Here is a 57,671-nt window from a genome sequence, read left to right as displayed (position 1 = left end):
CAAAATAAAAAGATCATCCACTATTTATAGCGGATGATCTTTTACTTCATTACAACACTTCAATATACCCTTCTGTTCCATGTACTCGTATTCGTTGCCCATCTTTTATTAATTTCGTAGCGTTCTCTACCCCAACAACTGCCGGTAATCCATATTCACGTGCAATCACTGCTCCGTGCGTCATAAGTCCGCCGACTTCGGTAACTAATCCTTTTATAGATACAAATAATGGTGTCCAGCCAGGATCAGTAAAAGCTGTAACTAATATATCTCCCTCTTCTAAATTCGCCTCTTCCATGTTTAAAATAACGCGAGCTCTTCCTTCAATCACTCCTGAAGAAACAGGCAAACCTACAATCGCATCAGCTGGGAGTTTTTCTCGTTTATATTTACCCGTAATGATTTCTCCATCAGACGTCATTATACGAGGAGGCGTTAGTTTTTCATATAATTTGTAATCATTTTTTTGTTTTTGTATCAGCTCATAATCTAGTTTATTCGTGCGGACTACTTCGTGAAGTTCTTCAAAAGTTAAATAGTATATATCATCAACTTCATGAATGACACCGCTCTGCACAAGTTGCTCAGCTTCTTTCAGTAACGCCTGCTTATATATGAAATAACGATTAATCATACCGTATTTCGGATATTCACGATAGCCGATAAAATTACGGATATTGCGAATCATTCGCTTCGTTTCTTCTACTTTTTGTTTTCCATCCGGCAATTGCTGCAATCGCTCTAATAATTCTTCTTCTTTTTTCAAAGCTTCTTGCAGTCCTTCTTCAAATTTCCGTTTACTAGCACCCGCTTCAAAGTCTCTTATATTATTTAAAATCATCGGAATAATTGTAGTTGGCTTTTCACTCCAGCGCGTTTTCGTAATATCAATTTCTCCGCTACATCTCATTCCGTATTTATTTAGAAAAGTTAGAATCGCATCTCGGGCTTCTTCTCCACCTTTAAACTGAACTATTTCATCTAAAAAGTTATCGTTTTCTACGTGTTGTAAATGCGCAATAACTTCTGGGTACGGCCGAATCACATCCGCAACATCCATTAATGCTAAACCCATTTCTGACGTAATATTGTTTTGTACCGATTGAGAAAGCGTATCTGCTGCATTTTTTTCGCCTAACCATTGCTCCATCTTTTCATTCATCCATGTTGAAGCATTCATACCAGCCATAATGACAGCGATACTTTGCGGGTTAAATAATACTTTTTTTAATTGCTGAATATCTTCCAAAATAAAATCAAGTACATCCATCCCTGATTTCGTTTGCATGTTTCGTTTTAACTCTTCGATGGATGCTTCACTATTCTGTATTAAATTCGTAACGATTGCCGGATCATTTTCGATTTCTGGTTGCGAATTTGCAGGTTGCTTACTTTTACTAACACTCTTTTCTTTTTCATCATCCGGCAACAATGTAATAAAATTATCTCGCTCGATTATAGTCGTTAATGCATCTCTTACGAGTGGATCTGATTTTCCTAAAGTGTTTATTAAATAATCTCTGCTAGCAGGTGAAGCTAATTGTTGAGTGGCATCCACAAACAGCCTTCCTCCCGCTTTACGCATAGGAGCATTAGTCGTTAACAGGAAAAAAGATAACCCAAGTGGTTTCATCGCATCAGTCATCATTTGTTGATGGCCAACTGATATATATACATGATTTCCCCCATCATTTTCTTCAGGAATTGGATATAAAGTCGTAATGGGGCGACTTTGGACAATATAAAATGTATTATGGGCTAAACACCATTCAATATCTTGCGGACAGCCAAAATAAGCTTCTATCTGTCTTCCGATACTTGCTAGTTGTAATATTTGTTGTTCAGACAATGTTTGAACCTTTTGCTGAGCCGGATCAATCTGTTTCGTCTCTGTTCCGCCCTCTTTTAAGGCATAGATAGCTACTTTTTTAGTTGAAATCACCTTATCGATGATTTCCCCCTCTTTTACTTTATAATTATCAGCAGAGACGAGGCCTGATACTAACGCCTCACCAAGTCCAAAACTGGCATCAATTGATAGCACCTTTCGGTTAGAAGTAACCGGATCAGCCGTAAATAAAATGCCCGAAGCCTCAGGGAAAACCATTTTTTGAACGACAACACATATAGAAACTTGATTATGTTCAAAACCATTTTGCATACGGTACATGACTGCTCGCTCTGTAAATAAAGAAGCCCAGCACTTTCTTACATGCTGCAAAATCGCTTCTTTTCCGATAATATTTAAATACGTGTCTTGTTGACCTGCAAACGAGGCATACGGTAAATCTTCAGCCGTAGCACTAGAACGCACGGCATACGCATGTTCATTTCCAAAACGTGAGAGATAATGAGTTACCGCTTCCACTACATCTGAAGGGATTTCTACTGCCATAATAACTTCTCTAATTTTCTTACTAATTTCACCAATTTGAGCTCGGTCTTCACGATTCAACTTGGTTAGCTGCTGCAACAAGGTTTGAAGCTCTTCATTTTGCTCGATGGCTTTTTCATATCCTACCGTTGTAACACAAAATCCTTCTGGCACCTGTATACCTTGAATGTTAGATAACTCCCCTAAATTCAACCCTTTTCCGCCGACGAGTGAAAGCTGCCCCTTTTCTATTTCCTGAAAATCGAGAACGAAAGAACTCATATAACATCTCTCCTTACTATGCATGTGTTCTTGATTGTAGCAGTAGTACATGAGGAGAAACAGTCTATTTCGAACTTTATTTACGTGGTATAATTAAGTTAGGAAGAGATTAAAAAATGCCCCAGTTGCATAATGAAGCAACTGGGGCTTCTTATTTCCACTCAATTTCAAATTATAATTTACTCACAACTCACTTCAATGTATTTCTATTTTTCCCATTTTTTATAAAATGTTATTAATTATCACACACAATTCTTATCTCGACAAATGGTATATAACCCGAAATACGCTTTAGTTTAACCTCTTGTAAGCCTTTTCACATAAGGTTTTATACATACATATAGTATTTATAATGAATTAGTTCTCCTATTTTTTAAAAGCATATTCTATGTCATAATAACGCTTTTTAGAATATATATACCTTCTATTTTTCCAAAAAAGGATGATTGTATTGGAAATAAAAAAACTTCAAGGGATTTATGATGATGTTATTAGTTTAGGGGAAAATTGCTATACCGCTATTCATCTAAAAAAATATAGGCTGCGGAAATATTCAGGTCCTCTAGATTGGTTTGAATCACCGAATCTTTCTTCTATCAACACATTATTGAAAAATAATTTTATAGACTTTATGGATTTAAAAAACATGCACCCAATGCCGGAACAAAATATTGTGTTTAATGATGGCGTGATACAACCTGTTTTTTCTCATATTATAAAAGACACAAAATATAACGTAACATCTTATCATGATTTCCCTGTTATTCCAAATGAAGATTGGTTCATCACATACCATGATTTTAAACAACAATTAGATCGAAGAATCGATAACTTTTATGAAAAAATTCATCATTCACAATCCATTTTATTTGTTAGATGGGGCGGAAACTTAACTGAAGCACTAGAATTACAAACCGTTTTATCAAATATTGTTAAAAATAATTTTAAGATCCTTTTACTCTATCCAACAGGACTTGAAAATGAAATAAACGAATTAGAATGGGGGCTTGATCATGTTTTCCCTATTCAAGTTTCAAGTAATTATCAAAATAACAGAACTTGGTATATCCTCTTAAAAGATATACACTTAAACTCAAAAAAATAGTAGAAACTACGACTTTACAATCAATATTTTTTGTTTACACTTTATATAAATTGATATGTCCCCACCTTAATTCTAGGAGTAAATTATTGTTTTTTAATCCCCCACTCATTCTTTTCTCAAATCCTCCAAAATGGATTTTCAAAATTAGGGAACTATAATGTCGTATTAAAATATATTAAGGGGGAAAACAAGTGGGAAATGAAATGAATTATGGAAGTGATTATAAGTTTATTCCAGCAACTTCAATTGAAAGTGGTCATGGCATCGAAGTATTGCCTGATTTGTTTTGTTACACGATTCAAATCGTCAACATCTGTTTTGTTGGACATCCCAAGAGCAATGATTTTGTTTTAGTTGATGCTGGAATGCCTAAATGTGCAAATGAAATTATCTCTGTCGCTGAGGATCGATTTGGTACAAACAACCGCCCAAAAGCAATTATTTTAACTCATGGGCATTTTGATCATGTTGGTGGAATAATTGAACTCATTAAGTATTGGGATGTTCCAGTCTATGGCCATCAAATGGAGATACCTTTCCTGACTGGGCAACAAAGTTATCCTGAACCAGATCCAACAGTTGAAGGTGGTATGGTAGCGAAAATGTCCCCTCTATTCCCTAACGAACCGATTGATTTAGGGAATAGCATAAAAGTACTTCCTACAGATGGAACTGTTCCCCATATGCCAGATTTTAGATGGATTCATACACCAGGACACACTCCAGGTCATATTTCATTATTCCGAGAAAAAGACCGCACATTAATTGCTGGGGACGCTTTTGTTACGGTGAAGCAAGAATATCTATATAAGGTAATTACTCAGGAACAGGAAATAAGCGGTCCGCCTCGTTATTTAACAACAGACTGGAAAGCTGCTAAAGAATCAGTTATTACACTAGAGAAGCTAAAGCCTCTAGCCGCTGTTACGGGACATGGGATACCGATGTCAGGTAGATTACTGTCAACAAGCCTCAACACACTCGTTCAAGAATTTGATAAAATTGCTGTACCGGATTACGGAAAATATGTAGATAAAAAGAGGCATTAAGCACGAAAAAACTTTAGTTTTTTACGTTAAAGAATTAAGATATTATACAAAATCATCATTCAGCTTTTAAACTTAATTTGTTTAAAAACTGAATGCAGGCAATATCTATATTCTAAAAATAGAAGTACTCCTTTGGAATAAAAATCGAGCTTTCGCACAAACTCTTTATAATAAAGTCTGCTTCTTACCCAGGCTTTATTCTTACCATTAAAGAGCAGTCATAATGAATAACTGCTCTTTTTAATTTCATAGTATAAGCTTACATTCTTTGTTCATACTATACTTAACCATGATATAGTTATACTCCTTAAATTCATGGATGTAATTTTCTCGCTGCAGTTAGCTTTTGCTAGCTGCTTTTTTATTTATAGAGAGCAATTTCATAAAATATGCAGTTGAAAAACAACATAATAAATAGCTTGTTATTTAGGGGGAGAACCTTAATTATGTAAAATAAAACAGACGTTCTCGCATTCTAAAATAGCGTGAGTATAACTTCTTTCATATCTTAGAATGAATTTATATTTTTAGCATATAATCAATTCATTAATAATGGAAATTACCATTTAGTCTTAACTATTTAATCCTCTATAAATAAACTATAGTTTTCCTCTAAAGATAATTTCCATATCTCTGTTTTAATATTGCATTTGTATTGCCTTTTGCACATTTTGAACATCATTTTTTAATAGCTGCTTTAAATCATAAGCTGGATAGTAACCACGTTCATACATAAAGTTAAAAACCTGTGCATGTAATTGTATAGCACCATTTATTTGACGGGTTAAAACTTCTCTAAGACGAGGCGTTGCAGTTTCAGTAATTGCAATTGCATAATTTCGAACAGATGTCTTTGCTAATCCAAGTAAATCTCCAGCGTAAAATCCAGTGTCATCACGATGCTGCGCTTGAAATTCAGGAGCATAAGGATAAAATTGTACTAACTCTTGTAGATTGTTTTGGATGGCATTTATAGCTTTAATATATAACGATTGAAGTGCTTGATCCGGTACATTCCTAACTGATTTTTTTAATTTGATTAAACCGTTTGCTTGAAATGCTACTAATTCATGTAAATCCAATGTTTCATGCCAAGCTAGCTGATTAGGATAAGACATAGACGTTCCCCCTTAATATTCATTCATGCTACACTATGCAAAAAAATTCAAAAAGGGCCTATACTACTGAATTCATTTCAATCTAATTCATGATTACTTTTCATCCTTCTATGTTAATCACAATAAAGTATCCTTAATTCCTCTTCCCTACTTTTTTATATCCTTAATTTTGATTTTCAAAATGACTTCCTCGCCTTTACAATCTATAAATTTAATTTTTTCTTCCTTAAAAATCCCCACCATTATACATCCTTTCTTGTTTCGTTATAAACCATATTAGTTAGAAAATATAAATGTGAACATTGTACCTACATATTCCTTATATATTTTTCGAATTTTATAGCTACTTAAATTTATACGTTATTAAAGATCAACTATTAAAGTAACTGTATTGAAGGGGATTCTTCATTAAATCATTTTATTTTTATAGATTAAAAAATAATTATTCTAGCCGTGTTAGTCACCTATTCTTAAATAATTAATAGGTTATATATTATGACTTAGGAGGGATAAAAAAGATGACTATACTTTATGATAAAGACTCTTTACAAAAAAATATTATTACCCTTCCACATTGGCAACAAGAAGCTTTCCGTTCTTTTAAATTAAAAATGACAGATAAAGATAAACTGTTTCCTTGTATACCAGCTCAACACGGCTTTACAGCCAATCACCTCAGGTACGGGTTCATTGGTGATCCTAGAGATACGAATACTAGTGAGGATTTTGCTGCATTACTTAAAGAATATACTGAATGTTCTAGAGACACAGGTCAATACGCCTCACTTATTGTTTTTATTCATACACCAATAGATTTACTGCGAGAAACTACAGTTGAAGATTTTGAACATATGTATTGGTCTCTACTTAATACAACTAGTCGTTTGGACGAGATGGAATGGCCTACGCACATTCCAAATGACCCTATGGAGAATACTTGGGAATTTTGCTTTCATAATGAATCATATTTCGTTTACTGTGCTACACCTGCCCATGTTAATAGACAAAGTAGACATTTTTCATGTATGATGCTTGCTTTAACACCTAGATGGGTTTTACAGGGGATTATGAATTCTGAGAAACGCAGTAGGAAACTAAAAAACTTAATACGTCAACGTCTAGCTGCTTATGACAAAGCTCCTATTCATCCCTCTCTGAAAGATTATGGTGAAAAAGATAATTATGAATGGCAGCAATATTTTTTACGTGATGATGAAACCATCCCATCCAAGTGTCCATTTTCTCGAATCATAAAATACTTGCATAAAAATAAGTAATCCACTCCGTTTTTTATTATTTAGTTGTACAAACTTTAACCACTGAATAGATTTAATATAGATCAAATTTAGTGGGAGGAGCATATTATACGTGGGCATATTTTTAAGCTATGTTTTCTTAGGTTTATCATTATCCGCTCCAATGGGACCTATAAATGCTGCGCAGTTAGAAAAAGGTATTAGGAGTGGTTTTTTTCACGCTTGGATTCTTGGCATAGGAGCCTTACTTGCAGATGTTATCTACATGGCACTTATTTATTTAGGTGTAATTCATTTCCTCGAAAAAGATATTATAAAACTTTTCTTATGGTCTTTCGGCGCTTTTGTTTTAATCTATACAGGCATCGAAAGTTTAAAAAATGCGAATCAAATTAGCATTAGTAATACTAGAAATGATGATTCAATTATTAAAAGCTTTTTTTCTGGTTTTTTTATGTCTTTATCGAATCCATTAACAATTCTATTTTGGCTTGGAATTTTCGGCTCTATATTAGCAAAAGCCGCTTCTTCCTATAATAAAGAGCAGCTTTTGTTATATAGCCTTGGTATTATTTTAGGTATTTTCATTTGGGATATTACGATGGCGAGTACATCTAGTATATTTCGTAAAATTTTGAATGCTCGTATATTGTCCCTTATAACGGTAGTATCTGGAATATCCCTTATTATTTATGGATTATATTTTGGTTTTCAAACTTACCAAATCATTTTTCAATAGCTTCTATTATTTTGTTCTGACATACTATTCATGGAGTAAAAGAAAGATACTTCATATAGCTGTATTCCTTTTTCTTGAGACAAAATGAACAATTATAGTAACGATAATAACTATTCCTAAAAACAACAAGCTCACAAGGAAACCAAAACGCGTTGTTTTTTGCAATAGTGTTCCACTAACAGCTAGTGCAATCATTATAAGACCAATAATGCTTTTTATCTGCATCCAACCCTTTGGATTCATTAATCTCCAAAATGAAAGAAGAATAAGACTCCATGTATATAACAACATTAATCCAGCTGCAGTTGTTACATATTCATATATATTTTTCGGTAGTAATAAAGCACTAAGGATAGAAGCACCAAGTCCAATTATAATAAGCAGTAAGGCTGGGAACGAGATATTTTTTTTGTTTTTTTTAGCAAACATTGCAGGTGCATCACCTTCTTCAGCTAAGTTCATTAGTACACTTGTCACTGCAAATAATGAACCAACTAATGTTGAAAAACCCGCTAAAATTAACACTACATTTAAAATAAATGGCACATACGGCAAATTATAGTCTTGTAATGCTATTACAAAAGGGCTTTCTTTCGTATTAAACTGGTTTAATGGAACCATCATAATTGCCAACCCTAAAGAGACTACGTAAATAATCGTTAAAATCATTAACATTACTCTTCCTGATTTTTGTGCATCTTTAGGGTCTTTCAGTCTTATTGTCATTAACCCCATAATTTCGATTCCTCCAAATGCATAAAATGCATAAATTAGAGAGGACCAAGTGCCTTTTAATCCATTTGGGAACCAATCTTTAAAATTCCGCGGAATTTGTGCTTTATATAAACCGCCCTTTATAAATCCTAAAATAACTAAAATAGCAATTACAATAAACCCCATAATAGCAGCGATTTTTATAATAGCCATCCATTTCTCTAAACGTTCGAATATCTTTACCCCTATAAAAATAATTAATATAGCCGCTACTCCATATATAGCAGCAAATATCCATAGTGGTATTTTAGGAAACCAGTAACGTGAAAAGATTCCTAACGCACTTAACTGGCTGCCCATAATAAGCAGTTCAGAACACCAATATGTCCATCCATGGCTAAAACCCGCCCAATTTCCAAAAGCTTTTTTTGAGTAAATGCGAAAAGATCCTTTTTGCGGATCTTCTACAGCCATTTTTGCCAATGCTTCAAATACAATATAAGTAGTAAATCCAGTTAAAATGAGAATGAGAATAATTGAAGATCCACCTATTTTAATACCTATACTGGATCCTAAAAAGAAGCCGGTTCCTATCGTACAACCAATCCCAATAAGTGAGAGCTGCCACCAATTTAAATCTTTTTTTTCTTTCGTTTCATTCTTAACATCATGACAGGTCATATCACTATTCTCCTTTATTCATCTTGAGAATGCCCCTCATGATCACTTAAGTACTTCTCAGCAAGCTTTTCAACAACATCAACGACATTATGAGCCTTTATTTTATGGTTTGCTACTAGTTCACTTCCTACAGAAATCTCAATTGTAAATAACGCTTCATATTTCATTTTTTCTACCCCTTTCGCATCAAATATAATCTCTTATCTTTTATCCTTTTATTACGCAAAAATTAATTATGTATTTAAAACCTTGTGAGTCTAAAAGTTAAACAAATAAATTTGAGTTATAGTTGTAAGTTTTAAAAAATGTATGAGAAAGGAGAGACGGCATGCCTCTCCTCTATATCCATTTCATATATAAAATTAACGAGTAACGCCACCGCCAAGTTGTTGCTCAGCTAATGATACAAGACGTTTCGTAATTTCACCACCAACAGATCCGTTTGCACGAGCTGTTGCATCTGCACCAAGTTGTACGCCAAATTCTTGAGCAATTTCATATTTCATTTGATCAAGAGCTTGTTCAGCGCCACGTACTAATAATTGATTGCTGCTTCCACTGTTATTGTTTGACATGTTCATTCACCTCCTTCTTTCTTTAATATGTTAAATTACATGCTAAAATATATAGCTAATTAATTGGTAATTACGACCGTGAATTCAAAGGTATAGTTGATCTTCTTTAAACTAAAAATAATCATGTATAGGAGAACGAAATACATCTTACGTGCCATGGGATATCATAAATAGGCCTCCATTACAACATAAAACGGGTTAAGCTATTTAACAGCATAACCCGTTTTTAATGAAATATTTTATTCCATATACTTTTGAACAATGGAGGAAAATGATGAAACATTTTGTTGCTTTATTAATTAAATACACAGCGATAACTGCTGTATTACTAATCATACTTAGTATCTTTAAAGGCATTTCAATTCCTAGAGTATTACTAATTTCTCTTTTCCTTACAGGAGCTGCCTATTTAATCGGAGATCTCTTCATTTTACCTAAATACGGAAATATGATTGCTACAATAGCAGATTTAGGCTTAAGCTTCTTTGGAATTTGGTTACTAACATCCTTGTTTACTGATTTAGATGTTACTCGTAACATTGGACTTTCTTCATTTATAGCCGCTTTAATTATTGGTGGAACAGAAATTTTCTTCCATATTTATATGAAGAGGCTAGTACTGCGTAACGACAATGAATTAAGACATCGTAATCATATTCATCATGATAAATATGTTATGGAAATGTCAGATGAATATATAGATTCTTCCACAATAAATAAATCCAAGCTTGAGGATACATCTAAAAAATAAAAAAGTGGCCAACGCCACTTTTTTATTTTTGTTTATTAAGCTTGATCTGAATTTCTTACATGTAATGGAGGTGGAACTACCCATCCTTTTTTCTTACTTAAACGGAGCAAAGTTACACCTGCCTGCGCTTTTTTCATATGAAATTGTCCAAATAGCATGCCTACATCTTCTCGAAGGCATTTTCCCATTACCTGGCTACATGTCACAAGTCCAGCTGCTAATCCTGTAGAAACAGCTGCTGCAATTTCCACATCATTAATACGCGCTCCTGGAGGAATATCTTCAATAGATGCTACTGGTCGTTCTGGCGGAGCAGGCGGTAAAGCTACACCATTAACCTTTAAAAGAGTTTTTAACTCTTCTATTTCCGAATTCATATCATTTTCAATTAAGCTTTCTAAAAACTTCTTCAAGTCTTCATCACCTGTATGATTCATAAATACTTGATGACTTGCGATTGCACCTTGTGCAGCTAGAAGATAACTCCAAATATCAAATACTTCTCCGTAATGTAACGGTTCATTTTGAGGATTTCCACTTAATATACCCATTTTTAAATTCCTCCCTTTCGAAAAGATAATAATAAATATTGATTTTAATATTAAAATCAAATTTTTAAGTATGCTTTTTCCTGCAAAAGCTTTTCTACTATGCATGGAAAACACCTTTCCAACACTGCGTGTTTATTGTTTAGGAAAGTAGTTTACAAATAAAATACCCAAAGATTATGAAAGAAGATTATCAATAATCTTTGAGTGAGAATTCATTTACTATAAGAGTTTGTTTTTTATGCATATACAAAAGAAATTGATTTACATATTCGCTATATTTTATACGAATTCTCTTAGCGGTTAGCTCTACCACCAAGTTGTTGTTCAGCCATTGCTACTAAACGTTTTGTAATTTCACCACCAACAGATCCGTTTGAACGAGCTGTTGTATCTGCACCAAGTTGTACACCAAACTCTTGTGCAATTTCATATTTCATTTGATCAAGAGCTTGTTCAGCACCTCGAACTAATAATTCATTACGACTTCCACTATTATTGTTTGCCATATTATTTCACCTCCGATGTTTTTAATATGCTTCAAGTTATGAAATAATAATTATCCTTTTTATGGGAATTAGATTATGTATAAATATTGGGTTTCTTCTTAAAATAGGAAAAAGACATAAGAAAGAAGAGTTGCTATAACATACTTTCATAACAACACTATGTATAGATTATGAAAAATGATTCCTAAGGAGATATGAGATGAAAGCCGTAACCTATCAAGGACCAAACAAAGTACAAGTTAAACAGGTGGCTGATGCAAAGTTAGAGAAAAAAGATGATATTATTGTAAAAATTACTTCAACCGCTATTTGCGGTTCTGATTTACATTTATATCAAGGCAACATGCCTTTACCACAAGGATATATTATTGGCCATGAACCAATGGGTATTGTTGAAGAAGTAGGGCCAGATGTCACTAAAGTGAAAAAAGGCGATCGTGTTGTGATCCCCTTTAACGTTGCTTGTGGACATTGTTTCTATTGCCAACACGAAATGGAAAGTCAATGTGATAACTCGAACCCTCATTATGATTCTGGTGGATACTTTGGTTATACAGAGAAATTTGGTAACCATCCGGGCGGACAAGCTGAATATTTAAAAGTTCCTTTTGGAAATTTCACTCCATTTGTTATACCAGAATCATGCGAACTTGAAGATGAATCCCTACTCTTTTTATCTGATGTTTTGCCAACAGCCTATTGGAGTGTAATAAATGCAGGTGTTAAGCGCGGTGATACTGTTATTGTCCTTGGTTGTGGACCTGTTGGATTAATGACACAAAAATTTGCTTGGATGCAAGGTGCTAAACGTGTAATCGCAGTCGATTACTTAGATTATCGAATACATTATGCAAAAAAGATTAACAACGTTGAGGTATTTGAGTTTACAAAATTTCCTGATATGGGAGAACATTTAAAGGAAATTACGCATGGCGGTGCGGATGTAGTTATTGATTGCGTGGGCATGGATGGGAAAAAATCTCCACTAGAATTTCTGGAACAAAAATTAAAATTACAAGGCGGTACCCTCGGTCCTATTCAAATCGCTACGAAAGCTGTAAGAAAATATGGAACAGTTCAAATGACTGGTGTTTATGGTGGCAACTATAATGCCTTTCCACTCGGTGCATTTTGGGTTAGAAATATTAATCTTAAAATGGGACAAGCACCTGTCATTCATTTTATGCCGGAATTATTTAAGAAAATAACAAACAAAGAATTCGATCCAAAAGAGATTATTACACACAAAATCCCCCTTGAAGACGCAAGCTATGGTTATCAAATTTTTAATAATCGTGAAGATGATTGTATAAAAGTCATTTTAAAGCCTTGAAAATATAATTCATTATTCTTAATGAAAAGATAAGATTACATTTCGTAATCTTATCTTTTTTATTAAAACACTAAGTATCTCCCCCATTTTCATCTCACATCGAAAATAGTTATTTTCAAAAACTTTGTATTTCGAGACAGTAATTAATTGGTAAAAAAATGAATTTCAGTATTAACTAACCAATTAGCGGACACGATAACAATGTTAACTAACTTAAAAAGAGGTGTACTTCATGTTTTATTATAAAGAGGAAATAATTAATATGATTAAGCCGGACAAACCAGATCCAGCTGCTGCAAAAGTTTTACAAGAAATATTAGGTGGGCATTATGGTGAAATGCGTACAATGATGCAATACTTTTTCCAAAGCTCAAATTTTAGAGGTAAAGAGAAGCAATATCGTGATTTACTTCGAGGTGTTTTTTTAGAGGAAATAAGCCATGTAGAACTTGTACAACATACAATTAATCAACTATTAACTGGATCTGGTGAACCTACACCTGGAAATGCCGGTATTGACACAGCACCACTTGACGAAGCGGTTAAACATGCAAATCCTCATCACTTTATTGTAGGGGCACAAAGTTCATTACCTGTTGATGCAGCTGGCAACCCATGGAATGGATCTTGGGTATATAGTCATGGAAACTTAATTAGCGATTTACTAGATAATGTCGTACTTGAATCTACAGGTGTACTTCAAAAAACTAGAATTTATGAAATGAGTTCTAATCAAACCTTTAGAGAAACTCTTGCATTTTTAATTGTACGTGATAATGCACATCAAAATGCTTTTGCAAAAGCTTTAGAGACACTTGGGGTTGAATGGGGCAAACTCTTCCCTGTGCCGAACTATGATATTAATAAATACCCAGAGTGCAGAAAGTATGTAGACATGGGATTCCATAACGCACAATTTAATTTCAGCTTAGATCCAACAAGAATGGGAGAAATATTCCAAGGTGAATCACCAAGTAGAAACAAAGGAACATTAACAGTAACTGAACCGCCAAAAGGTTTTCCTGTACCAGAGCTTCCTGAAATACCAAATGAGCATAGTCCCGGATTAAAAGATATGGATCTTTAAGATTATTATGGCCAACTATTTATTCATGGTTGGCCATAGTTATTTATAAAGATTCATGTAAACTTGTTGTTAACATGATAGGATGTTTTAATAAATCCTCTTTATTTAAAAGTGATATTGATTATATTGCTGCTCCTCTTAATTTTGTTTCTATGAACCATTAAACGCCACTGTATACTTACTTATAATCTCCCTACCTCTATTCACGTATAACATCCCTATATTGTAAACAAAGAGAAGGGACTTGTCCCCCCTCTTCTTTTAATTTTTCTTTAAAAGAGTTGCTCCTGCAATCCCTGGGTGTGTCATTTCGAATGGATCTAGAATTAATTCTAAGTCCTCTTGTGACAATACACCATTTTTCACACAAAGTTCTCGAACGGATTGCTCTGTCGCGATTGCTTCTTTCGCAACGCGAGCTGCTGCTTCATAACCGATATGAGGGTTCACGGCTGTAATAATTCCTACACTTTTCTCAACATACTCTTTTAAGCGATCTTCATTCGCTTCAATTCCTTTTAAGCAATTATCTGTAAAGGCACGGAAACCGTTATTCATAATGCTAATCGATTGAAGTAAGTTGAAAACAAGTACTGGTTCCATTACATTTAATTCTAATTGTCCTGCTTCTGAAGCAAGACAAATTGTATGGTCGTTACCAATTACTTGGAACGCAATTTGATTAATTACTTCTGGCATAACAGGGTTTACTTTCCCTGGCATAATAGATGAACCTGGTTGACGAGCCGGTAACATAATTTCTGCTAAACCAACACGTGGACCTGATGCCATTAAGCGAAGGTCATTCGCAATTTTAGACATATTCATCATACATACTTTCAGTGCTGCTGATACTTCTGTGTATGCATCCGTATTTTGCGTTGCATCTACTAAGTCTTCTGCACCAACTAGTGGTAATTCACTAATTGCAGCTAAATGTTTTACAACTGCTTCAATATATTCTGGGTCTGCATTTAAGCCTGTACCAACTGCAGTTGCTCCCATGTTCACTTCATATAAGTGTTGACGTGACTGCTGAATTCGTTTCATATCACGTTCAAGTACGCGAGAGTACGCTTTAAATTCTTGTCCAAGACGAATTGGAACAGCGTCTTGTAAATGTGTGCGACCCATTTTAATAACATGATCGAACTGTTCTGCTTTTAATTCAAATACATCGTGCATATAGCCCATCGTTTGTAATAAACCTTCTAATGCGTTTAATGTTGCGATATGAATCGCCGTTGGGAATGCATCGTTTGTTGATTGCGCCATGTTTACATGACTATTTGGACTAATATAATGATAGTCTCCCTTTTCCATTCCTAATAATTCAAGAGCACGATTGGCAATGACTTCATTTGCATTCATGTTCATTGAAGTACCTGCTCCGCCTTGGATTGGATCTACGATAAAATGATCATGCCATTTTCCATCGAGAATTTCTTGAGCAGCTTCTGCCATCGCGCCGCCCTTGTTCAATTCCAATCTTCCTACATCTGTATTGGCAAGCGCTGCAGCTTTTTTTACAACTGCGAACGCTTTAATTAAACTTTCATGGATTTTATACCCTGTAATCGGGAAATTTTCAACAGCGCGTAAAGTTTGAATTCCGTAATATGCCTCAATAGGTAATTCCTTTCCTCCCAAAAAATCATTCTCTACTCGCACGTTCTTGTTTGTCATTGCCATTTTAATTTCTCCCCCATATTAAATGTAAAACCTAAATAAATCATATGAAGTCGTTACCAATCCTTATCAGATTTTATTGTTAAATCGTAGGCTAAAGGCTCTTCAATAATTTTTTTAATCTCTTCTAATTTATTAGTTTTTCCAAGCGTCCACATCAATTTTGCTATGATGGCTTCCGTATTCATATCTCCAGACAATATTACTTGATGTTGTGCCACTTTCCGTCCTACTTCATAGAGAAGTATGTCTTCTCCTTCTTCCAGGCATTGAGTAGTAATCACTACAGCAATCCCCATTTCAGTCAACTCTTGAATTTTCGAAAGCAAGTTCCTTCCTTCAAAAGGTAATCCACCGTTTCCAAAACTTTCAATAATAATCCCTTTATACAAATCTTTTAAACAATCAAATATCTCTGACTTTGTACCTGGATACAATTTCATAAGAAAAACATCCGTACATAAATTAGTATTTATTGAAAGTTCATTATGTGAGGAAGTTGGCTTCCAATGATATTTCACTTCATCTTCATTTACCTCAGCAACATATGGAGAATTCACACTTTCAAATGCATCATAACTTTTTGTTCGCATTTTAACTGCTCTCGTCCCAATAATCACCCTACTATCAAAAACAATAAACACACCGCCAACATTCTCACAGGCAAACCTAAGAGCATCAGCTACATTTTTCTTTGCGTCTGTCTTTTTAAAACTAATAGGTACTTGTGAACCTGTTAAAACAACTGGTTTTCTTAAACCTTGCAGCATATAAGATAACGCAGAAGATGTATAAGCTAACGTATCCGTTCCATGTGTAATCACAAACCCGTCATAGTCATCATAGTGATTAAAAACAGCATTAGCTATTTCTTTCCAGTGCTCAGGTTGCATATTGGTACTATCAATATTCATTAAGATTTTGCAATCTATTTCTAAGTTTCGAGAAGACTTCGAAAAATAATTCAATAATTCCTCAGCGGATAATCCTGGAACAAGCCCCTCATTCCCCTCCACAGATGCAATTGTCCCACCAGTTGCAAGTAATAAAATTTTCTTCATACACAACCCCTCCATAAAATAAACAACAATATATCGTTCGCGTAATGCGTATTTATATTTATCATTATAGAACTTAATTTGAATTAATCAAGATTTTGTATTCAATGCGCGTACTTTTTTTTCTATTCTTGATTCTTTTTCTATGTTATAATTAATTTAATAAAATTAGATGGGGTATGAGACGAATGCTGGAACGTTTATCTGAATTAAGAAAAAATCAAAAGTGGTCCTTACAAGAGACAGCAGATCGACTTGGGATTGCGAAAAGCACCTATGCCGGGTATGAAAATGGTTATAGATTACCTTCCTTACAATCTTTATCTAAAATAGCCGATTTATTTGATACATCTGTAGATTATATATTAGGTCGAATTGAACATTCACATCAAAACAAAGATGTAATTGATATTACAAGACTCCTAAACGATCCAGATCCAACACTTTTCATAGATGGAGAAGCACTGTCAACAGAAGAGATAATAGATTTTATTGCTTTTGTGAGAAGTAAACGAGAACTAAGTTCCAAGAGAATAGAAAATATTGAACCAACATGTAAAAGTTGATTCAATAAAAAACGAATACACTGCACTTTTAAACTAAAAAATACTTAGACAATTAATTTGTAAACGGTATATATAGGATTAGCTTTAGGAATATTATTAATCCGAATTTATTTTATTAACTTCATATTTATAAATTACATTTTAATATTTTGTATATGCAAAATATTCTTCTAAAAACAAGGACTTACCGCTATTTTAGCGTTACTTGCCCTTTTATCAGTCATATAGAACTAAAGCTTTTCAATAAAGGAACTCATTTGTAAAAAATACGTTATTCTTTCTGTAGATTTATAAGAAAGGATGGCGTTTTTGTATGTCTATTTCTGTATCGAAAGAATTTGGAAGTATAACAGATTTCAAACAAGAATTAGCAAAGTATATAGAGTACTATAATCATGAAAGAATCAAGGGAAAATCAAAGGGAATGAACCCAGTATTGTACTAGGCTCATTCCCTAAAGGCTACCTAATAAACCGATCTTTCTAAATTTCGGGGGGGGGGGCACATTCTAGTTGAATTGCTAAAAGCAGCGAATTTACTAATTTAAAGTTAAGTGTTTAACCTTGACGTACTTAAATTCTTTTTTCCAGATAAAGCATACATTATATCTTGATGCTTTATTGTTCTCTTATAATTATGTGGTATCGGGAATTTATTTCGGTGTTCTTTCATTAGAATTAAAGTTTGAAGTTCTATACTCAATACTTTTGCGAGGACATGATAGTTATATCCATTGTTTAACAGAGAAATTATGTCATAAAACATAGTTTTTCCACCCACTAATTTTACTAATCTATTCTTTAACTCATCCCTTTTTTCTTTTGCTTCATCCATTTCTAACAACATGGATTTTTTATTTGTTTGCTTAATGTATTGAGTATATAACTCTGGGAATTCTTTTTGGACTTCTTTGTTTAATACTGGTTTATATTTAATCATATAAGTAACTTGTAACAATGAGCGTTTTAACAAACTATCTTCAATGAGATACGCTACTTTATTAAATAAATGCACATATTCCTTAATATTGGAATAACTATTAAAATGAGCTAATACTCTACTTTTTATACTAAAAGCCTTGCCTATATAAATAATATTGTCATTATAATCTTTAATGAAATAAATACCACTGTCATCTTTTTCTAATTCATGATCCAGTTTTTCTAGACTCATAAAATGCAATTCACTCATACTTTCCTCTCCTTATTAGCTTTAAATCATGAAAAACAGGCAAGTTTTCTAAAAAAGGTACTCTGCTGTCCTAGGTTTTTTCATTTTATCTCTTGCTAAATGTCAAAAAACTGTTTCTATGTTATTCAACTATCAATATGATTATTAATAAAATTTTCTATCGTTCTTATCTCGCAATTTTATCATGTAATTTCGAGATCGTTTCCTCATTTAAATTACTGTGTTTTATCGAATAAAGGAAATATATTACTCCCCCAATAGTAATCCAAATACTAAAGTACACCCATGTGCTTAACGGTAAATTTAGCATTAAAAATACACAGCATACAATTGCAACGCATGGTAATACAGGTACAAAAGGTACCATAAATCCACGTTTTAAATTTGGGTGTGATTTACGAAGGATAATAACTGATAGACAAACTAACGCAAACGTCACCAAACTACCAATATTAACCAAATTAACTAATTCTTTCAAATCAATAAACCCAGCTATTATAGAGCTCCCTATTCCTGCTAATCCAGTTATAAAAGTGGGTGCTCCAGTTTTCTTATTAACTTTCGCAAATGATTTCGGTAACAATCCATCACGACTCATTGCAAAGAATACTCGTGTTGCTGCATACATATTGGAAAAAATAACAGCCATAAGGCCAATTACAGCACCTGCAGCAATTGCACCAGCGACTTTTCCTTGTCCTACCACTTCCATTACATAAGCCATTGCCTCAGGAACATTTAATTCTTTATAGGAAACCATTCCTGTCATAACAAGGCATACCATAATATAAATAATTGTACATATGATTAATGATGCAATAATACCGATCGGAAGATTACGTTTCGGATCTTTTACTTCTTCTGCTGAAGTTGCTAATATATCAAAACCCGTAAAAGCGAATAAAATAGCTGCTCCACCCGTAAAAACTCCACTTAAACCGTATGGTGCAATTGGTATCCAGTTCATTGGTTTTACATAGAATATACCAACCGTAATAAACAACAGAATCATTCCAATTTTAATCAATACCATTATATTATTGATTCGTTTACTTTCCTTCGTACCACGGGATAACATCCATGCTAATATCAATGTAATGATTACTGCTGGTAGATTCACAATACCACCATGCGAAGGAATCGTTACTAGAGCTTTAGGTATCTCTAATCCAAACCCTTTTATTAAATTGTGGAAATAGCCTGTCCATCCAGCAGCGACAGCCGCTGTTGCCACAATATATATTAACAGCAATGACCAACCTACTAGATGAGCAACAAACTCACCAATTGTTGCATATGAGTACGTATATACACTACCAGATGCCGGGAGTGTGGAAGCAATTTCTGCGTAACATAATGCTATAAATCCGCATATAATTGCTGCAAATACAAATGAAAAAATAACTGCTGGACCAGCATCTCTTGCTGCTACTAATCCAGTTAACACAAGAACACCCGTTCCAACTATCGAGCCTACTCCTAACATAATTAAATCAAATGCTCCTAATGTTTTCGTTAAAGTCTTGCTTTGATTATGCTCTAACAATTGTGTAACGGATTTCTTTTTTAGTAAATTACTCATATTTTCTGTATCCCCTTTAAAATAAGGTTTGTTCGTCTCGTTAGTGTTGTATATAAATTTACTTAGTTATTAACTAGCCTCATAATATTTCTTTTACATTAAATAGATTTGAAATATTATATAAATTCGCTTCTCACTTACTAGTTAAACTAGACATTTCCATAGATTTTTGCGTACAACGTTTCATAGCTGAAATGATAGCTGTTCTTAAACCTTTTTCTTCTAGTGTTGCTACGGCTTCTATTGTCGTTCCACCTGGAGAACAAACCATATCCTTCAATTCACCTGGATGTATTCCTGTTTCCAATACCATTTTTGCAGAACCTAATGCAGCCTGAGCCGCAAATTTATAAGCTTGTTTTCTCGGCATACCGCCAAGTACAGCAGCATCTGCCATGGCTTCTATAAACATATACACATATGCTGGAGAAGAACCACTAATAGATGTAACAACATCCATTAGTTTTTCATTTACGACCTCCGTCTGGCCGAAAATATTAAATATGTTCAGTACCTCTTTTATATCTTTTTCTGTAACCATTTCATTAAAACATAACGCAGACATTCCTTCTCCAACAAGTGCCGGTGTATTAGGCATTACTCTAACAACTTTTAACTTTCTACCAAATTCATTCTCAGTGCTCTTAATACTTTTTCCTGCAGCAATAGTTACAACGATTACATCATTTTTTATTTGATCTTTTATTTGGTTAATTACCGATGAGTATAAATCTGGTTTGATTGATAAAATTAAAATGTCAGCACTGTTAGCGACTTCATTGTTGTTAGTAGTTATAGTTATGCCATATTCATTACTAGCATTTTTTAAATTAAGGACGTTTAAATCTGAACAAATTATTTGATCTGGAGAAACTATATTTTTTTTAATCATCCCACCTATCATAGCAATACCCATGTTTCCACATCCGATGAATCCTATTTGTTTATTCATAATAATTTGCTCTTGCTCCTTCTACTCTAAATTTTATTGATTTTGAAATTATTATTCTAAATAAGGGCTATTACAATTACTGGGTTTATCAATAGAATTTAAAAATTCTCCTTCCTATATAGAGCTTACATATACCTCTAATAATTACTTATTTTCAAAATCCCCTTCTATTTGCACTGCTTTCGCTTGCACTTCAAACTCCCTCCTATTCAAACTTGTAAAGGATATATAACGATTCCTCTTTTTTTCCTAACGTTAAATAAAACACCATTAGTAACGGTTGTTATTTACTTTATAGTGCAAAAGAAGTGTATAGGATAAAGAATGAACTTTTAATAAAATCATTTCTTTAATCTATAATAAGAAGGACATAAAAAAACAAAAAGTTACAAAAATTTTCAAATTAAAATTTTCGTAACTTTTTGTTTTTGTGTAAATATAAGGTCAATTGAGACGTCTCACCGTTTTAAACTTGATGCTCCATAATCTTGTATAGTTACATTTATATGATATTTAATCGGTACTTTACTAAATGTTCGATCCCAATCTTTTTTGACTTTCTCCCATGTTCTCGGGTGCTTAATTCTTAATTGGTTTCCAAAACCCGCAATATCGACTTAATATTCTTTTTGTATTTTTTTGTAACATGACGTACTAAGTGCTTTACTTCTTTTTCAATAGCTTTTTCTTTCCTTTTTAAAAATTCATTTTCAAAATTTCCTCATGAAAGAAAAAAAGATGCTAGAAGATAGCATCTTTTTTTAAATTCAACTTACTATGTATTTATATTTTATTTTGGAAATACTCATTTTTTTAATGAATATTAATATGTAAAAAATACATATTCTTTTGTTCTAAGTTAGTACATTTCTATCGAATCGATACGGAATTTTCTGATTTTAAAACCAATATGAAATAAAGGAAAATACTCTCTTAGAAAAACTATATAAAACAAATAACTTTAAAACAACTATCAATCTATTAATTGAACGTAATAATGAGCAAGAGTTTATCATCTTAATTCCAAGTGTATTCGTTTTGCTTCAAAATAAAGAACTTGAATAAATTTTTTCGTATCAATACGAGCAGGTAATGTTGGTTCATTATTCAATTCTGTCATCTTTCTCCTTACGGTAGTAAAATCAAAAAATCTAGAAGCATAATTTTCGAACTTCGGGTTTAAAAAATCAGTAAGTCCAAGGGATGCTAAATGGTCTAATGATTGATAAATTGCTCTCCGAATCCGTTGTTTGGAAGCCTCTATGAATCTTTTTAATTCGGTATCTTCAGCTGAATCCCCAAGTTTTTTTTGAGCTAAATTCATAAAAATCTCTTTTAGTGAGGGAAAACCTTGTTCCAACGTGTTATCTTGTTCATATTTATATAAATAATCTAGCATATCCATTAAATCTTTACTTCCACTTTCACTGGCTATTCCTAATTCAGACAAAAGAAAATGAATGGAATTTTGAAAATGATTAAAAGTATTTAAATGTTTTTCATTACGGTATTTTTCTTGCACACTTGAATTACTATCCAATTTTAGTACTGTATTAAGCGATTCTTGAATGTTTTTTATCGATTTTTCCAAACGAATTCGTTCAATGACTTTCCGAACAACTGTTAATACTTCAATCCGGTTAATCGGCTTAATAATATAGTATTCAACGCCAAGCGAATAAGCTTCAGCAATTAATTCTTTTGATTCTACTTGAGAGACCATGATGATTTTCCCTTTAAACGAAGGTTTTATTTGACGAATAGTTTTTATTCCATCTTGAATTGGCATTAACAAATCGATAAATAAAATGTCTATATTTTTAAGGATTAGCATTTGTTGCTCTAAAGATAAACCATCCTCAGCTTCTCCTATAACCTCCCCAAGATCTTCATCCTCGATAATTTGAGCCAACATTGAGCGAACCGCTTTTTCATCATCTACTATATAAAAATACATAGAATCACCCTTTCGAAATTATATGATCAATCCCTAATCTAATTATAAAAATTGATCCTTTTCCTTCGGTTCTGTCCTCAAGCGTAACATCACCTTCAAGTTGTTCGACCATTTCTTTAACATACGATAATCCGATACCTGTCGATGGATTGCCTAAATCATCATATTTAGAAGTAAACCCAGGCTCAAAAATTGAATCTTTATATTTTGAAGAAATACCGGGACCATTATCGCCTATTTGGAATTCAACAAAATGATGGTCTTTATTAATGTCAATTGTGATGGTTCCCATACCTTTGATAGCCTCTACAGCGTTTGTAACGATATTATTTATAATAGATAAGATTGTGTAAATATGATAATGAGGATGCACACCATCAATTTTATACACAAATTGGATGTCTTTCTCTAGCAACCGTGCATATTTCGCATTTGCCCGTATAATGATATTTACTAGTTCATGTACAGACATATAATCTGTAAAACTTTCATCAGAAATTAATTTTGAAAGTCCCGCAAAAATACGTTGGTTATCCTTTTTAACGTCATGGACCTCACCAGCAATTTGTAATGCCTGTTGCCTTAAATCCCCAAACTGAAAATCCATCTGTTTGTGCTCAAAAGAGTCTAAAGTTTTATATAAATCATAGGATTTTTTTGTTATATTCTCAGCATCTTGTAATGTTTTTTTTAAATGAACAGCATCTTCATATAAATTAGAGATGAGCATGAGCATGTGTTCATTTTGTTTCTTTATGTGTTTCTCCCTTGATTGCGCTTCATACAATTTCATCATATTGAAAAAGCTTAGAACTATAAAACTATGGGAACATGCGATAACAATGATCTCATTTATTGCCTCGGATGTGATCGATGTTTTTAATACGAAATATTGAATCATTAATTCCACACAGTCTGACAGTATTTCAATCATGCAACCAATCAAACCAATCATTAGTGGTTGATGATAAAAACGTTTAATTTTTGCTAAATGAAAGAGATACGAATAAGTAAAATAAAAGAAAAAACTAGGATAGTGAGTATGAAAAGCGGCTAGCCAATCCATATTTCCCTTTATAATGACATCCATTGAGATACGAAATACTACCACGACTATCGCTGTTAAAAAACCCGGTAAAAATGCTGGAATTCGTCGAAACAATAACAAAAAAAAGAAAAATGTTGGTGCACCAAAGCTCATTCTAAATGTTTCATTTAAAGGAAATGACTTTATTTCACCTACTAAGGGTACTGTAAGTATCATTAAAACGAGAATATAGATGTCTTTTTTTACTAAATTACTAAGATTCAAAATAATCACTTCTCACTTTCGCCTAACAGTCAGTATACAAACCTATTTGCATTAATACAATACTTACTCTATTTTTTTCAAAAACTGATAAATAAGATATAAACGAAAGCATTATAGATTGTGAGTATTCATTACACTCTTCTACTTTAGAAAGATACTTTATAACTCAAAAATGTTCAGACACAATATAAGGTCTGAACACTTTTGGACTCGCTCTAACACCAAAATATCTGTGCTCCTTTTTAAAATATACTTAAATCCCATTCTTTTGCAATATGTTCTAACAACATAATTCCTGGTAAACTATTCCCATATTCATCAATGGCTGGTCCGTAAATACCAATACCACATCCATCTAGGAACGGTACATTCTTCTTAGACTTTGAGGGAACAAGTGTCATAATTCCGCCGGATACTCCACTTTTAGCTGGTAATCCAATGAAAGCAGCAAATTTTCCAGAAGCGTTGTACATTCCACAAGTAAGCATTAAAGCTTTTGTTAACCTAGCTACTTCTTTAGGGAGTACTTGTTCTTTGCGAATAGGGTGATATCCATCATGTGCTAGTATAAGCCCGATTAAGGCAATATCTTCTGTATTTATTTCAATCGAACATTGTTTTAGGTAAACCTCTAGTGTCTCCTCCACATCTGATTCTAGAAAACCATTTTCCTTTAAATAGTATGCTAAAGCTCTATTACGATGAGCCGTTTCCCATTCAGATTGAAATACTATTTCATTAATAGCAGGACGCTTCTCTATCATTTTCTCAATTAATACGTATATAGATTCTAATTTTTCTTGCACCGATGTCCCTGGCAAAAGTGAAGCTATCGTAATCGCTCCAGCATTGATCATAGGATTAAAAGGTTTTCCTGGTTTATGTATCTCTAAACGAATAATCGAATTGAAGGCATCTCCAGTTGGTTCTACATCAACTCGTTCTAATACATAAGAAATACCGCGACTTAAACAAGCAGCTATAAAACCAATTACTTTTGATATACTTTGTAATGTGAAAGGTACCTCCCAATCTCCTGCCTTTATCATTGTTTCATCTGGCTTTACTATACAAATACCTAACTGCGATACATTTATTTCCCCCAGAGCTGGAATATAACTGGCGCTTCGTCCCTTAGCTGCATACGTTCGATAATGAGCTACCCATTGATCTAAGTAAACTTTTTCTTGCCCCTCAACTTGAACGCTAGAATCCTTTATCATTTCACAATATTCCCCCGTACTATTAACTTTATATAGAATAATTTTTTCTTTACTACCATCGATACTATTTGCACTAGAACTAAGAAAGATATTCAGACATATTGCAGTCTGAATATCTTTCTTATTACATACTTTTCTTTTTTACATTTTCCTCATAACTATCCCAACATTCAATATTTTCAAGCCCTTTAATGTTTTCTTTATAAAAAATAGGATCTTTACCAGCTTTTTTCTGGTTTATATAATCTTGTAACGCCGCAAACGCTACTTTTGAAAGTAAGGTAATAGCAATTAAATTAATAATAACCATCAAGCCCATAAATAAGTCCGCTAAATCCCATACAATTTGAATCTTTGCAACAGAACCAAATACAATCATAGCCAGCACGCTTATTCTGTATATCATTAACCACACTTTACTTGTATGTAAGAAGCGAATATTTGTTTCACCATAATAATAGTTGCCGATTAATGCACCGAATCCAAATAAAAAAACAAAAATAGCAAGACAACCCGATGCCCAAGAACCGATGTGTTCACTTAATGCTGCTTGTGTCAGTGCAATACCATTTAACCCCGGTTGTTTATATGCATCAGACAGCAAAATAATAAAGGCAGTGCTAGTACAAATGATCAGTGTATCCGTTAATACACCAAATGCTTGAATCAGTCCTTGTTTCACCGGATGACTTGTTGTTGCTGTTGCAGCAACGTTTGGTGCACTTCCCATACCAGCTTCATTTGAAAATAAGCCACGTTTAACTCCATTCATAAGTGCTGCACCAATTGAACCTCCAGCTATTTGTTTAAAACCAAATGCGTTTTGAACAATAAGAGAAAGAACTTCCGGCATTTTTGATATGTTGGTAACTACAACAAATAATGCAACTCCAATGTATAATACCGCTAAAAATACCACTTTGTATTCAGCCATTTTTGCAATACGTTGTACACCACCAAAGATAATCGCGGCGAAAGCAATCGCCATGATTATCCCTACTGTTAGACGATCTGTACCAAATGAGTTTTGAAAAGCAATTGTAACTGTATTTGATTGTACTGAATTGAATACAAGACCAAAAGTGATTGTAATTAAAATAGAGAATAATACTCCCATCCAACGTTTATTCAACCCTTTTTCCATATAATAGGATGGACCACCGCGGAAGCCCGTTTTATCTTTTACTTTATATATCTGTGCTAATGTGCTTTCAACAAAGCTGGATGCTGAGCTAATAATAGAAATAATCCACATCCAAAATACAGCTCCAGGACCCCCTAATGCAATCGCAATCGCAATTCCTGTAATATTCCCTGTTCCAACGCGAGCTGCCATACCAATACAAAACGCTTGAAAAGGAGAGATTTGATCTTTAGAACCACTTTTTCCCTCCATTAATACACGGACCATCTCTTTTAACATTCGAAACTGTACAAAATTCAATTTAAATGTAAAATAAATTCCGCAAATAACAAGCATAACAATTAACAATTTAGACCATAAAAAATCATTCGTTGATCCGACTAAATCTACAAAAAACCTTTCCATATTATCACTCCATACCCCAAATTTATCTATCATAATCTATATAAAATCACCTATATTCCCTGGCATAAATACCTCATTCATATTCAAATACAACAAGGATAAAGATTTTCTATATGAATAGGATTGGCCTGTTTAAGCAAACGTCACAACATGTAACTGTAAAACTGGAATTTTGAAGAACTTAACGTTTATACACACGGTGCTCTATCCCCTTCTGTAAAACTACTATTCTTATCCACTCATGTTGTTGTACTATTATGTTTGTTTCGTTTACCGGTGATTTACCTTTAAATCATAATAATCAATAGTGATTAATTGTTTTTTTGTTAAATTTCTCAAGAACATGGAAATATCTCCTTTCTCACTACTAATCTCAAAAATAGGCTAGGTAAAAATTCATAGAAAAACTATGAAGCGCTTTCAATCTTCAACTAAGAGAAGCTTGTCTTTAATTTATAATTAAAAGTACAGAATGTTACGAAAAAGTACAGATTTTTATAAAAACAAAAAATATTTCAAGGTTTTTTCATCTAAAAACCAGTGAGATTTTGTGAATTTTATACAGTATCCAAACGTCGCGGATTCTGTTCTACCTAATCTTTGACAAGCCTCTATTTTCTTCATAAAAGCATGCATACTTTTTCTCTTTTAGAACTTCATATAAAGGATTTGAAATCAAGAATCGATAGGATATTATAAGAATATTTTAAAAATAAAACATTTAATTTATTTATGGTATCATACAAAAAACATTTGTTTTCTCAATTAATCCCCTAGTGGGATTCGTCTATATTGCACATATTTACAACATTAAAGTCACTACGCAAAAAAGAATTTTGTTGAAGGGATGAAACATTACAAAACTCTTATTTAGGATTTTATGACATCCTCTTTTCTAGCAATATCGAGTTAATCAAAAATATGTTTTTAACAGCTCCACAAATAAAAAACTACTCATATTATTATTTTTTGAAAACGTTACTAATATTATTCCATTTAAGTTTCAAATGTTAGAACAACCAATTGATAAGAAAAGTTATTAATTTTATTGCAATATAAGAAGATTTGTTGAATATCTATTATTCAATGTATATTTCCCTTGCGTTTCATTTTACTAACATAGATTACAGGTGGTGTATTGTGAAAGAAATAGTATTCGTTCAAAATAAAAAAAGACTACTTATGAAATTCGAATTTTTAAAAAAGGATATCGTACTTACCATTTCACTGATACTAGCAATTGTAAGCTGCATAATATATTCACCAAAGATTGAATATATTAACTTTGAAGTGTTAATTAGCTTATTTAATCTAATGGTGGCCATTAAGGCCTTTGAACAGCTAAAGATATTAGACAAACTTGCCGTTGCCATTTTAAATAAATGCAATAACAGCAGATCAATATCTATTATTCTAATTTTGTTATGCTTTATTTGCTCCATGTTTGTAACAAATGATGTCGCTCTCCTCACTTTTGCGCCAATAACACTTGTCATTAGTAAAAAAACACAAATGAACATGATGGATACAATCATCCTGCAAACAATTGCGGCAAACATCGGCAGTAGCTTGATGCCTATGGGAAACCCACAAAATTTATACTTATATTCTTACTATGGAATTAAGCTCATCCCATTTTTAGGTTCAATCCTGCTTTTAGCTGTACTTGGAATCAGTTTGTTATTTATATTTACCCAAAAACTTCAAAAAACAGATTTAAAAATAGAACTACCTGTTATTACCGTGAAGAATCGAAAAAAAGCTACCATCTGGATTTTGATACTTATCACTATCATTGCATCCATTTTTGGTTTCATTAATTATTACATTGCGCTAATAGTTACATTGGTGGCAGCATTTACGTTAGATAGAAACTTACTATTTAAGATCGATTACTTTCTTCTAATAACCTTTGTCTGTTTTTTTATTTTTATCGGAAACATTTCCCATTCCGATGCGCTGGAGACATTTGCTCGCGCTAATTTAAGAGGAGATACTTCAGTCTTCTTTAGTTCCATATTTTTGAGTCAATTGATTAGCAATTTTCCTACTTCAATTCTTCTATCAAACTTTACTTCTGATTGGAAAGCTTTATTACTAGGAGTAAATATTGGAGGGCTTGGAACAATTATCGCATCTTTAGCCAGTGTAATTTCCTATAAACTATTCACTCAGGCCAATGGTAAAGAGAGCAAGGCATATTTAATTAAATTTAGCATTTACAACTTTTCATTTTTAATCATACTTACATGTATACAGTACTTTATCTTTAAATTTCTAAAAATTTTTTAAAAAATTGATTACTTTAGAAAAACCCAAATATCTCAGCATTCAATTGAGAAATTTGGGTTTTAATATAGGTATGTTTAAAGAGATACAACAAAGTTACCATCAATTTAATATTTTAAGATGTTCTCAAAGCGAAAATCTTTTAGCTTTTACGTTATTTATTAGATTTCAGTTCATTTTTTATACACTCAGTTATATAATAAATGACTGAATTTATAGGGTAATAACTTTCAATTAATACTAGAAATATAACTTATTAAAATGTTATTTCATTTTTGAAGTCCTCTTCACAAAATCCTTAATGTCCCTCAATTTTTTTCCGCTAATATTATCTTTGATCGTTGAATCTATGTCATTTTCAATATAAAAAGTTTTATTCTTAACCTTTGTTTCAAATTTATATTTATTTTTATCCCAATTTATTAGATTGCTCTTTAGGTGTGCAATATTTCTTAAATCAAATTCAATCATAAAAGGTTCTAAAGCTGGATAAAAATGTCCAAGTTTATTATTTTCTTTTAAAAAAACTATATATGTCTCCTCGGATTTTGGTTTTATATACAATGGATCTTTATTTTCTACTTTTTTAGTAAACACTTTCGTAGCACCTTTCAGAATGATTCCATTTTTATCAATGATTTCATTACTTTCCTCTAATACGAGATTTTCTGAATATCTATGATTTATTAAGATTTCATTCTTTACGTAGTCCCCTTTTAAGATTTCTTTGACATGAAAACTAAACAAATGACCTTCAACATCTTCACTTTGAATCTCATGTGATGAACTGTTCGCCATATTCCATTTAGAGTATAAGCCGTCATATTCACCTAGTACAATTACGTCTGCTTCTTCAACCATTTCGCTTAAATGATTTGTAGTTTTGAATGTCTTATTTAATACTATAGTTTCAGAATTCGATAACAAGCTAGACACTCCTGCCACATCTATACTGGACCAAATTGTTTTACCAATAATAATTAAAAAAGTAAATATGAATAAACATAGACAACATTTCATTGCTTTATATTTATACATTATAATAAAGTCTCCCCGAATTATATTTTCTCAATACAAAATATTCTAAATATTAATGAAATATTAATCCAAAAGAAGAGAATGGTGCTATAATTCTCTTGTTAAAAATAATCTTTGGAGGGATAATATGAATTTTAAAAAAGGGATTACTGCATTTTTATTAGGTACTGTGTTTGTTTTTTCAAGCGTTGGCGTTTCAGAGGCTTATGTAAAAGAAGGATGGAAGCTACCTTCAAAATCAGCTACATATAAATGGGGAGACAGATTAGACGATGGTTCAAGTATCATCAAATCTGGTTGGCAAGCTGCCGATTCAGCCTGGTACACTGCTTCTCGTATTAATTTTACAGTTTCTGCTTCTTCTGTGAACACATTAAACTCTTGGTTTGAAAGTTCCTCTACTTATTATGGAAGAATGAAGACATCTTATAATACATCCACTAAAAAGGTAACGAAATTTGCTGGTGATATTAACGCAGGTAATACAAATATTACAAAATCAAATGTTGCTAAAAGTACAGGAGTCCATGAGTTTGGTCATGCAATAGGAATAGGTCACAACAGTGGTACTTCAATTATGAACAGCAATCGTAATCGTACTACTATGCATGTCCCTCAAACTGACGATAAAAATGGCGTAAATGCAATCTATTAACAGAAAAAGGAGATGATTTCTTAATGTTAAGTAAAAAAACAAAATCTATAATAATTGCAATACCTTTGGCTACAGTAATTGGTTTTGGAGGATATTCAGCATTTAATAGTCACTTCTTCCCTGCTGCTGGTGAAGATAATAATACTGAAACTGTTATTCTCAGTAAGGATTTTCCTGCTACAAGTGACTTAAATCAAATGATTAATGAAGCAGATCTAGTTGTAATCGGTGAATATGAAGGTCTTGACTCTAAATGGAATATGGCACGTAATCCAAGTAATCCATTGGAAGAGGACAAAGAAAATTATGTTGAAGGACATCTATATAATTTCAACATTTCCGAAACAATTAAAGGGGTGACTGAAAATAAACAAATAAAAATCAATCATCGTTTCGCTGAAACTGTAAAACTTGAAGATTCTAATGCAGTTGTTGCACCAGATGGCACAGTTACAAAAAAAGCTACTAAAGTAACTACTAAAGAGGTGCAAAATAAGGATCCTTTATATATCGAACCTAAAGTTAATAAAAAATATATGATGTTTTTGAAGAAAGATCAATTATTTGGTAACTACTACGGAGCAATTGAACCATTCGCAATTACCTTTGATGAAAATAACAAAGCAGATCTTCAGACAAACATAGAAACTATTAATGAAAGTAAAATGTCTTCCAAAGCACAACTTGCAGGAAAGACCATTGTATTAAAAAATGAAATACATGAAACTATTACTGATAATATTAGCGGTAAGACCCTTGATGAATTAAAAGAACAAGTAAAACAAAAAAATAAGTAATAATTATAACTTATAATAATTTTTCCTATTTCATAAGATAATTAATATTAATTTATAACTGTTATTACAGATTAAAGAAAAATTAATTTACCCTACCCTACTACGTCTTTCGTATTATCTAAGACTATAGTTACAACTATTTCAATTTTTAATTTTACAAACGCTGCTCCTATACAATGATAGATACTTGATCCGAAAGCAAGATGTCTTGCAGTACCACTAATGCCTTTTTACTATCAATGTCAGGACGATAAACGTTGAATTTATCAGACCTTTCAAATACGTCAGAATCACAATTCGCTGCACCAATCATACAGTAGTTCCTTTCGTTAAATGGATGCCACTTTTTTCCTTAACTTTTAATAATTGATGCGGAATCAATTGAATCTTTATCATTAAAATATTATTTTTACAAATCTCCTTGTTTCCTGTAGTTGTGAAGATAATAAAACCGTTTTATTTTACAGCCAAAAGCAAAACAACTGTCTATCCAATTTTGGATAGGCAGTTGTTCAATCTACTAAAAAAAGTACCATACTGCTTTATTACATACTATTCCCCAAACAAAAAAGTAAAATTTTTCACTTCAACTTTCATGTCTCTAATTCATATATTCTTCTAAATTTAGTTTTTCCTTGTATATTTTTTCAGCAAAATCTCCTACATAGCGCATGTGCCAAGATTCATCTACATATCTGGTACATTCTCCTTTTTCTATTCTTAATAGCTTCGTAATAAAAGCTGTTAAACAGCAAAAGTGCGAAGTCTTAAATTAGACTTCGCACCTTATACAAATTTACAATCCGTGACGATACCAACACAAATGCAATACTATATACATAATCACTCATTATATCTGTTGCTCTTTTAATCGGCCCATGTATAAACCAATCCTTTTACTTAGCCATCTCTCATGATTGACTTGATTGTTTCTAGATACTTAATCCCTCTATACTCATTTCAAGTGGTAATCCATACCCATTGAAATCAAAAATGACAAATTTATTCAATTTCCCTTTTTACCTACTTGCTAAATTCAGCAAGTAAAATATCTTTAAAAAATTCCGGATTATTAATGTTTAAACTGTTCGAATTGATAGCGAGTGTATGTTTACCTCCAAGTGTTCCACCAACAAAAGTGGAAAACCCTGGAACGGCCCCCCTGTGTCCCCATACCGAGACACCATTTGGAAGCTTAATTTCAAGTATTCCAAGACCATATCCAGTTCCCTCTCTTTCTGTAGGAACTGTAGTAAGCATTTGTTTTAATTGCTGTTCCTTCAGTAATTTGCCACCTAGTAAGTAAGAGAAGAATTTGTTTAAGTCGTCAGCAGTAGAAATCATATCTCCATCCGAGCTACCTGGGTTAATATAAGTAACGTCTTTTAGCTCACTTGCTCCGTCTAGTTGCAAATAGCCACGGGCATGCTTTGTGCCTGGAATCACGCTTGAATTGCCAGGTAGGAATGTATTTGACAAATCAAGCGGTTCAATAATGCGATTTTCAACCTCTTCCGCATAGCTGTTTCCAGTTACTTTTTCAATAAGGATCCCCAGTAATACGTATCCTGTGTTTGAATAAGACCACGCCTTTCCTGGAGCAAAGTCTGGGGGAAGAGAAATCCCCATCTTTACAAATTCTTCAGCTGTATACGATTTTTTTATATCCGTAATATCAAAATCTTTTGAATTTATATAGTCAGCAATACCACTTGTATGATTCAATATTTGCCGAATCGTAATCTGGTTACCATCATATCCGTTTCCTTGAATGACACCAGGCAACCATTTTTCAATGGAGTCATCTAGATTCAAACGGTTCTCTCCAGATAATTGAAGTAGCACTGTTGCAATGAACGTTTTCGTCACACTGCCAATGCGAAAGCGAAAATCTGCTTTCATTGGTTTCTTAGTTCTCAGATCCGCTACCCCAGCGGTATAACTCCAAGTTTTACCACCCTTAGAAATTTGAGCGAGTATTCCCGGGTATCCAAGTTGCAGTTCATCCCGTATTGCTTTCTTAACGGAAGTACGATTACTTTGCGTACTTGTTTGTAACGAACTAGATACATTTTGCGTAGGTTCTGCTTTTACAATTGAGGCTGGTGTTATGTATAACAGGGAACTTCCAGCTATTAAAAGCGCTAGACTTGCACATGTAATTTTACTACGTATTTTCATAAAGAATTCCTCTCTTCTATTAAAATTGTATAGATAGTTGATAGCAGTGTCCTATACGAACCACACAGCTATCCATTCTCCCAATGATGAAAAGGCAACAATGTATTTGCAATCATTGTATTCATTATTTTCACAAAACACTCTTGTTACTGATTGTTTTATATGTAGGACGTACTTATTCCCCCCTTTACGCCTCCTCATATTTTTATCCTACATATTGAAAATCTCTTTTTCCTTACCTATCCCTTACAAATTCCTTACATTCGAAATTGTTTCTATAATGATAGGATTGAAGTAGCGTCTGTGCCCGAAAGTGCAAAAAAACACCGATGTTTGTCATTTCGGTGTTTTTTCACGTTTTAAATATTGAATATTCTTTTTACTCTTAACAAGTTAAATTCTTGTTTTTTTCTAATGTGATTATTCTTCTTGCTATATCACACAAATGAAATTGCACTGCACGAACCATTCCTAATGTTGTTAAAACCACTTGTTTCTACTTATACAAAAGTACAGATAAATTGAATACGCGTCCAATCACAAGTTGCTATTTTCTAAGCTCAAAGTTTACCTCTTCAATAAGTGGAAATAATAGAACTATAAAACTTTGGATGGAGGATTTATAGTGAAGAATAACGATAATTATGGTGGAAAATTACCACATAATGCTGAATCTTACTGGACGAGCAGTATTCATTTACCTGAATACCCTTCCTTAGAAAATGACATGCAGGTCGATGTTATTATTGTAGGAGGAGGAATTACTGGCATTACTTCTGCCTATCTTTTAGTAAATGAAGGTCTAAAAGTCGCTGTTATAGAGGCAGACAAATTATTAAATGGAACGACTGGACATACGACAGCTAAAATTACTGCTCAACATGATATGATTTATGACGAGCTTATCAGATATACCGGAAGAACTACCGCAAGATTGTATTACGAAGCAAACATCGATGCTTTAAAATTCATTCAAACCACAATCAATAAACATCAAATCGATTGTGATTTCACTCAACAAGATGCTTATCTGTATGCCACAACAGAAGAATATGCATATAAGTTAGAAAAAGAAGCAGAAGCTTATAAAGAGCTTCATATTGAAGGTGAGCTTGTAAACAAACTTCCTATTGATTTAAAAATACATAATGCACTTGTTATGAGAAATCAGGCACAATTCCATCCACTTAAATATTTAGCCCATCTTTCAAATATAATTACAGAAAAAGGTGGATACATCTTTGAAAATACCACAGCAGTAAATATAAAAACAGGCGAGAAACCTGTGGTTCTTACCCGTGGAGGAGCTCAAATTACAGGGAAGTATATTCTCTCTTGTTCCCATTTCCCTTTTTATGAAGGTGCAGGACTTTACTCTACAAGAATGCATGCAGACCGCTCTTATATAATTGCCGCTAAGACAAGAACAGATTATCCAGGTGGTATGTATATTAGTGTAGATGAACCGACACGTTCTCTCCGTTCCACAACAATTAATGGAGAAGAATTTATTCTTATCTCTGGAGAAAGTCATAAAACAGGACAGGGTGGAGAAACACTAAAGCATTATGAGGCCTTGGAAATATTTGGCCAACAAGTTTTTGGACTTGAAAAAATTGCATATCGTTGGTCAGCCCAAGATTTAATTACACTAGACAAAATTCCTTATATCGGTGAAATCACATCTGATCAAAAAAACATATTAATTGCCACTGGATACAGAAAATGGGGTATGACTAATGGAACTGCAGCTGCTCTTTTATTCCGAGATATCATATTAAAAGAAAAGAACAAATTTCGGGAATTATATACTCCCTCCCGTTTCCATATGAATCCAAGTTTAAAGAACTTCTTAGTCGAAAATGCCAATGTTGTTGGTCACTTAATTAAAGGAAAGTTAGAGATTCCACAAAAATGTATTCGTGATTTATCTAACGATGAAGGGGCTGTCGTTGATATTGATGGACATAGAAAAGGAGCTTATAAAGATGCAGAAGGTAAGCTTCATATTGTAGATACAACTTGTACCCATATTGGATGTGAAGTTGAATGGAACAATGGAGAACGTTCTTGGGATTGTCCGTGCCATGGTTCGCGATTCTCATATACAGGAGAAGTACTTGAAGGGCCTGCTGAGAAACCATTACAAAAATACGATTATAAAATGATAGATAACCTTACTTCAGAAGACTCTGGTTACTAATTAAATTTATATAAGCCAAAACAGCTACATAGCATGTAGCTGTTTTGACTTTTTTAACTCCTTATTGTCCGTAATCTCAAATCGAAATATAATCTGTCCTATTCCTATTAATTCAAGAAATATATTCTTCCCCAACATGAAAAATTGAGTTGAACTTCTAAAGATAACTATGAAAGGATGAAATTGAATTTACAATTACAACCAACATACTCCCGTTTGAGGGTAACTCGGTTTTATTCGTTTGATGATGTTATAGTCATACTCCTAAAACTGACAACTTATAAGAGAATATCATTTTTCACCTTCTATTCTAACTAACAAGTCTTGAAATTCGTTTCTTCTTCCATGAAAGTTTATAATATCCATATTGCAAAAGTAAACTTGCAATAAATGCTGCTGGATATCCAATCCATATTCCTTTTATACCAAGATTTGTATGATAAGAAAGATAATAAGCAACAGGGACTTCTACAAGCCATATTGATACGACACCGATAATAGTGGGCCATAATACAGTTCCACTTGCTCGCATTGTCGCACCAATAATTTGAGCATGACCGAAAATTAAGTAACTCCAAAGTGTAATCATCACCAAACTATGCGCAATTTCAACTGTATTCGTGTTCGTTAAGAATAATGATAAGATTTCTCTTGAAAACAAGTAAATAAAAGCAATTAATATACCACCAATTATATAATTCATAATAATTCCAGCACGAATAACTTCCTCTAATCGGTTAAATTGTTTCCCACCAATAGATTGCGCAGCAAAAATAGATACCGTAATTCCAAGGCTAACCGCAGGCATCTGAACATAACTTGCAACCTGGTTTACAACCCCATATGCAGCAGTCGCATCAGAACCGAAACGATTCACAAATGCGATTACCGCAATCTCAGATAACGAAACGAGAATCATATTAATACTCGCTGGAATTCCAAGGCGTAATAATAGTTTTAATAAATCCCAATCCATACGAAGATATTTCCGTACAGTCTCATCTAATTGCAGTGGATGATTCTTCTTCTTCAAATACATAAGCATAACAATAAATGTTACAACGGTCGAGATAACAGAAGCATAGGCAGCTCCGTACACACCAAATTTGGGTATTCCTAGCCAACCAAAAATTAGAATAGGTAATAGAATTATATTTAAGACTGTACTAACAATTAAGAAATAAAACGGTGTCTTAGAATCTCCTGTACCTCGTATAAACGTTGTATAGGAGAAATATAGAAATAAAACTGGCATAGAAATAAATAAAATACGCGCATAATGCACACTCATATCAATTATATTCTCTGGCGTACCCATAAAACGCATAATGTTCAGAGCAAATACATTTCCCGCTATTGCCAAAATAACGCCTATTATAAAGGTAAATGTTAACGTCGTACCAACAATGGCTTTTAAACGATCTTCATTACGGGCTCCAAATGCCTGACCAATTAAAATCGAACTACCCGATCCAATCCCAATTACAAACGAAACAAGTAAAAAGAATAATGGAAAAAATGCTGAAATGGCAGCTAATTCATTCACACCAAGCCATCGTCCAACTACCACCATACCAAATAATTGTCCAACTGATTGTAATATGTTACTTAAAAGCAAGGGAACTAGAAACATAGACATTGATTTCCATGTTGCTCTCTCTCCCTTTTCTTGATTTTTTAATTTTTTACTTTTTTGAATACTATCTATCGATGATTTCACATTTGATTTCCCCTTTTATTTGGAGGAATTATGTTATTCCGAGAATAATACGTTAAAAATAAAAAAAGAAATTTTTAAATTAACGTTATTATCTTATCCATAGATTTCCCCCTACGTAATAATGATTTTTGAGAATTTGTTTATCTATTCATTCTTTCTACCATTTATCTCTTTCCCCCAAAAATTTTGATATAAACGAAATGAAGCTTTCCCCTTATAAAAACCTATTCTGATATTTCTTCTAAGCAATAGTAAACAGCTTCCTTACCCCTTCAAGTTAACTCTTCAACATCTACGGCAGTTAAATTAATTTGCGTTGCATCATTTATTTTAATAAAATTATTTATATTATTAAATGTAATAAACAATTAGGAAGCGAAATTGGTATAAAACATGTCTTTTGTTATGTTTTTAACATCGTGAATACTTAATAATTAATATTAGACCCTTTTTGCTTTATTTGTTAGAGCAACTAACATAGATTACTGTTTTCAGTTATGTTGTATATTTTTTTTAAGACTTGTCCAAAATATAACTAACCTGTTTTAGAACAAATTGGTTACCGAGTAGTTAGCTTTTGCTAACTACTTTTTATTATTAAATATGTTCTCATCAAAATGATGAATTTCTAACTATTAGCTCAGTTCTTTCTATCTAGAAGAGTAGTTTGTACTTTTACTTAAAATTCCTTGAAAACTATTTGAGCATAGATTTTTCCCATTAAAAAAGGAGAGATTATAATCCCTCCTTCTAATCCATACACTATATAATTAGCGAGTGAATCGACCATCAAGTTGTATATTGAAATTTTGTGCGATATTATATTTCATTTGATCGATTACACTTTCAGCATCACGAACTAATAATTCGTTACGGCTTCCACTATTATTGTTTGCTATTATTACGTATACTCGTTAATTTCCATGTCCATACTATTTAGCGACGGTAGTCCATGCCATTCGGATTGACCTCCAGCACATGATAAATCTATTTTTCTAATTTATGTATATTATTCAACTAATTCTACCATTAATCTTCTGTGCTACCTGTAGATCTTTTGTTTTAAATCCACTATTTATAGCCCATCTATAAAATAGAAATGAAACAATTGAAATAAGTACCATATCCCATCCATAAGTTATAATATTTAACCCACCAAATTTTTCACTTCCAATGTACGATATACAAATCATAAATAATAAATACCCTACAATCCATAATCCAGCTAAAAAATTCTTCTTAAATCCAACCCATTTTGTTTTTAATTGATAATAAAAATATATAGGTAAGCCCATAAGTATAATAAACATTACTTCTCCTGTTAACGGCCACCTTGCCCAATATAATGTTAATGATGCAAAAATGAACCCTAAAGGTGCGATAATGTTTAATCCTCTTATATAGAAAGGACGATGAAAATTAGGTGCAGTTTTTCTCAGGGTCATTACTGTTATTGGTCCAGTAACATATGAAATTAATGTAGCTACTGAAATCACTTCAGCTAAAACACCCCATCCTTTAAATAAAAATAAAAAAACAAAACAAATCATTAAATTAAACATCATGGCAAATCTAGGCACACCATATATAGGATGTAATTTCCCAAAAACTTTAGGGAAATATCCATTCTTCTCCATTCCGTACAGCATGCGTGATGTGGTTGCCATATAAGTAGTACCTGTCCCCGAAGGAGATACAAAAGCATCTAAATATAATACAATAACTAACCAATTAATATTTAGTGCTATTGCTAAATCAGCAAATGGTGAATTGAAATTTAAATTCGACCATCCATTAATTATTATATTGGGATTTACAGCGCCGATAAAAGCAATTTGTAATAATACATATATTATAGTTGAAATTAAAATGGATCCTACAACTGCCCGAGGAATGGATTTCCCTGGGTTCTTTGCTTCACCAGCCATATTAATTGGACTCTGAAAACCATTGAATGCAAAAATAACACCGGATGTTGCCATAGCAGTTAATACATTTGACCAATTAGATACATGAAAGTCCTGATGACTAGTAAAGTTTTCTCCATGAAATCCAACGAATAGCAATGCACCAATTGTAAGACCAGGAATTATGATTTTAAATATAGTAATTAGAGAATTTACTTTTGCAAATAGACTAACAGTCCAATAGTTTAAAAAGAAATATATAATAATAAGTAAAGAAGCAGCTGCAAGACCTTTTGAAGTCAACATCCCATTGTCTACTAAATCCTTAGCCCAACTTGCCCACTCCCAAGGCCATGAACTCATATATTGTATTGAGGCTATAGCTTCAACTGGAATAACTGAGACGATAGCTATCCAATTAGCCCATGCAGCAATAAATCCTACGAAATCTCCATGTGAGTATTGGGTATATTTTACCATTCCGCCAGCCTCCGGAATCATGGCTCCTAACTCGCTATATGGTAAGGCAATAAATAATATTACAATCATTCCTAAGAGCCAAGAAAAGATAGCGGCCCCTCCTGATATTTTAGCAGCCTTCCATGCACCAAATAACCAGCCAGACCCTAAAATCGAGCCAATCCCAGTCATTGTGAGTGCAAAGGTTCCTAGCTTGCGTTTCATATTTTTCATTTTTCACACGCCCCTCGTTTACAAAATAAATAGGATTTTTTTATTTATTAACCATTTATTCATGTATACTAGCCCCCTTTTTATTTAAAGTAAGAATACAAGTTTTATAGACTCATTCACCATAAAATTTGCTGTAATTTGAAACCATAACATTCATCTCCAATCAACTCTTTATATTGTATGTATACCCTTTATAATTCTCTCTAAACCTGAAATTTTCAACTATATTTGTTACGGAAAAACATCATATCTAGTATGCCTCTATATTAAGAATATTTTAGTTCTAATAGACGAAATTTCATCTTGTCTATGGTCTTAATTTGATAGGCGATACTACTCCCAGATGCACTCAAGTTAGATAAAAACCGAAGGAAACTATTATAGAAATTTCTACATTTCTTTCGAAACATATCGCTCCCTTCTTACCAAAAACTCAATTCTAATTTAGTGAATTGTTTAAGTGTATTGGGATAAATCTTCGGCAAATAATGACAACCCTTGTTTTTTATGCATATTCATAAAAAGCACGTCACCCTTTCTCATTAATTAAGAAAATGGTAACGTGCTTTTAATCCCAAGAATAGTCCATGATGGATGTGTGGCGGTACTCCATTGCTATCGAACAAAACAATGATAGTTGCGAACGAATTAGCAATTATACGAATTTCATTTTTTCGGCATTCTGCATCTAGACGGTATACCTATTAGCCACGGTAAAACTCTATTTTAAATCAAAAAAATAGATTACCTGCACATGAAAAAGTATAGTGCACAGGTAATCTATTTGTTTTTGAGATTAATAAAAACCTAATTTATTTTTTGAATTCTTCCATCAATAATAGACTGAATTGGTTCTTTTGATTTTTTTATATAATCTACTAATGCTTCAAAATCAGTTGGTCCTGTTTCAGCATCTTTACCGTTTTTAAAGGATACAAATCCATCTCCACCTGAAGCTAGAAATGCGTTCGCAACGACGCTGTAAGTTTTAGAAGGAATCATTTCTTCTCCATTTGTTAGGCGAATACTTGTTACTTTTTCTCCATTAGGTTTGTTTGCATCCCAAGTGTATTGGATCCCTGAAATTTGAAGCATTCTTGTTATGTCTTTTTGCCATTGTTGATTTAAAATATCACGAATGTCTTGGCCTGTTAAATTTACTTTTATTAATTGATTTCCGAATGGTTGAATACCATATATCTCTCCCCATGTAATATCACCAGCATCTAAGTCATTACGAATACCACCAGGATTCATAAGTGCAATTTGAGATTGCATTGTTGCACGCTGAGCATCAGCAACTAAATTCCCAAGAGTAGATTCACCAGCTGTATTTAGTTTGCGATCTAGTGGAGCAATAGACTTACCTACAACTTCATTAACAAGAGGTGCGATTTTTGCTTGATATTTCTCCATCTTTTTCTTTATTTTTTTATCAGGTTCCATGCCTTCATGGTAAGTTGTAACAATTTCTGCTTTTTTCTCAACAATATCTTGTGTTTTACGATCAATCTTTACATCAACATCAGCAAAAGCCATACCGTAAGAATTTGCTTGTACGACAAGTTTATTATTAACAGTTCCATTTACATAAGTGTGGCTATGCCCACCAAAAATAACATCGACTTCTGGATCAGTCTCATTTGCTAATCGGACGATATCACCATTTGTTACGCCGTTCCCATCTGTTGTCCCCCCGTTATGTGCAAGAACAACGATAGATTTAACGCCTAGTTTTTTTAATTGCTTTACGGATTTATTAATAGCTTCAACTTCATCTGTAATTTCTACATTCTTTAGCATAGTAGGCATAACAAGGTTAGGCACATCCGTTGTTACGACTCCGATAAATCCAACAGGAACTCCTTGTACCTTTTTTATAGTGAATGGTGGTAAAAATAAACGACCAGTGGATTTATTATAGAAATTTGCGGCAACATATGGGAATTTTGCTCCTTTAAATTTCCCTGTTTTCTCATGGTATCCACCATAAATAAGGCGGTTCATTTTTTCAACACCTTCATCAAATTCATGATTTCCTATTGTTCCAACATCGAATTTCAAATCATTTAGAAATTCAATGGTAGGTTCGTCTTGTAATAATGCTGAAACAGGAGTACTTGCTCCAACAACATCGCCAGCATGTACTTTTAATGTATTCAGATTTTGTTTTTCACGATCGCGTAAATAAGCCCCTAAGTACTCGATTCCCCCTGCATCTTTATTGTTAATTTTTTTTACTGTGTCTAGTTGCCCATGAAAATCGTTAATCCCGAGCATTTGCACATCTATGTAGCGGTTTGGTTCTGTACTTGCTTGGGCTGAAGGTACAGCGAATACACTAGTAAAAGTAACTGTACTTAATGCTAAAGCAACTGGAATGATTTTTTTCAACATAAAATTTCTCTCCCCTAATAATTAAAATCTTACATAATACGATGTTATTTTAATATATTAAGAGGATTATTTCTATAAAAATTCTACTAATTATAAAAATTAATAAGATTTTATCGTTTTCTGACAAAAACATTTCTTTGTTTTGAGAATTATTCAAAATATTATCTTGATAGTAATATAGCAATCCACCTAAGAGACAAAAAAACTCTAATCCATAAATTTTAGCCGTTAAGAAAAATATTCAACTCGAAACTAATAGAGATTTATCAACCTAACATTTCAATATCAATATTTAAAAATGAGCAAAAATTTCGTTATAGAAGATTTCGATTCTTTAAATTGATTACAGTGGTCCACTACGCCGCATTTAAAAAGATGCTCCTGGATTTATCCAAGAGCATCTTTTATAAAGCTTTATTTTTCACTTGTTTATCAACTATCTTATGATATTTAGCACCTCTCATATTTTTAAACAAAACCACTTTAGCAATCGTATGAACGGCTACCTAACCGTTTTAACGGCACCTCTAAGTATATGTGCTTACGTCTAATTAATAAGGATCTGATTCATGGCTTTTCTTCACTGCATCTTTTGTTGCTTCGTTTGCAGCTAATGAACCTTGGCCATATTTTGATTTACTTACTTCGCGGCCTGGAAGTTTGTTTTCCGTTTTAGCTTCTTTCATTTTCTTTTCAATACCTTCTTTAACACGACGGCCATAATCTTCATCAGCTTGTGTGAAGTGTTCAATCATCGCATTCTGAATTCTTTTGTCACATACTGCAAGTGCTTCAGATAGATTTTTAACCAACTCATTTCGTTCCCACTCCTCAAAACTACGATACGTGTGACCTGCTTGACCATAATTATTAGGACGATCGATTGGTGCACTCATAGCAGCCGCATTGTAAGTTGGTTGGTGTGGATGGTGCTTTTCTTGTTTTGCATCTTTATAACCACCCAGCATAGATGGCTCATAGTTAATATGCGGATTTTCTCCAGACTCTTTCGGATTACGCATATCCATTTGACCACGATGTTGATTTGTACGAACAGGTGCTTTAGGTGCATTAACAGGTAATTGCAGATAGTTTGCACCAACGCGATAACGTTGCGTATCTGAATAAGAGAAAGTACGACCTTGTAGCATTTTATCGTCTGAGAAGTCCATGCCATCAACAAGTACTCCTGTACCAAAAGCAGCTTGTTCAATGTCTGAATGGTAATCAACTGGATTACGATCAAGAACCATACGTCCTACTGGTAACCAGGGGAACTGCTCCTCTGGCCAAAGCTTCGTATCATCAAGAGGATCAAAATCGAGTTCTGGATGATAATCATCCTCCATAATTTGTACAAATAGCTCCCACTCTGGATAATCTTTGCGCTCAATTGCTTCATATAAATCTTGTGTTGCATGACTAACATTCATTGCTTGAATACTGTTTGCATCTTCTTGTGTTAAATTTCGAATTCCCTGCTTCGGCTCCCAGTGATATTTCACCAATACCGCTTCGCCTTTTTCATTTACCCATTTATAAGTGTTTACACCTGACCCCTGCATATGGCGATATGTTGCTGGAATACCCCATGGAGAAAATAAAAATGTAATCATATGCGTTGCCTCCGGGGTACGAGAAACAAAATCAAACATTCGCTCAGGATTCGCCACATTCGAAACCGGATCAACCTTAAACGCATGAATCATATCTGGGAACTTCATCGCATCACGAATAAAGAAAATTTTTAAATTATTCCCTACTAAATCCCAGTTACCATCTTCCGTATACATTTTCACTGCAAAACCTCGTGGATCCCTTGCTGTTTCTGGTGAGTCCTTAGCTCCAGCTACTGTAGAAAAACGAACCATTAACGGCGTTTTTTTACCAGCCCCTGAAAATACTTTCGCACGAGTATATTTTTCTACCGGCTCATCTCCAACTTTTCCATAGGTTTCAAAATACCCAAATGCTCCAGCTCCTCGCGCATGTACTACACGTTCCGGAACCTCTTCTCGATCAAAATGAGAAATTTTTTCGATGAAATGATAATTTTCAAGTGTTGCTGGACCACGATTCCCAATTGTTCGGATATTTTGATTATCCTTCACAGGGTGCCCCTGTCGTGTTGTCAATGTCTCACGTTTCACGTCTTGTTCATCTAGAGAATTCATGTCCTGGTTTTCTTCCATAATTGAAAACCTCCTCAAAATTATTCATCTTTAGGTATTTCCACTTATTAGGAAAAATATGATAGAATTGCAAATTATTTATAATGTATCAATTAACAAGTATATAGTTGTAATTAGTCCTTTAAAAATAATAGGAGTGCTTCATGTGTTAATTTCCCACTATATTCAAATGGTACAGTTGCATCTGAATCATCATGAATAACAAGGGTAGGTATATTAATCTTGGCTAAATCGCCTCTGAAGTCTGTTTTGCTGAAAGCAGCGATATCCCTATTGTAAAGTCGAAATGATACTATCCCAATTAATAAATATTACTAACTATATATCTAGATTAATATCTGTCATATTTTTTATATACAAGATTAATTAGATTTAAAAAAAGATTTCTTTTTCTTTACTCGTAATAAGTCACCTGTCCACCCTTTCACTCTCATATACAAATACATACCACCTGTTGTAAAAATGATAAATAAGAGAGCGATTAAATAGCTATATTTCCATTCTAGTTCAGGCATATATTTAAAATTCATCCCCCACAATGCTCCTAAGGCCGTCAAAGGTGTACTTACAGCAGTTAATACAGTAAGAGCTTTCATAATCTCATTCCCACGATGAGAAGAAACAACTTCTTGTAAATGAATCATCGTGTCTAATTCTTCTTGGTACTCTTTAACAAGTTGTAATCCACGCTCTAATTTTACGTGTGTTTGTTTATAACAAAGGGTGTTTGTTAAGTTTTCTAACCAAGCTTCTTTCAGGCCTTGTAATACTTCTTGTATTAAGCGAAACACATGTGTGTTCATAAATAATTCATGACGAATATGATAGATTCTTTCTAAAACTGCTATGTTATTATGATGATAAAAATCCCATAATACATTTCTAAAATTGTTTTCGAAATAGTCAACCTTTCGCAAGTAGTGAGATATAAACATTGATAAGATAGCACATAATCCTTCAGCGGAACTATTACAATTTTTCACACTAAAAGAGGGATTATGTATTAATTTTTGGAAATCCTCTTCCTCTTTTTCCTGGACCGTTATGAGTATTCCATGAGCTACGAAATAATGAAGAAATTTTTGAATTTTGGCGTCCTTTTTATCTTGATCATATAAAAACGAACCATATACACAAGTTTGACTTGGTGATAACGTATAAACATATAATCCATTTTCACAAGGAGAACTTATTTTCTTTATAAATTGAGAGAGATAAGATGTTACATCACGAGGGATTATAGAAGAAAGTTTTTCAAGCTCACTAGTTTTCACATGATACCAACTCCATTTCGTCATTTTTATGCATTCCATATTATTCTTCCTTTCTGAATCGTTTTATGTTTGATCGAATCATATCCGTAATATGTAATTTGTATGCAGGTATTCATGTCTTGGAGAAAAAGTTTTTAGATTAACTAAATTACAAAATAAAGTGAAACTTTAATCGGTGGGGGTTTTCTTCATCCCCCACTGATTATTAGCCCTCACCAATCGGACTTTTAGGGGCAGCCCGATCCCCACCTAAATTCTTTGCTTTCGCAGAATTTTGAGGTGGGGGTCTTACTGCCCATTAAAGCGGGACAAATGGCATAGGAGGTCTTATTCTATTAAAAGGAAGACCCCCTATATATTAGCTATTTTTATTCTCAATTTTAAACATTTCCTCTATACAAGCACTTTTTATCTTTTCTTATAAATAATTTATTATATATGGAAAAGAAGCTAAATAATTTGGCACGTCTATTCAACGAACTCCATTTCGATTGTTATTATAATTTAGATTCATATACAGATTGATTGGTGATGTCGTCAAATACTTGACTTCCAATCATGTAGTATCCATGAAGTGCAGCCTCTTTCGAAGCGTCTACCATACGGAAAGAAGAAATTTCACCTTGCATTTTTTCAATTCGTTTTTTGTGGAGATCTACTATTCCTCCTGTCCAAATAATAGTGTCATACTGGTCTAACTTAAATTGTTCTTGTAATACACGCATAACGTCTTGGAAGTGTGCATCCAACTCTTTTTGAATTAAAGTATGAACCTGACTTGTCTGAGGATCTTCTTCTCGACCTCCATATCCTTTTTCTAATATGTTTGGCATATCGTTAATATGCAATTGATTACTTTCACCCGCATGATTCTGCACGATATTCTTAATATTTTTCAAAGGCTTGCTACATCCTAGTTCCGTCTCATAATGATTTAAAATGACATTCTGTTTCATATCTGTCATTTCTAATGTACGAAATCCACCATCAATAATTAAGATACGATCTCGTTCTTGAATGATTCCCTCTTTTAAGAAATAGGCATGTAAAGCGACCGGTTGCTGAAGAATTAAAGCATTTTCCACCGTAATAGTAATAAATTTCCCATCAATTTGCACAGAAGTTTCTTTTTTTAGTGCACGTTGTAATTGCTCATGCTGACTACCAAAATAAGTGACAGGAAGCCCGGTAACAACTAAAGGTAACACGACATTTTCTTTATAATCCTTTGCAATGCAACCAAATATTTGTTGTTTAAACCGTTCGCTTTCATAATAATTTTCTATTTCTTCGTCAAATGGAGGAAGCAATGAAGCGTCAGATTGATGCGCTTCATTTCCCATGTAGTATGCAAAATCTAAATCTATAAAACTTACCTTTGTTAAATCTTCACTTTCATCATGATTAGGTACAGGGGCTAGTGTGGAAGCTTCACTCTTAATCGTCACCTCAGAATCTACATCCTGTCGATATGCTCGCTTAGTAAAGCCGATTCCTACATCAATTGCATACAAAGATTTCATACTTTTTTCCTCACTTTCTATTTTTAGAATTAAATCTAAGCACTCTCTTCTTTCCCTTCTTTCACATATTTCTTTTCATTTTTCTTTGTTTCCCTGTCTATTTCCTTACTATTTTCATTTATTTCGTTATCCTTTTCATCTTTTTTCTTTTTGTTATTTTCGTTTTCTGTTAAATCTTTAATAGTAGAAATGACAACCGGTGTGGCTGTAAGCAGTTGTGGTAATGTTTGTTTCGCAACATTAGCTGCAGTTACAGAGAATTGTTTACTTGTTTCGGTTACCTTCTCTAATGTTTCCTTTATGTTTCCTTCTTGTAGTTTGTCTTTTACGTTTTTTCCTGTTGTTTGTATAGCTTTCCGATTTTCTTTTTTTAATAGGGAGACTATGACTCCGGTCGTAATCCCAATCACAGCATATTTAAATATTGTGTGTTTCATTTTTCTCACCCTTCTCTACTTTTAATTTCTTCCATGCTACAACTTAAAATAATTATCTTACCTATTGCAATCTATTAGAGAGAATGATAGTTTTGCGTCTGCCTATCACTCGCCGTTAGTGTTTCATCTGTTACTAGGAGTAAAATCTTCCCTTGATCTAGTTTGTCTTCATATAAGTTAGCTTCCTCCTTCGACAACCCCATTTCCTCCATTTGATTTCGGAGCTCGTCCCCTTTTTTGGAGAAAAAGTTGATAATACTTTTTCCCAATCCTTGTTCTTTTACTCCAATCGTATTTATGTTTGTATCATCCGCAATCTTTTTTGTTATATGTTTTTCATGTGTTAAGACGTAAATGTCCTCTTGGTGAATCCCTTGTAATTCTAGCTCTTTTACTTTCATAACTACTTCATGTTCATTATCATATTCATGAACCACCGGTTTTCTTTCATTCTTATGCATTGTATTTTTCCTCCTTTAGATTTTTTATTTAGTTGTTATGTAATATGTAATACACCTATTTTAAAGATGTTAAACCTAAATTTTCAAAAAATTTTATGTAATAGGTTATTAATGTTTTTGAATATCCAAGCAATGTCATGAGAACTTTGCTTGGATAAAAGTGTTACAAATAACGATTTGTTTGGAAGGCAAGTCCCTTATTTTATAGAAAATTTCTATTTAGAAAAAGTTACAAAAGGAGTACAAGATACTTTTTTCGTTAATTAAATCAAAATAAAAAAACAGGTTATTTGGCTATTCATTCCGTAAGCTTAATACTCAAGTTAATCTTTTTTCACACGGTTAAACTTTATTAAGAAAACTTTAAGGAATTCCCCTCTATATTTATAAGAATTTTTTTCTATACTGAATCATGTAAATGAACAAGAGGAGAAATGATTATGAAGAAATTTGTACTTTGCATACTAGGAATAGGCCTACCTATATACTTACTACCTTTCATATTACGAGGGGATTTTGATAGATTTAATCCGATTGCTGAAGAAAAAAATGTATACGCCATTGCGAAGGGGTATGGTGTTCCAGATTACCATCATAAAGGACGAGCTATGTACTCACTAAAAAGTTTTGATGAATCTGGGAGCAGGAACGAATATACAGTAGGAACTAGCACCCCTAATGATTTTATAAGAAAAACTTACTTGAGAATTCATGTAAAAGGTAAGTATGTTTACTCGTACGAGGCTATTTCTGAAAAGGATATTCCGGAGAAAATAAGGAAGCAATTAGAGGTAGAAATTAAATAAAAGAGCCCACTCGTATGAGTTGGCTCTCCCGTCTATCATTATTGTTTTAATAACCATTCTTCCATTACTTTCACTGTTTCATCTCGTTGTGCTTTTGATGTAATTAAGCTCGCATTATCACCTTTTTGCTCACCATACATACCAAAATGAGCATGGTTTCCGCCTTTTATCATGTGCATAGTTGTATTTTTTGACATGAACTTTTTATTGTTCTCTATTTTTTCTACAGTTGCTAGCGCATCTACTTCCCCATAAATAGATAACATTGGAATCGATTTCATAGAGAAATCATCTGCAGGATAAGAACCTAAGAAAATAATCCCATCTATCTTATCTTCATGTTGAAAGGCATACTTAGAAATCATAGCTCCGCCCATTGAATGCCCTGCAACATACCATTTTTGAACTTCAGGATACTTTTCAATGACACTGTCTACCTCATTGATTCCTAGTATCGCTAAATTTAATGGTAACTTCGGCATGACTACAAAATGCCCATCTTTTGCAAGAGCTTCTCCTAAGTAACTATAAGCCTCCGCTTCTACTTTAGCTCCTTGATAAAAAACAACTCCTATTTTCGCATCTTTCTCTCCAAAAACGATATGATCTTCATCTTTTTTATCTTCTATTAACAACAAAGCCTCTTTCGTTGGTTTATAACTAAACTGAGACCAAACAAAAAAACTAATACTCCCTATAAGTAAAATACCTAGTAAAGAGTACAGAATAATTTTTATCCATTTCTTCACAAAGATGACCTCCCTAAGATGTATATATTCTATATTTTAGATTACCATTCATACAAATAAAAACTCGAGCATTTTTATTGTGCTCAAGTTTTTATTTCCGTTTTTAATTTATGCATTCAGCTACTTTATTAGCTGAAACTTTAACAACTGTTTCTTTTCCACCTGTTTTAGCAATCATGAAGCCATGAACTTTAACATCAGAAGGTACTAACGGATGATGACGAATCATATCTATACTCTTCTCAATATTTTCACTAACATTTTCTTTTCCACTTAGCCATTCCTCAAGGCTACCACTTGAAAATTCAGGCATACAATTTTCAAAGAGATAGTCTAGTTCCTTGTTATTTTTTATGGAATCACGTTGAATTTGTAGATTAACTACATTAGTTTCTTTATCCTCTATTCCGACAACAACAATTTCTTCCACATTTTCTTCATAAATAGCAATAATAATAGATCTCATTATATCTCCAAAAGGATGTACAATTACGGAATCGTAGCTGTGTATAGTCAACATGTTTTCTTGTTGAATGTTAGTTACTTGTTGGATAATAGGCTCTATTCCTTGTTCCATGTCTGTTAACAATAAAACCTTTTTATGCTTTGAACTCATATATATCACTCCTTCTTCATGATTGTATTTATGAAACTTTTAAGCTAGTAACAATAGTTGATATGCATTACATGATTGCTACCAGTTTTTCCAGCGTCCCTCTGGATCAACACTTGCAAGTCTGACCCATCCATTTTGAACTTTTTCTCGAAATGTGAAATCATTATTTAGCAAACGTTCTATATATTTAGTAGGCGCTTGAATTACAATGAGTAAACGAAGTGGTGAGTGATACGTTTCACTATCTGACTGCATAACGGATTGCCAAGGTAAGCCTGATAACAAATCACTTGCATTTCCTTGCATAACACCAAGACCTGCCGTAACGGTTTGTGTTGTTTTGTTTCCACTACCATAATAATGAGGGGCTACAGTTGAAGCGTAATATTGTAGATTGATCCACTGAGCTACTGTTCCCGGTCCCGCTATGATGTTAGCTAATATATCGCCACTTTCATCCTGTTTCCAATCATAATTATGAAGGAAAGCTCTACCTTCTAAGTCACAATCCCGAGTCAATTCACGCTGTCCGATAATAAAAGATGCATTACGAGCTAATCCCCATTCCGGACGTATTTCACTCCAATCTTCTGCAAATCGGTGTGCCTCTTTACTCGGATTTTTTATTTTCGTTTTAAAATGAGGTAATTGCATTAAACGCTCTCTATTTGCATGTTGACTTACATTCGGCATAATCGACTCAATACAATCAAATGCTTCTTGCGCAGTTTCCGAAAGTTTTGGGACGTAAATCCATTCCAATTCATCCACTGTTGTTTTATGTTCAGCTGCTGCAAAAATGGTGTCATCGGGAATTTTAATACCTTCAGCAGACAACGCCTCTCTCACTTCTGGAAGATTACATAAAGTAGCGAAAACTCTTGCATTGAATCCCCCTGCTGCTCCGCCACAAGCACCACACTCAAGCGCTGCGGCATAAGGATTGTTCGTACTTTGACTACTGTGGCCGCACATTACAACTAAAGGAGCGAATTTTTCTGTCAATCCCACCATTTTTAAAGCTTGACGCACATAGTTCACTTTTTCTTCTTTCGTAAAACCGATCGGTATCTCACATTTTGTATCATGAACATGATTAAGTGAGAATGTTGTATCAGGTTTTTGCAACATATTTTTACGAAGGTTACGAATGAAGCCACCTACTCTTCTTGGCACAAAACTCCTTGTTATCATTTGTAAACCAAGTAAAGGGCCACTTACCTCAGGTAATAGCATACTTGTCAGTACATTTTGTTTCATTGTCTTAAACGTATAACTTACTGAGCTGTCTATATTCTTACGTTGCTCATAAGATTTATATTCATTTTCATCCGCGAGCTCTTTTATTTGATGTTTCGGTTTTAATATAACTGGCAAAGAAGGATGGCTGTCATTGCTACCTAGTTCAGTAGTTGCAATTGGTAACCCAAAGAAACCAGCTATTCCAAACGTTTCGAACGGACCTAATTTTTCTAGGTGGCGACGAAACGGTTCTGAACGTACATCAATACAAAATGCTAATTGAGCTACTACACGCTTTTTATCATTAGTTGCACGTTGTTTAGAAGCGATCTTCTCCTTTAATTGCTCTGCATGGGTCTGTTCCCAAGCTTCTAGCCAAAGTTTCTTGCGAGTATTTTCATCAAAGTGATAAGCGAATGCTAATAATTCACTTTGTTCAGTTGCAGACATTTGTGACCATTTCTCTACTGAAATATCCCCCCAATAAATCCAAGAAGCTATTAGTGGGACGATCGAAACTTTTTTCTCAACCTTTTGATTTTTTAAAGGTAAATACGGTTTTACAATGGCTAGCTCCATAGAAAGTCGCACTGCTAAATATTCTACGAGAAGTTCCTGTTCCTCAATTGATTGTTGCGAGCGCCATCGTATCATTCCTGCCCATCCAGGCAAAGAAAGTAAGTGTCCTTCAAGGTAAGCTTGCCTATTAGATTCAGAAATTCCTAATTCAGATAATGCCTTTGTTAAAGCTATAAGGGGATCTTCTGGCCAATCTTTTAAAACTTTACGTTCAGTTTTACTGAGCGCTGGATCAAATGTAATAAGATGTTGCCACGCACGATAAAAACCTTTCTCTCGGTTTGGCATCGCCCAACTTGCCCCGGCGTCATCAAGATATAATTTACACCATTTAATAATATGATAATTGAGAATATCCGATAGGTTGTCACCATTTTGATTCTCTATAAGCGAGCTTATTGGTTGCATAGAAGAGTCTTTCATACTCCCTGTATTTACATAACTTATTTCTTCTGCCAATTTATTTAATTCTGGCGATGATAATAGACTAGAAGGTAATCTTTCTAACTTTAAAGCTGCTTGGCAAAAACGCTCTGCTGTCTCTCGCGGCATATGAAAAGATTGTGAATCAAGCCAACGAGACAAGGCAATTTGTAAAAATGATTCCTCAATCTCACCTTTCGCCTTTGCCGAATGAATCATAGAAGCACTAGGATATATATCTACATTACGAGCTTCTTTTAACCAATCTGCAACTTGTTCAAATGATTGTTTTTCAAGTCCCATCCAAGGGTGATGAGCTGCAAAGGTTGAGATAGGCCAAAGTGGCGCAATCACTCGGCTAGCAGATTCAACTAAATCATTCATATTCTTTTCTTGTATTTCAATGTTTGTATCTTTCTTTTTTAAAGTTTCTTTCGTTACGATTGACTGTATGCTCATCACTGATTACCTCCCTTTGATACATCATGTTTCAGATAGCTTGGATGACTTTCTACTGACTTTCGTCTCGCCTCACCTACTCGAACTGACCAAAGATAAAGTACAGCGGATAAAGTAGAAGATTGATTACGAGTAACGAAAGTACAAATAACACTACTAAATAGTAAGATACATATAACAAAGATAACGGCTGGAGCTGAAGGTTGAACACTTTGGTACATGTCAGTGTGCAACCATTTATAAAGAGAATTATGAACGGTAAAGTAAATGAGAGAAAATCCAATCAAAACAATTAAGCCGGCAATTCGTCCCATTCTTCCCTCTCCAAAAACAACAAGCTGTTTCCATGAAAAGTATAATGACCAGCCTAAGATGAACGCACTAACTAATTGATACCCCTCTCCAGAAGTTATAAACCAGAAAGCAATTGCTATAAATAACCCTAAAACACGCCCGACTATCATCCATAAATTGGACATCTTTTCATTAGACTGCTTCACTACCTCAACACGTTGTACTGAGGAACCAGCTTGTAAAAACAGTGTGGCTTTAAATAAACCGTGTAACATTAAATGAATAACAGCTGCTAAATAAGCACCTAATGCACATTGAATCAGCATAAATCCCATTTGTGCAATCGTTGAACCTACTAGCTGACGCTTATAATCAACTTGAACTAAACTAATTCCTGTTCCTATTAAGACAGAAATACTAGAGAAAATGAGTAAAATGATTTGTGCAATATCATCATGAAAAAGTGGCGAAAATCTAGTTAACATGATACCGCCAGCATTTACTAAACCCGCATGCATAATAGCAGAAACAGGAGTCGGAGCAACAGCTGATTCAATTAACCATCTTTGAAAAGGCCATTGTGCTGCTGGAATCATCACAGCTACTATAATCAATAAGTTAATTCCTGTTTTCTCTAATGTTCCAAATTGAGCTACATTTTCATTCGTTAAAACTGATGTTAACTGCCACTGTCCAGTTATTTGAAACAGCCAAATGATAGCTGATAGTAAGGCAATCCAACTTATTGTAAATAAATAGCCTGAGATTTTTGTTGCTTCACTAACTACCTTCCACCCTTTATTTAGCCCGATGAGTAGAACCAATCCTATAAGTGTTGCACCCCAACACATAATCATGAAGCGAAGATCATCACTTAACCATGCAACTGAAGATACACCTGTAGTAAATGTAAAAAGTGCAAAGTATTTTCGATATGAGCGGTCTCCCATTAAATAACGTACAGAAAATCGCTGAATGATTAAACCAATTGTAAGAACGAAGAAAGCCATTAACCAAGCTAAAGTATCTAGATGCCAAGGCCCCACAACTCTATCTCCATTGTGATTAACAAGTGCAAGTAAAGAAACCAATGAAGGCAAAGCAGCGATACCAATATGGATATGAACAAAACGTAAAGGCATCCTTGCATGTAAAAACAATAATCCACTTAGCCAAGAAGCACTAAGCGCTATAAAAAATAATGTTAACAGTGTTGATGAACTTAGCGAAATTAACATGTAAAATACTCCCTTCCAAACGAAAATAACCTATAAAAATTCCTTTTCATTACGATAGTTTTTTTAATTTCAATTTTTATTCACTCTTTTTCGTACATCGTTTTTTCCATAAAAAAAACCGACAACTTCCATAATTCAATGATTTTATATCATCATTGAATTATGGAGATTGTCGGTTTCACTTCAACTAACTTCAATAAAGTTTTTTGAAGAGCTCCCATTTTATAGAGGATAATAATGTATGTATTAATCCTATTAAAAATAACAGTATATCTCTGATCTCCTAGATTATGCAATCAATATATCAATTTATGTTATGCGCTATCTTTCAATTAAGAAACTTTTTCATTTAGTCAATATTACATATTAAAAAAATGCTAAAGCCTTAATTATAGCAAACTGTTAAAATGAGCATCTATTAATTTTTAAAACAATTATAAGATAAACCATATTAAGCAGTTTGTCAATTTCTTTATCCGTTTTTTTAAGAGTTATTTGAATTAAGATTTATTATACCTAAATAACTTCAAGTTTTTAATTATTAGCCTGTTAATAAAGTACAAAACTTGTAGGTTTCTTAATCCTTCCACTAACCATACGGTATTTTTAAAATTTCTCCTCAAGATTATGAAACAATTTAAAAATCATTACTCGTTCACCAGTACGCGAGCTTATATCCGTATGAAAACTTTTCACTTTTTCTCCAGTTAATTCTAATATAATCTCTTTCAAATCGTCAATTCCAGATTCAACTAGCTCCGAACGATTTTTCTTTATCGTTAGCATACCGTCTTTTGTTTCGCAAACAGTATATTCAGCCGGCGTTAAAATACCTTGTAAATTTACGATAATCATATCTCGTAATATATCTGTCTTAACGGATATAGACCCGCGTCCTAGGTAGTCCTTTTCCCAGTGCGTAATTGCTTTACTTATCTCTGACTCAATAGAGCCTTTTGAGTTTTTCATTTATGTATCCTCCTTAAATAAAATGTAATTACATTTATAATTACAATAACAATATAATAATCTTGATTGATTCCATTTTCAATTACTAAGATGACATTCTTGAACATTTTTTATTTTGAACCTCTCCATAATGAGACCATTTGAATAACTATTTTTTTCATCTCAATCATTTTCCGCTTTGCTTCTTCTAGTTAAACGAAAAATTGGCATCTTTTATAATAATGAAATTCATTTTTATTATTTTTGAATAACTTGTTCTGTTGGATTGATAGGCATAAAATATCATCATATCGTTATCTAGCTAAACTTATGAAAAGTCAATTTTAAGTGAGATTTTTTTCTAATGGTTATATATATGGAATGTAAAGATTCATACATATTTAATCCGCTTGCCGCAGAAAAAAATGTATATGTCATTGCGAAGAGATATGTACTAACTAAAAAAGTGTTGGGGCATGTGGAAATGAGGAAGGATATGGAATAAGAACGAACACGCTGATGATTTTATAAAAAACTTACTTAACAATTCATGTTTCCGTTTAGTAAAGATTTGCTTATTCAGTTAATAGACATGGGGAGATTTCAAAAAGGGAGTGCAGTACAGGTCAGCATACAAGCATTCCCTTCCAATCATAATGTAAAGTTATTTGATAGAACGATTTACATACTAGTTTCTCTTTTGACATGTTGGTTCATGATTCTACCTTTTTGTATATATATATGCCACCAACCAATTAGAACTGAGATTAATGAAATCCCACAAGCCATAATTAAAATAATTTCTCCACTTAATTTGAGTAAAAGAAATCCAGCTAAAATTACACCTAATGGCTGAGCCATTGTTACTCCTGAAGCAATAAATCCCATAGTACTTCCAAGATGTTGATTCGGTATTATTTGTTGAAGTTCGGTTTGATATATTATTGATACAGGAGCGGCGAATAAACTAAATAGACCAAATAATACAATACTTATTATGATTGAGTTTGTCATAAGACCGCCTATTGCACCAAATATTGTTGAGAAAACATAGAGAACCATTGCTATGTTAAAATTTATTCTTTTTACTTTATATGTCATTGCCGCACCTAGTAAAGTTCCAATTCCCATTACTGTAAAACAAATTCCTAATGCAGCAGAACCGTTGAATTTCAATCCAGAAAAAAGATTTGGCAACAAAACATCCATAATCATAACAAATGCCATGTTGGTAAATATTGAAGATGCAATGGCACTAAATATCCACCGCTGGTGATTTAATATTTTTATAGTAGATTTGAACGCATTAATTACCCCTCTAGAATTTGATGGTGATTCCGTTAATTTAAC

Annotated in this window: 46 protein-coding genes and 6 pseudogenes (1 of these 52 only partly in view); 15 read left to right on the top strand and 37 right to left on the bottom strand. The window is 33.3% G+C overall.

The window, feature by feature from the left end; translation table 11 throughout:
- Positions 1-49: 49 nt before the first annotated feature.
- Complete coding sequence (gene ppsA / locus MR147_RS04675; protein ID WP_242303698.1) at positions 50-2,656, bottom strand: phosphoenolpyruvate synthase; 2,607 nt, start codon at positions 2,654-2,656, stop codon at positions 50-52.
- A 442-nt stretch (positions 2,657-3,098) separates the two neighbouring features.
- Between ppsA and MR147_RS04670 the strand changes: the two genes are divergently transcribed.
- Positions 3,099-3,761: a DUF1796 family putative cysteine peptidase gene (locus MR147_RS04670; protein WP_074610847.1), complete on the top strand. Its 663-nt coding sequence runs from the start codon at positions 3,099-3,101 to the stop codon at positions 3,759-3,761.
- A gap of 191 nt (positions 3,762-3,952) precedes the next feature.
- A complete protein-coding gene (locus tag MR147_RS04665; protein WP_242303697.1) occupies positions 3,953-4,810 on the top strand; it encodes an MBL fold metallo-hydrolase in 858 nt (285 codons plus the stop codon).
- A gap of 638 nt (positions 4,811-5,448) precedes the next feature.
- Here the strand turns inward: MR147_RS04665 and cotF are convergent.
- Complete coding sequence (gene cotF, locus MR147_RS04660) at positions 5,449-5,928, bottom strand: spore coat protein CotF (protein WP_242303696.1); 480 nt, start codon at positions 5,926-5,928, stop codon at positions 5,449-5,451.
- 518 nt (positions 5,929-6,446) lie between these two features.
- Between cotF and MR147_RS04655 the strand changes: the two genes are divergently transcribed.
- Together MR147_RS04655 and MR147_RS04650 are read left to right on the top strand one after the other, a co-directional pair.
- Positions 6,447-7,205 carry a YqcI/YcgG family protein gene (locus MR147_RS04655; protein ID WP_074610969.1) on the top strand — a complete coding sequence of 253 codons (759 nt, stop codon included), beginning with the start codon at positions 6,447-6,449 and terminating at the stop codon, positions 7,203-7,205.
- A 91-nt stretch (positions 7,206-7,296) separates the two neighbouring features.
- Positions 7,297-7,923: a LysE family transporter gene (locus tag MR147_RS04650; protein ID WP_074610971.1), complete on the top strand. Its 627-nt coding sequence runs from the start codon at positions 7,297-7,299 to the stop codon at positions 7,921-7,923.
- A gap of 51 nt (positions 7,924-7,974) precedes the next feature.
- Here MR147_RS04650 and MR147_RS04645 read toward each other — a convergent pair whose 3' ends face one another.
- The 3 genes from MR147_RS04645 to MR147_RS04635 all read right to left on the bottom strand — a co-directional run bounded on the left by MR147_RS04645 (position 7,975) and on the right by MR147_RS04635 (position 9,893).
- Positions 7,975-9,318 carry an amino acid permease gene (locus tag MR147_RS04645; RefSeq protein WP_074610973.1) on the bottom strand — a complete coding sequence of 448 codons (1,344 nt, stop codon included), beginning with the start codon at positions 9,316-9,318 and terminating at the stop codon, positions 7,975-7,977.
- A gap of 14 nt (positions 9,319-9,332) precedes the next feature.
- Complete coding sequence (locus MR147_RS04640) at positions 9,333-9,485, bottom strand: hypothetical protein (RefSeq protein WP_071727987.1); 153 nt, start codon at positions 9,483-9,485, stop codon at positions 9,333-9,335.
- A gap of 195 nt (positions 9,486-9,680) precedes the next feature.
- On the bottom strand, positions 9,681-9,893 hold the full coding sequence (locus MR147_RS04635; RefSeq protein WP_000069660.1) for an alpha/beta-type small acid-soluble spore protein: 213 nt from the start codon (positions 9,891-9,893) through the stop codon (positions 9,681-9,683).
- A 274-nt stretch (positions 9,894-10,167) separates the two neighbouring features.
- Between MR147_RS04635 and MR147_RS04630 the strand changes: the two genes are divergently transcribed.
- Positions 10,168-10,644 carry a YndM family protein gene (locus MR147_RS04630; protein ID WP_242303695.1) on the top strand — a complete coding sequence of 159 codons (477 nt, stop codon included), beginning with the start codon at positions 10,168-10,170 and terminating at the stop codon, positions 10,642-10,644.
- Positions 10,645-10,679: 35 nt separating this feature from the next.
- Here the strand turns inward: MR147_RS04630 and MR147_RS04625 are convergent, their stop codons facing one another.
- Both MR147_RS04625 and sasP read right to left on the bottom strand, forming a co-directional pair.
- Positions 10,680-11,195, bottom strand: a complete 516-nt coding sequence (locus tag MR147_RS04625; protein WP_000512134.1) for a DUF3231 family protein — start codon at positions 11,193-11,195, stop codon at positions 10,680-10,682.
- Between the two features lie 293 nt (positions 11,196-11,488).
- Positions 11,489-11,701 (bottom strand): small acid-soluble spore protein, SasP family, encoded by a 213-nt coding sequence (gene sasP, locus MR147_RS04620; RefSeq protein ID WP_000002841.1) that lies wholly within the window; start codon positions 11,699-11,701, stop codon positions 11,489-11,491.
- Between the two features lie 199 nt (positions 11,702-11,900).
- On the opposite strand from sasP, the gene MR147_RS04615 reads away from it, so the two are divergent.
- Together MR147_RS04615 and MR147_RS04610 are read left to right on the top strand one after the other, a co-directional pair.
- Positions 11,901-13,034, top strand: coding sequence for a zinc-dependent alcohol dehydrogenase (locus MR147_RS04615; RefSeq protein WP_071727989.1), 1,134 nt, complete (start codon positions 11,901-11,903; stop codon positions 13,032-13,034).
- Between the two features lie 232 nt (positions 13,035-13,266).
- On the top strand, positions 13,267-14,121 hold the full coding sequence (locus MR147_RS04610; protein ID WP_071727990.1) for a manganese catalase family protein: 855 nt from the start codon (positions 13,267-13,269) through the stop codon (positions 14,119-14,121).
- Between the two features lie 261 nt (positions 14,122-14,382).
- Here the strand turns inward: MR147_RS04610 and aspA are convergent, their stop codons facing one another.
- Positions 14,383-15,813, bottom strand: a complete 1,431-nt coding sequence (aspA, locus tag MR147_RS04605) for an aspartate ammonia-lyase (RefSeq protein WP_242303694.1) — start codon at positions 15,811-15,813, stop codon at positions 14,383-14,385.
- A gap of 53 nt (positions 15,814-15,866) precedes the next feature.
- Entirely contained in the window at positions 15,867-16,871 is a 1,005-nt protein-coding gene (ansA, locus tag MR147_RS04600; RefSeq protein ID WP_242303693.1) for an asparaginase, read from the bottom strand.
- A 185-nt stretch (positions 16,872-17,056) separates the two neighbouring features.
- Here ansA and ansR point away from each other — a divergent pair, with 185 nt between their 5' ends.
- Together ansR and MR147_RS04590 are read left to right on the top strand one after the other, a co-directional pair.
- The gene (ansR, locus tag MR147_RS04595; protein WP_000893554.1) at positions 17,057-17,434 is read left to right on the top strand and encodes an HTH-type transcriptional regulator AnsR; all 378 of its coding nucleotides are present in this window, start codon (positions 17,057-17,059) and stop codon (positions 17,432-17,434) included.
- Between the two features lie 331 nt (positions 17,435-17,765).
- A pseudogene (locus tag MR147_RS04590) lies at positions 17,766-17,879 on the top strand (IS3 family transposase); the annotation flags it as partial.
- A 104-nt stretch (positions 17,880-17,983) separates the two neighbouring features.
- On the opposite strand, the gene MR147_RS04585 reads toward MR147_RS04590, so the two are convergent.
- From MR147_RS04585 to MR147_RS04550, 8 genes and pseudogenes are all read right to left on the bottom strand, one after another.
- Positions 17,984-18,625, bottom strand: a complete 642-nt coding sequence (locus tag MR147_RS04585) for a nucleotide excision repair endonuclease (RefSeq protein WP_074607309.1) — start codon at positions 18,623-18,625, stop codon at positions 17,984-17,986.
- A 166-nt stretch (positions 18,626-18,791) separates the two neighbouring features.
- Positions 18,792-20,207 (bottom strand): amino acid permease, encoded by a 1,416-nt coding sequence (locus tag MR147_RS04580; protein WP_074607308.1) that lies wholly within the window; start codon positions 20,205-20,207, stop codon positions 18,792-18,794.
- Between the two features lie 133 nt (positions 20,208-20,340).
- Positions 20,341-21,159, bottom strand: coding sequence for a pyrroline-5-carboxylate reductase (gene proC / locus MR147_RS04575; RefSeq protein WP_074607307.1), 819 nt, complete (start codon positions 21,157-21,159; stop codon positions 20,341-20,343).
- A gap of 458 nt (positions 21,160-21,617) precedes the next feature.
- Positions 21,618-21,877, bottom strand: a pseudogene (locus tag MR147_RS04570) (Ger(x)C family spore germination C-terminal domain-containing protein); the annotation flags it as partial.
- Positions 21,878-22,171: 294 nt separating this feature from the next.
- Complete coding sequence (locus tag MR147_RS04565) at positions 22,172-23,116, bottom strand: response regulator (protein ID WP_000274078.1); 945 nt, start codon at positions 23,114-23,116, stop codon at positions 22,172-22,174.
- A gap of 4 nt (positions 23,117-23,120) precedes the next feature.
- A complete protein-coding gene (locus MR147_RS04560) occupies positions 23,121-24,437 on the bottom strand; it encodes a sensor histidine kinase (protein WP_000584796.1) in 1,317 nt (438 codons plus the stop codon).
- 233 nt (positions 24,438-24,670) lie between these two features.
- Complete coding sequence (gene glsA / locus MR147_RS04555; protein WP_078438592.1) at positions 24,671-25,651, bottom strand: glutaminase GlsA; 981 nt, start codon at positions 25,649-25,651, stop codon at positions 24,671-24,673.
- A gap of 124 nt (positions 25,652-25,775) precedes the next feature.
- Complete coding sequence (locus tag MR147_RS04550) at positions 25,776-27,200, bottom strand: alanine/glycine:cation symporter family protein (RefSeq protein WP_011181750.1); 1,425 nt, start codon at positions 27,198-27,200, stop codon at positions 25,776-25,778.
- A gap of 1,140 nt (positions 27,201-28,340) precedes the next feature.
- Between MR147_RS04550 and MR147_RS04545 the strand changes: the two genes are divergently transcribed.
- A complete protein-coding gene (locus MR147_RS04545; protein ID WP_086420253.1) occupies positions 28,341-29,492 on the top strand; it encodes an anion transporter in 1,152 nt (383 codons plus the stop codon).
- A 261-nt stretch (positions 29,493-29,753) separates the two neighbouring features.
- Here MR147_RS04545 and MR147_RS04540 read toward each other — a convergent pair whose 3' ends face one another.
- On the bottom strand, positions 29,754-30,527 hold the full coding sequence (locus tag MR147_RS04540) for a hypothetical protein (RefSeq protein WP_086420254.1): 774 nt from the start codon (positions 30,525-30,527) through the stop codon (positions 29,754-29,756).
- Between the two features lie 127 nt (positions 30,528-30,654).
- Here MR147_RS04540 and MR147_RS04535 point away from each other — a divergent pair, with 127 nt between their 5' ends.
- Positions 30,655-31,182, top strand: coding sequence for a matrixin family metalloprotease (locus MR147_RS04535; RefSeq protein ID WP_001009604.1), 528 nt, complete (start codon positions 30,655-30,657; stop codon positions 31,180-31,182).
- Positions 31,183-31,205: 23 nt separating this feature from the next.
- Positions 31,206-31,979 (top strand): cardiolipin synthase, encoded by a 774-nt coding sequence (locus tag MR147_RS04530; RefSeq protein WP_147792024.1) that lies wholly within the window; start codon positions 31,206-31,208, stop codon positions 31,977-31,979.
- A gap of 92 nt (positions 31,980-32,071) precedes the next feature.
- On the opposite strand, the pseudogene MR147_RS04525 reads toward MR147_RS04530, so the two are convergent.
- The 3 genes and pseudogenes from MR147_RS04525 to MR147_RS04515 all read right to left on the bottom strand — a co-directional run bounded on the left by MR147_RS04525 (position 32,072) and on the right by MR147_RS04515 (position 34,160).
- Positions 32,072-32,292, bottom strand: a pseudogene (locus tag MR147_RS04525) (cytochrome P450).
- Between the two features lie 288 nt (positions 32,293-32,580).
- A pseudogene (locus MR147_RS04520) lies at positions 32,581-32,673 on the bottom strand (M15 family metallopeptidase); the annotation flags it as partial.
- A gap of 329 nt (positions 32,674-33,002) precedes the next feature.
- A complete protein-coding gene (locus MR147_RS04515; RefSeq protein WP_000702488.1) occupies positions 33,003-34,160 on the bottom strand; it encodes a serine hydrolase domain-containing protein in 1,158 nt (385 codons plus the stop codon).
- Positions 34,161-34,785: 625 nt separating this feature from the next.
- Here MR147_RS04515 and MR147_RS04510 point away from each other — a divergent pair.
- Positions 34,786-36,363 carry an FAD-dependent oxidoreductase gene (locus MR147_RS04510; RefSeq protein ID WP_242303692.1) on the top strand — a complete coding sequence of 526 codons (1,578 nt, stop codon included), beginning with the start codon at positions 34,786-34,788 and terminating at the stop codon, positions 36,361-36,363.
- A gap of 310 nt (positions 36,364-36,673) precedes the next feature.
- On the opposite strand, the gene MR147_RS04505 is transcribed toward MR147_RS04510, so the two are convergent.
- From MR147_RS04505 to MR147_RS04460, 10 genes and pseudogenes are all read right to left on the bottom strand, one after another.
- Positions 36,674-38,002: an MATE family efflux transporter gene (locus tag MR147_RS04505; protein ID WP_242303900.1), complete on the bottom strand. Its 1,329-nt coding sequence runs from the start codon at positions 38,000-38,002 to the stop codon at positions 36,674-36,676.
- Between the two features lie 872 nt (positions 38,003-38,874).
- Positions 38,875-38,982 (bottom strand): annotated as a pseudogene (locus MR147_RS04500) (small, acid-soluble spore protein, alpha/beta type); the annotation flags it as partial.
- Between the two features lie 114 nt (positions 38,983-39,096).
- The gene (locus tag MR147_RS04495) at positions 39,097-40,683 is read right to left on the bottom strand and encodes an APC family permease (protein ID WP_242303691.1); all 1,587 of its coding nucleotides are present in this window, start codon (positions 40,681-40,683) and stop codon (positions 39,097-39,099) included.
- 807 nt (positions 40,684-41,490) lie between these two features.
- The gene (locus tag MR147_RS04490; RefSeq protein ID WP_242303690.1) at positions 41,491-43,080 is read right to left on the bottom strand and encodes a bifunctional metallophosphatase/5'-nucleotidase; all 1,590 of its coding nucleotides are present in this window, start codon (positions 43,078-43,080) and stop codon (positions 41,491-41,493) included.
- Between the two features lie 551 nt (positions 43,081-43,631).
- Positions 43,632-45,272: a catalase gene (locus MR147_RS04485; RefSeq protein ID WP_242303689.1), complete on the bottom strand. Its 1,641-nt coding sequence runs from the start codon at positions 45,270-45,272 to the stop codon at positions 43,632-43,634.
- Between the two features lie 113 nt (positions 45,273-45,385).
- Positions 45,386-45,559 (bottom strand): annotated as a pseudogene (locus MR147_RS04480) (alpha/beta fold hydrolase); the annotation flags it as partial.
- Positions 45,560-45,634: 75 nt separating this feature from the next.
- Positions 45,635-46,585, bottom strand: a complete 951-nt coding sequence (locus MR147_RS04475) for a magnesium transporter CorA family protein (protein ID WP_074607294.1) — start codon at positions 46,583-46,585, stop codon at positions 45,635-45,637.
- 458 nt (positions 46,586-47,043) lie between these two features.
- Complete coding sequence (locus MR147_RS04470) at positions 47,044-48,069, bottom strand: ParM/StbA family protein (RefSeq protein WP_000839469.1); 1,026 nt, start codon at positions 48,067-48,069, stop codon at positions 47,044-47,046.
- A gap of 35 nt (positions 48,070-48,104) precedes the next feature.
- Entirely contained in the window at positions 48,105-48,506 is a 402-nt protein-coding gene (locus MR147_RS04465) for a peptidase U61 (protein WP_074607293.1), read from the bottom strand.
- 74 nt (positions 48,507-48,580) lie between these two features.
- Positions 48,581-48,967, bottom strand: coding sequence for a YflT domain-containing protein (locus MR147_RS04460; protein WP_242303688.1), 387 nt, complete (start codon positions 48,965-48,967; stop codon positions 48,581-48,583).
- A gap of 150 nt (positions 48,968-49,117) precedes the next feature.
- Between MR147_RS04460 and MR147_RS04455 the strand changes: the two genes are divergently transcribed.
- Both MR147_RS04455 and MR147_RS04450 read left to right on the top strand, forming a co-directional pair.
- Positions 49,118-49,234, top strand: a complete 117-nt coding sequence (locus MR147_RS04455) for a hypothetical protein (protein WP_001982460.1) — start codon at positions 49,118-49,120, stop codon at positions 49,232-49,234.
- Between the two features lie 173 nt (positions 49,235-49,407).
- On the top strand, positions 49,408-49,773 hold the full coding sequence (locus MR147_RS04450) for a YxeA family protein (RefSeq protein WP_000714946.1): 366 nt from the start codon (positions 49,408-49,410) through the stop codon (positions 49,771-49,773).
- A gap of 38 nt (positions 49,774-49,811) precedes the next feature.
- Here the strand turns inward: MR147_RS04450 and MR147_RS04445 are convergent, their stop codons facing one another.
- The 6 genes from MR147_RS04445 to MR147_RS04420 form a co-directional block, all read right to left on the bottom strand.
- Complete coding sequence (locus MR147_RS04445) at positions 49,812-50,522, bottom strand: alpha/beta hydrolase (protein ID WP_074607290.1); 711 nt, start codon at positions 50,520-50,522, stop codon at positions 49,812-49,814.
- A 103-nt stretch (positions 50,523-50,625) separates the two neighbouring features.
- Positions 50,626-51,138 (bottom strand): carbonic anhydrase, encoded by a 513-nt coding sequence (locus MR147_RS04440; protein ID WP_074607288.1) that lies wholly within the window; start codon positions 51,136-51,138, stop codon positions 50,626-50,628.
- Between the two features lie 78 nt (positions 51,139-51,216).
- Positions 51,217-53,841 carry a DUF2309 domain-containing protein gene (locus tag MR147_RS04435; RefSeq protein WP_242303687.1) on the bottom strand — a complete coding sequence of 875 codons (2,625 nt, stop codon included), beginning with the start codon at positions 53,839-53,841 and terminating at the stop codon, positions 51,217-51,219.
- On the bottom strand, positions 53,841-55,373 hold the full coding sequence (locus MR147_RS04430) for an NADH dehydrogenase subunit 5 (RefSeq protein WP_074607286.1): 1,533 nt from the start codon (positions 55,371-55,373) through the stop codon (positions 53,841-53,843). Before MR147_RS04430 ends, MR147_RS04435 begins: the two co-directional genes overlap by 1 nt.
- A gap of 606 nt (positions 55,374-55,979) precedes the next feature.
- On the bottom strand, positions 55,980-56,342 hold the full coding sequence (locus MR147_RS04425; protein WP_000798158.1) for a Na-translocating system protein MpsC family protein: 363 nt from the start codon (positions 56,340-56,342) through the stop codon (positions 55,980-55,982).
- A gap of 660 nt (positions 56,343-57,002) precedes the next feature.
- Positions 57,003-57,671: the 3' portion of an MFS transporter gene (locus MR147_RS04420; protein ID WP_016087261.1), read on the bottom strand. It continues 567 nt past the right edge of the window; only the last 669 of its 1,236 coding nucleotides appear in the window; its start codon lies off the right edge, out of view — the gene reads right to left on this strand; its stop codon occupies positions 57,003-57,005.

Origin of the sequence: Bacillus cereus group sp. BfR-BA-01350, from assembly GCF_022663775.1 — a bacterium.
Lineage (GTDB): Bacteria > Bacillota > Bacilli > Bacillales > Bacillaceae_G > Bacillus_A > Bacillus_A paranthracis.
The sequence above is the reverse complement of the archived record's forward strand: the minus strand, read 5'-3'. Positions and strand labels throughout refer to the sequence as shown.

Coding starts and splice junctions, on each gene's coding strand:
- glsA (WP_078438592.1), bottom strand. CDS start 25,651: ATGATAAAGGATTCTAGCGTTCAAGTTGAGGGGCAAGAAAAAGTTTAC.
- MR147_RS04485 (WP_242303689.1), bottom strand. CDS start 45,272: ATGGAAGAAAACCAGGACATGAATTCTCTAGATGAACAAGACGTGAAA.
- MR147_RS04430 (WP_074607286.1), bottom strand. CDS start 55,373: ATGTTAATTTCGCTAAGTTCATCAACACTGTTAACATTATTTTTTATA.
- ansA (WP_242303693.1), bottom strand. CDS start 16,871: ATGAAGAAAATTTTATTACTTGCAACTGGTGGGACAATTGCATCTGTG.
- MR147_RS04655 (WP_074610969.1), top strand. CDS start 6,447: ATGACTATACTTTATGATAAAGACTCTTTACAAAAAAATATTATTACC.
- MR147_RS04470 (WP_000839469.1), bottom strand. CDS start 48,069: ATGAAATCTTTGTATGCAATTGATGTAGGAATCGGCTTTACTAAGCGA.
- MR147_RS04440 (WP_074607288.1), bottom strand. CDS start 51,138: ATGAGTTCAAAGCATAAAAAGGTTTTATTGTTAACAGACATGGAACAA.
- MR147_RS04580 (WP_074607308.1), bottom strand. CDS start 20,207: ATGAGTAATTTACTAAAAAAGAAATCCGTTACACAATTGTTAGAGCAT.
- MR147_RS04550 (WP_011181750.1), bottom strand. CDS start 27,200: ATGGAAAGGTTTTTTGTAGATTTAGTCGGATCAACGAATGATTTTTTA.
- MR147_RS04515 (WP_000702488.1), bottom strand. CDS start 34,160: ATGAAAATACGTAGTAAAATTACATGTGCAAGTCTAGCGCTTTTAATA.
- MR147_RS04625 (WP_000512134.1), bottom strand. CDS start 11,195: ATGGGTATATTAAGTGGAAATCCTCAAAATGAACCGTTACATTACGGA.
- MR147_RS04465 (WP_074607293.1), bottom strand. CDS start 48,506: ATGAAACACACAATATTTAAATATGCTGTGATTGGGATTACGACCGGA.
- cotF (WP_242303696.1), bottom strand. CDS start 5,928: ATGTCTTATCCTAATCAGCTAGCTTGGCATGAAACATTGGATTTACAT.
- ppsA (WP_242303698.1), bottom strand. CDS start 2,656: ATGAGTTCTTTCGTTCTCGATTTTCAGGAAATAGAAAAGGGGCAGCTT.
- MR147_RS04565 (WP_000274078.1), bottom strand. CDS start 23,116: ATGTATTTTTATATAGTAGATGATGAAAAAGCGGTTCGCTCAATGTTG.
- MR147_RS04585 (WP_074607309.1), bottom strand. CDS start 18,625: ATGAGTGAATTGCATTTTATGAGTCTAGAAAAACTGGATCATGAATTA.
- MR147_RS04505 (WP_242303900.1), bottom strand. CDS start 38,002: ATGTCTATGTTTCTAGTTCCCTTGCTTTTAAGTAACATATTACAATCA.
- MR147_RS04645 (WP_074610973.1), bottom strand. CDS start 9,318: ATGACCTGTCATGATGTTAAGAATGAAACGAAAGAAAAAAAAGATTTA.
- MR147_RS04640 (WP_071727987.1), bottom strand. CDS start 9,485: ATGAAATATGAAGCGTTATTTACAATTGAGATTTCTGTAGGAAGTGAA.
- MR147_RS04450 (WP_000714946.1), top strand. CDS start 49,408: ATGAAGAAATTTGTACTTTGCATACTAGGAATAGGCCTACCTATATAC.
- MR147_RS04475 (WP_074607294.1), bottom strand. CDS start 46,585: ATGGAATGCATAAAAATGACGAAATGGAGTTGGTATCATGTGAAAACT.
- MR147_RS04535 (WP_001009604.1), top strand. CDS start 30,655: ATGAATTTTAAAAAAGGGATTACTGCATTTTTATTAGGTACTGTGTTT.
- MR147_RS04530 (WP_147792024.1), top strand. CDS start 31,206: ATGTTAAGTAAAAAAACAAAATCTATAATAATTGCAATACCTTTGGCT.
- proC (WP_074607307.1), bottom strand. CDS start 21,159: ATGAATAAACAAATAGGATTCATCGGATGTGGAAACATGGGTATTGCT.
- MR147_RS04610 (WP_071727990.1), top strand. CDS start 13,267: ATGTTTTATTATAAAGAGGAAATAATTAATATGATTAAGCCGGACAAA.
- MR147_RS04630 (WP_242303695.1), top strand. CDS start 10,168: ATGAAACATTTTGTTGCTTTATTAATTAAATACACAGCGATAACTGCT.
- MR147_RS04670 (WP_074610847.1), top strand. CDS start 3,099: ATGATTGTATTGGAAATAAAAAAACTTCAAGGGATTTATGATGATGTT.
- MR147_RS04460 (WP_242303688.1), bottom strand. CDS start 48,967: ATGCATAAGAATGAAAGAAAACCGGTGGTTCATGAATATGATAATGAA.
- MR147_RS04425 (WP_000798158.1), bottom strand. CDS start 56,342: ATGAAAAACTCAAAAGGCTCTATTGAGTCAGAGATAAGTAAAGCAATT.
- MR147_RS04495 (WP_242303691.1), bottom strand. CDS start 40,683: ATGAAAAATATGAAACGCAAGCTAGGAACCTTTGCACTCACAATGACT.
- MR147_RS04635 (WP_000069660.1), bottom strand. CDS start 9,893: ATGTCAAACAATAACAGTGGAAGCAGCAATCAATTATTAGTACGTGGC.
- MR147_RS04615 (WP_071727989.1), top strand. CDS start 11,901: ATGAAAGCCGTAACCTATCAAGGACCAAACAAAGTACAAGTTAAACAG.
- MR147_RS04540 (WP_086420254.1), bottom strand. CDS start 30,527: ATGTATAAATATAAAGCAATGAAATGTTGTCTATGTTTATTCATATTT.
- ansR (WP_000893554.1), top strand. CDS start 17,057: ATGCTGGAACGTTTATCTGAATTAAGAAAAAATCAAAAGTGGTCCTTA.
- MR147_RS04490 (WP_242303690.1), bottom strand. CDS start 43,080: ATGTTGAAAAAAATCATTCCAGTTGCTTTAGCATTAAGTACAGTTACT.
- MR147_RS04435 (WP_242303687.1), bottom strand. CDS start 53,841: ATGAGCATACAGTCAATCGTAACGAAAGAAACTTTAAAAAAGAAAGAT.
- sasP (WP_000002841.1), bottom strand. CDS start 11,701: ATGGCAAACAATAATAGTGGAAGTCGTAATGAATTATTAGTTCGAGGT.
- aspA (WP_242303694.1), bottom strand. CDS start 15,813: ATGGCAATGACAAACAAGAACGTGCGAGTAGAGAATGATTTTTTGGGA.